General features: G+C 64.5%; 55 protein-coding genes. 27 read left to right on the top strand and 28 right to left on the bottom strand.

Features of this window, described 5'->3' with window-relative positions:
* Positions 1 to 213: 213 nt before the first annotated feature.
* A complete protein-coding gene (locus MKK67_RS16075; RefSeq protein ID WP_243966120.1) occupies positions 214 to 762 on the bottom strand; it encodes a hypothetical protein in 549 nt (182 codons plus the stop codon).
* Positions 763 to 874: 112 nt separating this feature from the next.
* Here MKK67_RS16075 and MKK67_RS16070 point away from each other — a divergent pair, with 112 nt between their 5' ends.
* Positions 875 to 1,129, top strand: coding sequence for a hypothetical protein (locus tag MKK67_RS16070; protein WP_243966119.1), 255 nt, complete (start codon positions 875 to 877; stop codon positions 1,127 to 1,129).
* Positions 1,130 to 1,321: 192 nt separating this feature from the next.
* Here MKK67_RS16070 and MKK67_RS16065 read toward each other — a convergent pair whose 3' ends face one another.
* From MKK67_RS16065 to MKK67_RS16040, 6 genes are all read right to left on the bottom strand, one after another.
* Positions 1,322 to 1,780: a nuclear transport factor 2 family protein gene (locus MKK67_RS16065; RefSeq protein WP_243966118.1), complete on the bottom strand. Its 459-nt coding sequence runs from the start codon at positions 1,778 to 1,780 to the stop codon at positions 1,322 to 1,324.
* Positions 1,781 to 1,858: 78 nt separating this feature from the next.
* Positions 1,859 to 2,836: a zinc-binding alcohol dehydrogenase family protein gene (locus MKK67_RS16060; RefSeq protein ID WP_243966117.1), complete on the bottom strand. Its 978-nt coding sequence runs from the start codon at positions 2,834 to 2,836 to the stop codon at positions 1,859 to 1,861.
* Between the two features lie 36 nt (positions 2,837 to 2,872).
* The gene (locus MKK67_RS16055) at positions 2,873 to 3,394 is read right to left on the bottom strand and encodes a YybH family protein (RefSeq protein WP_243966116.1); all 522 of its coding nucleotides are present in this window, start codon (positions 3,392 to 3,394) and stop codon (positions 2,873 to 2,875) included.
* Between the two features lie 4 nt (positions 3,395 to 3,398).
* A complete protein-coding gene (locus MKK67_RS16050; RefSeq protein WP_243966115.1) occupies positions 3,399 to 3,803 on the bottom strand; it encodes a DoxX family protein in 405 nt (134 codons plus the stop codon).
* Positions 3,804 to 3,813: 10 nt separating this feature from the next.
* Positions 3,814 to 4,212, bottom strand: coding sequence for a YybH family protein (locus MKK67_RS16045; RefSeq protein WP_243966114.1), 399 nt, complete (start codon positions 4,210 to 4,212; stop codon positions 3,814 to 3,816).
* Between the two features lie 62 nt (positions 4,213 to 4,274).
* On the bottom strand, positions 4,275 to 4,784 hold the full coding sequence (locus MKK67_RS16040; protein WP_243966112.1) for a YybH family protein: 510 nt from the start codon (positions 4,782 to 4,784) through the stop codon (positions 4,275 to 4,277).
* 102 nt (positions 4,785 to 4,886) lie between these two features.
* Between MKK67_RS16040 and MKK67_RS16035 the strand changes: the two genes are divergently transcribed.
* Complete coding sequence (locus tag MKK67_RS16035; protein ID WP_243966111.1) at positions 4,887 to 5,801, top strand: LysR family transcriptional regulator; 915 nt, start codon at positions 4,887 to 4,889, stop codon at positions 5,799 to 5,801.
* A 157-nt stretch (positions 5,802 to 5,958) separates the two neighbouring features.
* On the opposite strand, the gene MKK67_RS16030 is transcribed toward MKK67_RS16035, so the two are convergent.
* The 6 genes from MKK67_RS16030 to MKK67_RS16005 all read right to left on the bottom strand — a co-directional run bounded on the left by MKK67_RS16030 (position 5,959) and on the right by MKK67_RS16005 (position 10,178).
* On the bottom strand, positions 5,959 to 6,363 hold the full coding sequence (locus MKK67_RS16030; RefSeq protein ID WP_243966110.1) for a hypothetical protein: 405 nt from the start codon (positions 6,361 to 6,363) through the stop codon (positions 5,959 to 5,961).
* An 82-nt stretch (positions 6,364 to 6,445) separates the two neighbouring features.
* Entirely contained in the window at positions 6,446 to 8,227 is a 1,782-nt protein-coding gene (locus MKK67_RS16025; protein ID WP_243966109.1) for a hypothetical protein, read from the bottom strand.
* A gap of 66 nt (positions 8,228 to 8,293) precedes the next feature.
* Positions 8,294 to 8,914 (bottom strand): hypothetical protein, encoded by a 621-nt coding sequence (locus tag MKK67_RS16020; protein WP_243966108.1) that lies wholly within the window; start codon positions 8,912 to 8,914, stop codon positions 8,294 to 8,296.
* 57 nt (positions 8,915 to 8,971) lie between these two features.
* The gene (locus tag MKK67_RS16015) at positions 8,972 to 9,571 is read right to left on the bottom strand and encodes a hypothetical protein (protein ID WP_243966107.1); all 600 of its coding nucleotides are present in this window, start codon (positions 9,569 to 9,571) and stop codon (positions 8,972 to 8,974) included.
* Positions 9,572 to 9,649: 78 nt separating this feature from the next.
* Complete coding sequence (locus tag MKK67_RS16010; protein ID WP_243966106.1) at positions 9,650 to 9,868, bottom strand: hypothetical protein; 219 nt, start codon at positions 9,866 to 9,868, stop codon at positions 9,650 to 9,652.
* 13 nt (positions 9,869 to 9,881) lie between these two features.
* Positions 9,882 to 10,178, bottom strand: a complete 297-nt coding sequence (locus MKK67_RS16005; RefSeq protein ID WP_243966105.1) for a hypothetical protein — start codon at positions 10,176 to 10,178, stop codon at positions 9,882 to 9,884.
* Between the two features lie 92 nt (positions 10,179 to 10,270).
* Between MKK67_RS16005 and MKK67_RS16000 the strand changes: the two genes are divergently transcribed.
* The 7 genes from MKK67_RS16000 to MKK67_RS15970 all read left to right on the top strand — a co-directional run bounded on the left by MKK67_RS16000 (position 10,271) and on the right by MKK67_RS15970 (position 14,212).
* The gene (locus tag MKK67_RS16000; protein WP_243966103.1) at positions 10,271 to 10,546 is read left to right on the top strand and encodes a multiprotein-bridging factor 1 family protein; all 276 of its coding nucleotides are present in this window, start codon (positions 10,271 to 10,273) and stop codon (positions 10,544 to 10,546) included.
* A gap of 10 nt (positions 10,547 to 10,556) precedes the next feature.
* Positions 10,557 to 11,234 carry a hypothetical protein gene (locus tag MKK67_RS15995; protein WP_243966101.1) on the top strand — a complete coding sequence of 226 codons (678 nt, stop codon included), beginning with the start codon at positions 10,557 to 10,559 and terminating at the stop codon, positions 11,232 to 11,234.
* Positions 11,235 to 11,359: 125 nt separating this feature from the next.
* Complete coding sequence (locus tag MKK67_RS15990) at positions 11,360 to 12,307, top strand: hypothetical protein (protein ID WP_243966100.1); 948 nt, start codon at positions 11,360 to 11,362, stop codon at positions 12,305 to 12,307.
* Entirely contained in the window at positions 12,304 to 12,741 is a 438-nt protein-coding gene (locus MKK67_RS15985) for a hypothetical protein (protein WP_243966098.1), read from the top strand. Before MKK67_RS15990 ends, MKK67_RS15985 begins: the two co-directional genes overlap by 4 nt.
* A gap of 18 nt (positions 12,742 to 12,759) precedes the next feature.
* Complete coding sequence (locus tag MKK67_RS15980; RefSeq protein ID WP_243966096.1) at positions 12,760 to 13,512, top strand: hypothetical protein; 753 nt, start codon at positions 12,760 to 12,762, stop codon at positions 13,510 to 13,512.
* A 58-nt stretch (positions 13,513 to 13,570) separates the two neighbouring features.
* Positions 13,571 to 14,020 carry a hypothetical protein gene (locus MKK67_RS15975; protein ID WP_243966094.1) on the top strand — a complete coding sequence of 150 codons (450 nt, stop codon included), beginning with the start codon at positions 13,571 to 13,573 and terminating at the stop codon, positions 14,018 to 14,020.
* A 3-nt stretch (positions 14,021 to 14,023) separates the two neighbouring features.
* Positions 14,024 to 14,212 (top strand): hypothetical protein, encoded by a 189-nt coding sequence (locus MKK67_RS15970; protein WP_243966092.1) that lies wholly within the window; start codon positions 14,024 to 14,026, stop codon positions 14,210 to 14,212.
* Between the two features lie 560 nt (positions 14,213 to 14,772).
* Here the strand turns inward: MKK67_RS15970 and MKK67_RS15965 are convergent.
* On the bottom strand, positions 14,773 to 14,973 hold the full coding sequence (locus MKK67_RS15965) for a hypothetical protein (protein WP_243966091.1): 201 nt from the start codon (positions 14,971 to 14,973) through the stop codon (positions 14,773 to 14,775).
* Between the two features lie 486 nt (positions 14,974 to 15,459).
* Positions 15,460 to 15,681, bottom strand: a complete 222-nt coding sequence (locus tag MKK67_RS15960; protein ID WP_243966090.1) for a hypothetical protein — start codon at positions 15,679 to 15,681, stop codon at positions 15,460 to 15,462.
* 512 nt (positions 15,682 to 16,193) lie between these two features.
* Here MKK67_RS15960 and MKK67_RS15955 point away from each other — a divergent pair.
* The 4 genes from MKK67_RS15955 (at position 16,194) to MKK67_RS15940 (ending at position 19,994) form a co-directional block, all read left to right on the top strand.
* The gene (locus tag MKK67_RS15955; protein ID WP_243966089.1) at positions 16,194 to 16,415 is read left to right on the top strand and encodes a hypothetical protein; all 222 of its coding nucleotides are present in this window, start codon (positions 16,194 to 16,196) and stop codon (positions 16,413 to 16,415) included.
* 585 nt (positions 16,416 to 17,000) lie between these two features.
* On the top strand, positions 17,001 to 17,198 hold the full coding sequence (locus MKK67_RS15950; protein ID WP_243966088.1) for a hypothetical protein: 198 nt from the start codon (positions 17,001 to 17,003) through the stop codon (positions 17,196 to 17,198).
* A 126-nt stretch (positions 17,199 to 17,324) separates the two neighbouring features.
* Entirely contained in the window at positions 17,325 to 17,768 is a 444-nt protein-coding gene (locus MKK67_RS15945) for a DMT family transporter (protein WP_243966087.1), read from the top strand.
* Between the two features lie 2,082 nt (positions 17,769 to 19,850).
* Positions 19,851 to 19,994: a hypothetical protein gene (locus MKK67_RS15940; protein WP_243966086.1), complete on the top strand. Its 144-nt coding sequence runs from the start codon at positions 19,851 to 19,853 to the stop codon at positions 19,992 to 19,994.
* 122 nt (positions 19,995 to 20,116) lie between these two features.
* Here the strand turns inward: MKK67_RS15940 and MKK67_RS15935 are convergent, their stop codons facing one another.
* Positions 20,117 to 20,293 (bottom strand): hypothetical protein, encoded by a 177-nt coding sequence (locus tag MKK67_RS15935; RefSeq protein ID WP_243946712.1) that lies wholly within the window; start codon positions 20,291 to 20,293, stop codon positions 20,117 to 20,119.
* Positions 20,294 to 20,496: 203 nt separating this feature from the next.
* Between MKK67_RS15935 and MKK67_RS15930 the strand changes: the two genes are divergently transcribed.
* Entirely contained in the window at positions 20,497 to 20,745 is a 249-nt protein-coding gene (locus MKK67_RS15930) for a hypothetical protein (RefSeq protein ID WP_243966085.1), read from the top strand.
* Positions 20,746 to 20,795: 50 nt separating this feature from the next.
* Here the strand turns inward: MKK67_RS15930 and MKK67_RS15925 are convergent, their stop codons facing one another.
* A complete protein-coding gene (locus MKK67_RS15925) occupies positions 20,796 to 22,037 on the bottom strand; it encodes an ABC transporter substrate-binding protein (protein WP_243966083.1) in 1,242 nt (413 codons plus the stop codon).
* Positions 22,038 to 22,366: 329 nt separating this feature from the next.
* Here MKK67_RS15925 and MKK67_RS15920 point away from each other — a divergent pair, with 329 nt between their 5' ends.
* The 5 genes from MKK67_RS15920 (at position 22,367) to MKK67_RS15900 (ending at position 25,456) form a co-directional block, all read left to right on the top strand.
* Positions 22,367 to 22,645, top strand: coding sequence for a hypothetical protein (locus MKK67_RS15920; protein ID WP_243966081.1), 279 nt, complete (start codon positions 22,367 to 22,369; stop codon positions 22,643 to 22,645).
* The gene (locus MKK67_RS15915; RefSeq protein ID WP_243966079.1) at positions 22,642 to 23,649 is read left to right on the top strand and encodes a tyrosine-type recombinase/integrase; all 1,008 of its coding nucleotides are present in this window, start codon (positions 22,642 to 22,644) and stop codon (positions 23,647 to 23,649) included. The genes MKK67_RS15920 and MKK67_RS15915 overlap by 4 nt, the downstream gene beginning before the upstream one ends.
* Positions 23,646 to 24,281 (top strand): ParA family protein, encoded by a 636-nt coding sequence (locus MKK67_RS15910; protein ID WP_243966078.1) that lies wholly within the window; start codon positions 23,646 to 23,648, stop codon positions 24,279 to 24,281. The genes MKK67_RS15915 and MKK67_RS15910 overlap by 4 nt, the downstream gene beginning before the upstream one ends.
* On the top strand, positions 24,278 to 24,673 hold the full coding sequence (locus tag MKK67_RS15905) for a hypothetical protein (RefSeq protein ID WP_243966077.1): 396 nt from the start codon (positions 24,278 to 24,280) through the stop codon (positions 24,671 to 24,673). Before MKK67_RS15910 ends, MKK67_RS15905 begins: the two co-directional genes overlap by 4 nt.
* A 504-nt stretch (positions 24,674 to 25,177) precedes the next feature.
* Positions 25,178 to 25,456, top strand: coding sequence for a hypothetical protein (locus tag MKK67_RS15900; RefSeq protein WP_243966076.1), 279 nt, complete (start codon positions 25,178 to 25,180; stop codon positions 25,454 to 25,456).
* A gap of 128 nt (positions 25,457 to 25,584) precedes the next feature.
* Here MKK67_RS15900 and MKK67_RS15895 read toward each other — a convergent pair whose 3' ends face one another.
* Together MKK67_RS15895 and MKK67_RS15890 are read right to left on the bottom strand one after the other, a co-directional pair.
* On the bottom strand, positions 25,585 to 25,803 hold the full coding sequence (locus MKK67_RS15895; protein WP_243966075.1) for a hypothetical protein: 219 nt from the start codon (positions 25,801 to 25,803) through the stop codon (positions 25,585 to 25,587).
* Between the two features lie 379 nt (positions 25,804 to 26,182).
* Positions 26,183 to 26,704, bottom strand: coding sequence for a MucR family transcriptional regulator (locus MKK67_RS15890; protein WP_243966074.1), 522 nt, complete (start codon positions 26,702 to 26,704; stop codon positions 26,183 to 26,185).
* 404 nt (positions 26,705 to 27,108) lie between these two features.
* Here MKK67_RS15890 and MKK67_RS15885 point away from each other — a divergent pair, with 404 nt between their 5' ends.
* Positions 27,109 to 27,759, top strand: a complete 651-nt coding sequence (locus tag MKK67_RS15885) for a hypothetical protein (RefSeq protein ID WP_243966073.1) — start codon at positions 27,109 to 27,111, stop codon at positions 27,757 to 27,759.
* Between the two features lie 55 nt (positions 27,760 to 27,814).
* On the opposite strand, the gene MKK67_RS15880 is transcribed toward MKK67_RS15885, so the two are convergent.
* From MKK67_RS15880 to MKK67_RS15855, 6 genes are all read right to left on the bottom strand, one after another.
* Positions 27,815 to 28,276, bottom strand: a complete 462-nt coding sequence (locus tag MKK67_RS15880; RefSeq protein WP_243966072.1) for a hypothetical protein — start codon at positions 28,274 to 28,276, stop codon at positions 27,815 to 27,817.
* On the bottom strand, positions 28,273 to 28,533 hold the full coding sequence (locus MKK67_RS15875; RefSeq protein WP_243966070.1) for a hypothetical protein: 261 nt from the start codon (positions 28,531 to 28,533) through the stop codon (positions 28,273 to 28,275). Before MKK67_RS15875 ends, MKK67_RS15880 begins: the two co-directional genes overlap by 4 nt.
* A 1-nt stretch (position 28,534) precedes the next feature.
* The gene (locus MKK67_RS15870) at positions 28,535 to 28,813 is read right to left on the bottom strand and encodes a hypothetical protein (protein WP_243966068.1); all 279 of its coding nucleotides are present in this window, start codon (positions 28,811 to 28,813) and stop codon (positions 28,535 to 28,537) included.
* Entirely contained in the window at positions 28,810 to 29,037 is a 228-nt protein-coding gene (locus tag MKK67_RS15865; protein WP_243966066.1) for a hypothetical protein, read from the bottom strand. Before MKK67_RS15865 ends, MKK67_RS15870 begins: the two co-directional genes overlap by 4 nt.
* Positions 29,034 to 29,219 (bottom strand): hypothetical protein, encoded by a 186-nt coding sequence (locus MKK67_RS15860; RefSeq protein ID WP_243966064.1) that lies wholly within the window; start codon positions 29,217 to 29,219, stop codon positions 29,034 to 29,036. Before MKK67_RS15860 ends, MKK67_RS15865 begins: the two co-directional genes overlap by 4 nt.
* 134 nt (positions 29,220 to 29,353) lie before the next feature.
* Positions 29,354 to 29,521 (bottom strand): hypothetical protein, encoded by a 168-nt coding sequence (locus MKK67_RS15855; protein WP_243966062.1) that lies wholly within the window; start codon positions 29,519 to 29,521, stop codon positions 29,354 to 29,356.
* Positions 29,522 to 29,789: 268 nt separating this feature from the next.
* Here MKK67_RS15855 and MKK67_RS15850 point away from each other — a divergent pair, with 268 nt between their 5' ends.
* The 5 genes from MKK67_RS15850 to MKK67_RS15830 all read left to right on the top strand — a co-directional run bounded on the left by MKK67_RS15850 (position 29,790) and on the right by MKK67_RS15830 (position 34,494).
* Positions 29,790 to 30,374 (top strand): hypothetical protein, encoded by a 585-nt coding sequence (locus tag MKK67_RS15850; RefSeq protein ID WP_243966060.1) that lies wholly within the window; start codon positions 29,790 to 29,792, stop codon positions 30,372 to 30,374.
* Between the two features lie 296 nt (positions 30,375 to 30,670).
* A complete protein-coding gene (locus MKK67_RS15845) occupies positions 30,671 to 31,387 on the top strand; it encodes a hypothetical protein (protein WP_243966059.1) in 717 nt (238 codons plus the stop codon).
* The gene (locus MKK67_RS15840) at positions 31,387 to 31,665 is read left to right on the top strand and encodes a hypothetical protein (RefSeq protein WP_243966057.1); all 279 of its coding nucleotides are present in this window, start codon (positions 31,387 to 31,389) and stop codon (positions 31,663 to 31,665) included. Before MKK67_RS15845 ends, MKK67_RS15840 begins: the two co-directional genes overlap by 1 nt.
* A gap of 37 nt (positions 31,666 to 31,702) precedes the next feature.
* Complete coding sequence (locus MKK67_RS15835) at positions 31,703 to 33,568, top strand: hypothetical protein (protein ID WP_243966056.1); 1,866 nt, start codon at positions 31,703 to 31,705, stop codon at positions 33,566 to 33,568.
* Positions 33,568 to 34,494 carry a hypothetical protein gene (locus tag MKK67_RS15830; protein ID WP_243966055.1) on the top strand — a complete coding sequence of 309 codons (927 nt, stop codon included), beginning with the start codon at positions 33,568 to 33,570 and terminating at the stop codon, positions 34,492 to 34,494. The genes MKK67_RS15835 and MKK67_RS15830 overlap by 1 nt, the downstream gene beginning before the upstream one ends.
* 575 nt (positions 34,495 to 35,069) lie before the next feature.
* On the opposite strand, the gene MKK67_RS15825 is transcribed toward MKK67_RS15830, so the two are convergent.
* Positions 35,070 to 35,861 (bottom strand): EAL domain-containing protein, encoded by a 792-nt coding sequence (locus MKK67_RS15825; protein WP_243966054.1) that lies wholly within the window; start codon positions 35,859 to 35,861, stop codon positions 35,070 to 35,072.
* A gap of 564 nt (positions 35,862 to 36,425) precedes the next feature.
* Between MKK67_RS15825 and MKK67_RS15820 the strand changes: the two genes are divergently transcribed.
* A complete protein-coding gene (locus tag MKK67_RS15820) occupies positions 36,426 to 38,120 on the top strand; it encodes a methyl-accepting chemotaxis protein (RefSeq protein WP_243966053.1) in 1,695 nt (564 codons plus the stop codon).
* Positions 38,121 to 38,415: 295 nt separating this feature from the next.
* Here MKK67_RS15820 and MKK67_RS15815 read toward each other — a convergent pair whose 3' ends face one another.
* Entirely contained in the window at positions 38,416 to 38,955 is a 540-nt protein-coding gene (locus MKK67_RS15815) for a hypothetical protein (protein ID WP_243966052.1), read from the bottom strand.
* Positions 38,956 to 40,260: 1,305 nt separating this feature from the next.
* Positions 40,261 to 41,109, bottom strand: a complete 849-nt coding sequence (locus MKK67_RS15810) for a helix-turn-helix domain-containing protein (RefSeq protein ID WP_243966051.1) — start codon at positions 41,107 to 41,109, stop codon at positions 40,261 to 40,263.
* A 344-nt stretch (positions 41,110 to 41,453) separates the two neighbouring features.
* Here MKK67_RS15810 and MKK67_RS15805 point away from each other — a divergent pair, with 344 nt between their 5' ends.
* Complete coding sequence (locus MKK67_RS15805; RefSeq protein WP_243966050.1) at positions 41,454 to 41,837, top strand: hypothetical protein; 384 nt, start codon at positions 41,454 to 41,456, stop codon at positions 41,835 to 41,837.
* Positions 41,838 to 42,191 lie beyond the last annotated feature (354 nt).

Here is a 42,191-nt window from a genome sequence, read left to right as displayed (position 1 = left end):
TCGAGGAAGCCGAACGCATCGCCAAGGAACTCCAGGCGCAGGTAAGCGGGCTCACTTTTGCTCGACGCTGAAGGCAGGCCTCTCGTCTTTGAGAACACGCCAGCCGGACATGGCATGTCGGCCGGGCGGCACGGTTAAGTCAACGTTGAGGGTGCGGCTATGCCGGCGCCGGACCGGCGCAGGCAATCGCTCTTGCTATCTCGAACGAGGCTTTCACTCAGCGCTTTCGAGTGCCTGCGATAGGCCCAGCCATCCCTTCACCTTCGCAGGCAAAGAGCCAGAGTGCCTCTTCGCCGATTTGGCTGAAGCGCGGACAGCACCCAGCCGACCTGCAACCTTCACCGCGCCGAGCGGGTCGGCTTGCCGCCCGATGGCGAGCGCGCCTTCCAGAACGGAAAGGCCGTCCTGAAAGTCGAACGGACACGGTGCGGGTGAGAATAAATTGTCGCTGTTGAGGTACGCATCGATATAGCGCTCCCGCTGCCGCTCGACTCCGGCTGTGTCTGCACAGGCCAGCCGCGTCACGAATGGCATTAGGCGCTGACGCTGTGTATCCGTAGCATTGTCGTTGAGCTGCATCGCGAGCGCACAGATCGGGCGCGAGAAGCAGTCCGGCATCGCTTTGACCGAACCGACACGCTGATAGGGGAAGCCGCACGCCACGACTGCTGCTTCGTTAATGCAGGTACCGCCGTCAGGACCGGGAAACTTGTGTGAGCCTCGGAGAAGCTTCCAGTTCAGGATGTGATCGAAGTCGCTCATGGTGGCTAACTCCGTAGCCGCCCCCGCACGGAGCCTCCTCCCATGCGCTCATACCGTCAACCACGTCCGTTGTTCTGGCGCCGCCGACCCTGCCCGGGTATCAGCCCCGGCCATGGCTAAACGCGTGAAGTTGCTCCCGCAGGAGCGGGGCTCCGTTCTGTTCGACGTCGTCTTCGAGGACGGCAGCCGCGCCTCGAACCGACGCGTGCCGATGGAAATCCTGGGCGGCTTGGACGGTGATCAGCCGGCCCGCGACCTCATTGAGCAGCAGGAGGCCGAGATTGCCGAGAAGGCGGGTCGTCCGCCGCGAGAGATCCAGAGCCTGACGCGAGCAGCTAAGCCGGAGCCGAAGCCCGTCCGGGAGTAACAAGGCACCTGGAACGGTCTACACTGGGTGAGCGAGCGGCGTTCGTGAGGGGCACCTAGACAGATCGACAATCCGACCTAGCTCCGCGGCGTCGGCATTGCGCCGACCTCCAGACCGTCCAAGCGGTCCCGCAAGCCGACTGAGTGCTGCTCGGGCACAAATCCGTAGGCGCAGCCATGATGCTGGATTTGCTCAGATCGTCACCTCTGCGCCGTCCGGATCGGCCCTGAATGTCCAGGCGCCGCCGCTTCGGAAGGTGGAAGCGGTCCCGAACGTGTCCTCCATGAACTGCATCTGGGTAATCTTTCCGCCTACGACTCTGGCGAAGATCGCGACGGGCGAGATTAGCGTCCGGTCCATCACCCGCGAGCGAAAGGTGCAGCTTACGAACACGGCGACCCGCTCATCGGAACCTAAGGCCTCCTGCACGTCGAAGGCTAGGATCTCCCAATGCCGGTTGACGTTCACGAACGTCTCCACGATGGACTGCGCGCCAGTATGCGATCCGCACCAGGGCATGATCCGCTTCAGGTCGGGATTGTCGTAGTTCAACGACACGTAGGTGGCGTCGGGCGCCACCAACTCGGCGACGGTCGACGGATTGGCGGCGTCGCCCAGAAGGGCCAGGACTGTTTCGACCGGTGTGCGCATGTCGTGTCACCCCCTTCGATGGTGCAGTTCGCGCCCGGTGATCCGTGCGACTCTTCTGTGTGGGAGGGTCGCGCGCCGTCAGGGCAGCACGACGATCTTCCCGCCGGCTCGGTTCTCCTCCATGAAGCGATGCGCCTCGGCAATCTCGTCGAGCTTGAAGGTGCGGCCCACCTGCACGCGCAGGCTGCCTGTCGCGACCTGTTCGACGAGTTCCTGAAGCGGCGTGCGCATGAAGTCCGTAACGCCGCCGTCGTAGGTCGTGAGGCACACCCCGCTCGGGATCACGTCCATCGGACTGAAGTCCGGCAGAGACCACCGGTCGCCGACCATGCCCGTCATGCAAACGATGCCGCCCGGCTTGGCGCAGCGGAGCGAGTCCTCCAGCGTCGTCGCTCCGACCAGTTCAAGCACCTTGTCGACGCCCCCTGGGCAGATCTCCGATACCTGTGCGGCGATTGTGCCCGTGTCGATGAAGACCTGATCCGCGCCGTTGTCCCGGAGCATCTGCGCGCGGTCGGTGCGGCGCGAGGTGGTTGCGACGTGGACGCCGTGCGCTTTGGCGATGGCGGCCGCGGCAAGCCCGACCGAGGTGGTGCCGCCCCGGATCAGCAGGCGCTCACCCGCCTTGAGCCGTAGGGCCGTGAACAGCGAGCCCCAGGCGGTCTGCAGCATCTCGGGTAACGCACCCAGGACCTCCCACGGCAGGTCGGTGCGCAGGACCTGAACCTGACCGATCGGCACGCGGACATATTCGGCATAGCTGCCGTCGAACTTGCGACCCATGCCGCCCATCGCGGTTGCGACCGTGTCGCCCTCAGCGACCGTGCCGTCGGGCGCGGCCACGATGGTGCCGACCGCCTCGATGCCGAGCACGCGCGGGAACGCGACCCCCGGTGACTGACCGCGGCGGGTGAACAGCTCCGACCGGTTCAGGCCGAAGGCGCGCACCCGGATCAGCACCTCGCCCGCGCGGGGCTCGGGCATCGGGACCGCCTCGACCTTCAGCACGTCCGGACCGCCGGCCTCGCGGATCACCGCCGCCCTCATCGTCGTCATGGTCGTCCTCCTGAGCCGGGAACGTCGTGGATGCTCTCAGCCCTCACCCTGCACGGGGTTGGTGTTGAAGACGTACAGGGTGATCTTCCAGGCGCCGTCGATCCTGCGCAGCACGAACACCTCGCGGTTCAGATCGACGACCTGCTTGCCCCCCTCCAGGACCGTCGCGTCCTTGTGGTGGTAGGTCCGCACGACGGCCGTCTCGCCATGGACGTCGATGCCGGCGTAGCCGAACACGGTCGTGAACCGGGCGACCCGGAACAGGGCCGCGTAGGCATCCCGCTTCTCCTGGCGCGTTGCGAAGGTGGGCTTGTCGTTCCACTCCGCGACGCCGTCGGAGGCGAACAGGTCCAGGATGCCGTCAGTGTCGCCCGCGTTGAGGAGCGTCTCATAGCGGTGGACCACGTCGTAGGCCGCGCGCTGCCCGGCCGCGACCATCGGATCGGACGCGAACGCGAAGCTGCTGGTGGTCTGATCCGCTGCGTCGACCGGTACGAGGGCGGCCCCGACAAGCGCTGCACTAAGGAATAGATTGCGCAGGCAGGAGATGAGCGACATGCACTCACCCATCTGTTCGACTCACGGCGCGGCGCGCGTCGAGGCTGAGGCCGGTTGCACCGGCGCGGGCGAGTAGCAGGAAGCCGCCAGCCATAGTGAGGTTCTTCAGGAAGTTGATCAGCTGGTTCTGATCGGCGAAGGCGGTATGGAAGGTGGCTGCCGTCAGCAGGCACCACCCGGCCAGGCACACGCCGAGCGGCCGGGTCCAAAGGCCCAGCAGGAGTAACACCCCCGCGCAGATCTCGAAGGCGGCGGCTGGCCAGACCAGCATGGCGGGGACGCCGTAGGCGCTCATGTAGCCTTGCGTGGCCGCGATGGCGGTGAGCTTGCCGATGCCGGACAGCAGGAACAGGGCTGACATCAGTACGCGCGCCGACGCGTCGATCCATTTCGGCAAGAATAGGGTCATCGCGGGCGCCTCACGCCTGCGCCGGCAGCGTCGTGGAGAAGCTGTAGCGAGCGATCTTCCAGGCGCTGTCGACCTTCTTGAAGACGAACAGCTCCTGGTTGGCTTCCGGGATGTCGATGCCTGCGGCCAGGATGCGGATCGTGCCGGTCGAGGTGGAGCGCAGGAAGGCCCATTCTGGCGTTAGCACCCGGATCTCGCCGATCTCGAAAGCGATGGCGAGCTTGATTGCCCCAGCCATGCCCGCATAGGCCGCCTGAACCGCAGTCTTACCGACCTGGGGCGGGCTGTTCTGTGCCATCAGCACCCCGTCGTCGGTATAGAGTTCAGCCACGGCGTCAGCATCTGAGCGGTTGGCGGCCTCTCCGTACCGCTTAAGCACCTCGGCAATAGCCTGTTCATCCGCGTTCATGGGCTGATCCTTGCGAGGAAAAATAGAGTTGGCCACAGAATTTTTTTGGACTATCGAGCGAGTCACTGGCTCGGCGGGTTCGTAGGCGAGAAGCTGTAGCGGGCGATGCGCCAGCGACCGTCGTCGCCCTTCTGGAAAATGAAGAGTTCCTGGTTCGCCTCGGACGTCGTCTTGCCGCTGGAATGATGCAGCGTCTTCCCGGCGGAGTTGGTCCGCACGAACGCCCAGGTTGGGGCCATCTGGACCACCTCGGAAATATTGAATGTCACATCGAATTTCAGTTCTTTGAAGACGGCATCATACGCCCTGCGAACCGCGTCCTGACCGATGAAGGAGGACGTGTAGGGCGCCATGAAGATGCCGTCGGGCGTGTAGAGGGGTAGCACAGCGGCGCTCTGACCACCGTTCAAAGCTGCGTTATACGAGGACAGTGCGGCGCGGATCGCGACTTCGTCGCTCGTCTCGGAGGACGGGGCCGTCGATGAACCGGTGTGCGTTTGCGCTATGCTGGGCTGAGTGGGGATGAGAGCAAGGACAGCTAGGGCGCAGGCAGCGGTAAGACGAACCTTCATTCACGATACTCCGGCACCTGTTTACGGTGCCTCATCAGTATGCGATCTCTCATTGAGCCATAACCCATTCAATTTGGGATGGCCTATCCCATATATGGGACAATGATGCTCGATCTGAACGCTCTTTTCATCTTCGCCAAGGTCGTGGAGGCCAACAGCTTCGCGATGGCCGCGCGTCAGCTACGCATCCCGACCTCGACCGTCAGCCGCCGCGTCGCCGAGCTTGAGAGCCAACTCGGCGTACGTCTCTTGGAGCGCTCGACGCGTAGCTTGCGGTTGACCGATCTCGGCTCAGAAGTTTTGGAGCAGGCGCGGCGCAGCATCGAGATCAGTGACGGGGTGATGGGCCTCGTCTCGAACCGGATGACCGATGTCTCTGGCGTCCTGCGCATCGCGTCTCTGCCCAGCATCTCCGACACGCTCGTCGCGCCGCTCGTCGGCGCATTCCAGGCCGCCTATCCGAACGTGCTCGTGCAGGTTCTCGTAACCGAACGCTACGTGGATCAGGTTGCGGAGGGGATCGATGTCGCCTTTCAGTTCGGCCCCCAGCAGGACTCGGACCTCGTCGCACGCAAGATCCTCACATACCGCCACCGACTGGTGGCGAGCCCGGCCTATCTCACGGGGCACCCTGCGCCCCTAAGTCCACAGGATCTGTACGACCATCGGCTGCTGGCATTTTCCTTCGGAAAACCTGATAGGCGTTGGACCTTCACTCACCAGGACAGTGACCGCAAGGAGACCGTCACCTTCCAGCCGTCCTTCACGATGAACGACTATCTCGGTCTCGCCTCCGCCCTGCTGGCGGGCTCCGGGATCGGCGACCTTCCGCCCATCGTGCGGCCCGACCTGCTCGACGACGGGCGCCTCGTCGAGGCGATGCCCGGATGGCGTTTCCGTCCCTTCGACCTGACCCTGGTCCATCTGGGTCATCGATACGTGCCGCGGCCGGTGCGACTGTTCAAGGAGATGGCGGTAGAGCTGGCTTCCACCCTGTTCCCCGACCTCCCATCGTAATGAGATCGCGCGTCGCGAAGCGTATCCACGGCACAGCAAGTGAAATCTGGCTAGACGACGCCTTCATTGGACGTCCGACTATGCATTCTCATTTCTAGAAGCGGACCGGCAAAATTCCACCCATCGTGGACCCTGCTGGAGCCGTAACTTGTCGGCGTCAACGCACACCCGCGAGGTCGAGGAGCGATATGCCGGCAGCCGAGATGACGTTCCCACGCCCCCGCCAAGGTAAGACGATCGAGTTCGCTGCCGGTTCAGCTGCCACCTCCGGCAGCGCGGTCTCAGCCGTCTCAACTTCGCGGTCCTGATCGTTGCCACGCAGCCATGTGATCTGGCTGCCGGTGTGGTTCTCGGGCGCCGCCAGGGACGGCTCGGCGTCGGCGCCGTCCTCAATGTCGGTATCGCCGTCCATGCGGTCGAGGACGGCGATGATGCGGTCCGCCGCGTCGAGGGCGGTCTGCGCCGCCTCCTCCAGGCTGGCGCGAAGCCCGGCCCCGGCCAGCGGCTCCAAATCTGGAGCGGCCGGTTTCGGACGCGGAGTAAAGGTGAGCACGTCGCCCATGATGTCAGGTCTCGGATCGCGATGAGGGGGAGGCCCGGCAGGATCCGGCCAGGGCGGTACGCACGGCTACGGAAGGGGCCGGTCAGCCCCTCGCACGCTCGGCGGCGGCGTGGGCCAGCAGCTCGCGGGCGAAAGCCTCGATCGCCTCTGGGTCGCCGTTGTCGATGGTCTGCACGGCCAGCATCGACAGCCGGGTCTCGCGGTCGGAGGCGTTGTCGGGCAGCCGCCGGGCGGCCTCCTTATCGACCGCAGTCTCCACATCGGTCAGAGCGTCGCCCAACCACTGCATCAGCTTGCCGGCGGCGTTGTACTGGTCGCCCGGGTGCTTGCTCTCGTCCCATCCGCGGGTGTGGCACCGGCTCGTCCAAACCAAGGCGTAGGCGAAACTGCTGACGCGGTCTGAGAGATCGTGCAGCGACTGCAGGTCCTCCAGCGAGGCGGACGCGAGGTCGAGCATGCCGACGAGATCGAGTTCGGGGCGTTGGTTGACCCGCTTCGGCAGATCTCCCTGCGCTAGGGCCGCCATGTGGATGTCGATCGCAAGCCGCCCATCCGTGCTGTAGTCTTCGCGTTTCTGCCCGAGCCGCCATTCGTTGACGTAGTGTAGCCACGCCAGGGCGATCGCCTTTGGCAGGATGTTGTTGACGGTCACAGGCAAAGCATCGGCAGCGTGGAGCAGAGCGAACCGGCGCTCCTGCATCGCCTCATAGGCTGCGGTCTGCTCGTCGGTGCCATCATCGCCTGTGTGCGCCGCCCAAGCTGGCCACAGTGCTAGGATCTTGGCGGACAACCCATCGATCGCCGGTCCAGCCGTCGTTCCGCCTTCGCGCGGCGGCACATAGTTGAGTTCGTCGAGATGCAGTTCCCGGCGTAGGGCGACCTGCTCCGCCTCACTCTTCTCGGGACCGCCCCGGCGCTTGAATTCCGCGACGGCGATGCCGTGGAGGCGGTCGAGTTCGAGGCCGATGGCATCGGGGATCCGGGCGAAGCTGAACGGCTTGATGGCGGGCGAGGCCATGAACCCGGGCGGTGGGTTTTGCCAGTCCACGGCCCCAACGACCGGCGCCATTTCACCCTGCACATCGCGCCAGAGCGAATGCGACAGGATCTGATCCGGATCCGGCTCTTCCGGCAACGCGGACAGCAGCACCTTGGGCTGGTACGCTGCGAGCGCCAAGAGCTTCACTCGGAACCCAGCGACGGTACGGGCCGGCAAGCGGGCAATCTGTTCAGCGAGCCCAGTAGCAACCGTGCCGGCGGTCTCGGCGGCGTCCTCAAGTTCGGGCGTGACAAGTTCATCGAGAAGACGAGCCTGCTCAGATCGCCATGCATCCCACGCGGTCACGATCTCCTCGGCGCGGACCTGCGCCTCGGAATGAGGCACGATGTCAAACCGACGGCCGGGGTGGTCGATGTGGGAGCGCTCGCCCTGGCAGATCGGACGCAGCACCTCGTGCGTCATCGGCATGATGCGCCGCAGCCGGGCAACATCCGAACCGCGGATCTTCCGCCCCTCCAGCGCCTCGGGCATCATCCAGTACTGATGGACGTTTAGGCGTTCGTCGGAGGCGCGGTAGGTCAGGCAGGCCGGGCGCTCCGGCATATGCCGGTCCGCTTCCCGCTGAGCCGCATTGCAGGCTTCGCAGGCCGCGGTCTCGCGGGCTCGGGCAGCCTCGAATTGCTGACCCAGGTGTAGCAGCTCGGTATCGTCGCCAACCTCGGTCTGGGCAGGAGGAGCCTCAGATGCGGGCCGCGAGGCGGTGCCGAGATGGTTGAGACTGGCCTTCAGATCTACGGCGCGCTGCTTGAGCGTCGGGCGATCAGCGTCACGGCGGAACGGGTTGGACAGCTTGAGAGAGGGCACGAGCGGCCTCCAGGGATTATGGGATGGAAGGAGGCGCGGCAGACGATGCGCCGCGCGGTGGCGGCGTCAGGCGTCGTCGAAGTCGTATTCGGCCTTGGCCTCGGCGATAGCCCAGGCCGGCAGTGAGCCCTCGGCGTCGTAGAGGGCGGTGTCGCGCTCCTTCACGTCCGGCTCGTCGCCGAAGCCACTGAACCGGGGCGGCAGTTCGGTGCCGGTCATCGCCAGAACGGACCGGATCAGGCTCACGGCGGCTACGTCGTGCCTCTCCTCGCTATGCGACACTTCCCATAGGATCGTCGCTGCCAAGGCCACCACGCCGAGGCCATCGAGCGTGCGCGGGGGCGGCAAGGTCGCGACCTCTTCAGCCAGCGCCCAGCACCTGCGCTCGACCAAGGTGCAGGCCACGTCCTCGATGGAGTTGATCTGCGCCTCACCGTCGATCGGGCGGCAGGCCCGGTCCTCGGCGTAAGCCGCGAGCAGCCGATCGCGGTGATCGGCGTACTCGGTGGGCTCATGGGTGCGGGCGGCGGCCATCGCCGGCAGCGGCACGGCAGCGGCTACGGATCCGGCCACGATGGTCCGGCGGGTCTGGCCGGCAAGAGAAACCCGCAGATCGTCAGCGCGACCGCGTAGGCGGGTAGCAGGATCGCGGCGGATCAGGTTCTTGAGGGAGGCACGGAAGGACATCGCGGGATCCTCGGATGAGGAACGCGGGCGACCGGCCCGCTCGGTTGCGGGTCGGGTTCAGAGCAGGGAGGCGAAGCCGGTCAGGACGATCCCGCCGCCGATGATGGCGACGGCGGCCAGCAGCTCGCCAGCGATGTCGAGGAAGCGCGGGGCCCGAACATGGGCGGTGTCGGGCCGAACGGGCATCACGACCCGCCAGGGCTCATCCTCGCCAGGCAGCGCCTCGTCGTGCAGGGCGAAGAACTGGTCCTCGGGCCAGTGGTGTTCCGAGGCGGGACCGTGGGCTAACTGGCGCACGACACCGGCCGCGGCATGCCCGAGCGGCACGGCATTCGGGATCACGGCCGGCGGCAGCGGCGTGCCAAGAAACAGGGTCAGGTCGGCAGCGCGGGCCTCAGCGAGGCCATAGGCGGGCTGGTGGCCGTCCTGGAAATCGGCCTCCTCGGTCAGCCACCAGCGGAGGTGCGCCAAGAAGGCAAGGGCCCCGAACCGGGTCGAGCAGGCGGTCGAAACCAGCGCCTCGCTGGCGGCGTCGTACTCGTCATTGGCGATGACGCTCGGGCGGCCCTCAGGCGCCACCTGGTATGCGTCGTAGGCGGCGCGGTGGCGCTCGATGACGGCATGGATCGGATCGGGGGTGAGGAAGGCGTGCAGCATCGTTCGGGCTCCGCAATGGGCTCGTGGGACAGGCTCAGGGGTGAGGATCGGAAGGGGGGTGCGCCGAGGCGGCGCGCGTTAGTCGGGCGGCTCGTCGGGCTCAGGCACAGCGACGAAGGTCTGCCATTCCTCGGGGGTGATCCCCGACTTGATGAACTCGCGCTGGGGCGGCGGGAGGTGGCGGAACACGTCCTGCAGGAAGGCGCCGGTCTCGTATTCAGCCAGCTGCTCGACCGTGACGGGCAGGTCGAGGGTGGCGACCTTGCCGGTGAGCATCGAGGTGCGGGTGATCAGCATGGCGCCCCTCCCCTCAGTGCGCGGCCATGTGGCGGGCCATCTTGGCGGCGCGCCACGCGGCGGTGAGGCAGACGGACATCGCCTCGCCCCAGGTGCAGCCGAACCGCTCCTGATGGGCACGGGCGGCGGAAGCAGCGGCCGACATGATGGCGCCGCGGTCGAACTGGCCGGCGGCGAACAGCGGCCGGCGGGTCAGACGCACCGTCAGGTCGATGCGGGCCTTGGCCGAGAGCAGGCCGGGGGCGATAGCCGGCCGGCTGTCGTGAAGGCTGCGGGAGAGGGTGTTCCAGGAGACGGTGCGGTAGGGCATCAAGGCGTCTTGTCATATGATTTCGTTGAAAATCAGATTGTAGATATGACGGTCGCCTGTCAACGCCTTTGTAGCACGATTGACGAAAAAATATGACGCGCTATTCTGCGTCCATGCTTACCCCTGCCTTGTCTCGCGCCGCGCGCGCCCTGCTGGACTGGTCGCAAGAGCAGTTGGCCGAAGCATCACACCTCGGGCTGTCGACGGTCCGGGATTTCGAGAGGGGGCGGCGCGTACCCAGCCACAACAACCTGGCGGGCATCGAGCGAGCCCTGCAGGATGCTGGGATTGAGTTCACACCGGAGAACGGCGGTGGCGCAGGCGTCCGTTTCAAGCACCGGGCCGATGGAACACGAGACGAGCACTAAGGACCGGTAGATGCCTCGCCGTCGCGCTACATGTCACCACGAAGCCGGCCACGCTTTCGTGCGCTGGTTTTTCGGTTTCAGGACCGACCGCGCCGTGGTCCAGACAGGTGAGGAAATCCGCGCCGGCAAGCGTCTGAGGGGGCGAGATGGTGGCCTGTTCACGTGCCACGGCATGGTCAGCGGGGAGCCAATCCACGAATGGCCGTTCCGCCCTTGGCCGCTAGCGGGCAGCCCTGAACAACAGGCGGCAGGATTGCGGTGGTGGACTTATCGGCGCGATGTTGAGCTGATCCACTGCTACGCCGGCTTTCACGCCGAGGCGCACTACCAGCGCGTAGATCCAACCGCGGCCATGTTGGGCGGCGGCGGCGCCGACATGGAGCGGTTCAGCGCGATCATGGAGGGATGGTCGTTGGACAAGGCCGCCCGAAGCGAGCTTGAAGCGAAGGTCGATGCTTGGACGCGAGGGCTCGTCCGCTCGCCCTTGGGATCCGCTGCGATCCAGGCTGTCGCCAGCGCCCTCATGGCCCGTGGTCGGCTCTCAGGGGCACAGATCGCCATTCTCTGCCGGCAGACCTATGGCGGGCGAGAATGCGCATTTGAGGCGTGGGCGACCTGCTGGCCGCCGACCATGGCTCAGATCCGTGCCGGCTATATCCCCGAACGGTCCGCGATGGCCGCAGCCTGATACCTCAGTCTGTCCAATTCGGGCTTGGACCGATCGCCATTGCCGACCGAACTGCGGGCACTCCTCCTCTTGCGGCTCCCGCTCCATCGGCCCATCGTGAAGGCCTGACCGAACAGGATCTTAGCTTGACTGCTTTAGAAGCTCGGCAGGACCCGGCGCCCCCTACCCCCTACGAGCGCCAGATCCTCGTCAACGTTGGCAACCGCTACGTGGTGTTCGGATCTCAGATCCGGATACACGGAAAGGCTTTGCTCGGCCCAAGCGACGTCAAAACTCGCTTCGCAGAGCGCGTCGGGGATGAGACCGACTTCCCCCCTGACCGCCTAATTGGCAGCATTCAGATCAAGGATGCTGACGTGCTAAATGCACCCGCGACGGGGGTGCCATGGGCTGACCTGCAGATCACCTTTGCCAATGGGGCGGCCCTCACGGTCGACGTCAAGGTAGGCGTCCGAGATTTCAAAACGGAAGAGCTGGAAAGGCATTGGGCCGAACTCAGGGAGCTATCGCGAAAGCCAGGGCCGCGGCACGAGGTCTGGAACTTCAACGTTGAGCGCCTGAAGCTGACGATCCTCGGCTGGGAAGGTGGCATCCCGCACTCCAGCGACCTCGACCCACTCTACGTTTGGGAATTCAACGATGACGGTAGCGTCTTCGACCGGGCGTACGTTGATGAGCGCTTGGACGATTGGCAGCACCGGATTGAGGCTATCTACACCGAAGCCGCAGCCTGGGCCGCACGCGATGGCCTGACCGCAGATCGCTCTCGCACGATCCTCATGTCCGAGGAGTTGATGCAGAAGTTTGCCGTCCCGGACCGCGAGCTGCCTATTCTCGATCTCAACCGCGGCGAAACACCGGTCATGAGCATCGTGCCGGCTGGACTATGGGTCATTGGCTCGAACGGCCGCATCGATGTCATCACACAAGATAAAGGCGCGATCCTCTTCGATGCCTCCTCCGCTATGGAGCCGGCTCGCTGGATATTCCTTGTTCGAGGTGAGAGGCGTGAGCCGCAGCCTTGGAATGAGGCTGCCTTCCATGGCCTAGTCGGCGCGACCGTCCCGGCGTGAGCAAGCTCACCGAGACGAAGCAGGCCTATGACCGTGTCCAGGGTTTGCTCAGGAAGCAGCTTCTGACCCAAGGAAGCGATGCTCGACAGATCCGAGCCGCGCAGGAGGCTGTCGATACGGCCTTCTACCTATTGGGCTGGGGGCAATTCGAATACCTTACTCGTCGGGAGGCTGAAAGGCGCGTCGATGAACAAGCTAAGGCAAAAACTATTCACGGCGCTGCCTGGCGATATGTGAAGCAGAACATCAAATCGTTTTCTTTAAGAAAGAAGTTAGAGGTGATATTCCACGCCGACCAAGCTACCCTGGCGTCCCTCGAAGAAGATTACGAACGTCGTAACGAGACTGCACACGACTATAAAAAGCTGCCGAAAGAGGCGCGAGACATTTCAGCTTGGCTCAAAGAGCTTGAGCAACTTGTTGACCGCTATTGATGTGTACGGTCGCACTTGATGGCTGACATCGACATTCCGGCACTGAAGGAGATCCTTTGGCACAAGATGCATGGGGATCTGAAATCGCTGGTGCCGTGGTTCACAAGTCACGAGCAGATCTTGTGCCCGGTGTGCTTTCGCCCGCTCCGCTATGACGATTTTTCACTTGAGCATATCATTCCAAGGCAGGCCGTCGCCGACGATCCCGAAGAGGTCCGTGCAGCCATTCCGCGGAACGAGCGAAGCGGTATGACATTGCTGTGCCGCAAGCCTCTGCTCATCAATCAGAAAATAATGTACAATAACGGGTGCAACAGTTGGAAAGGCAAGTATTTTGATCCATTATTGAAGGATGTATTCAAGCCTGGGTTATGGACCAGACCGTTTACGTCGCAGCACCACGTTGCCCTGTTCTGTGCCGGATATCTCGGGCTAGTCAGAAAATTCGGCTATCAAATTGCATTAATGCCAAGTGGCCTCCTAATGAGAAACCAATTTTTTAATCCCCAAAAATTCGTGAAAGAGTTTCCGATTAGCAGCCAAGTGGTTTTTACGGGAGACGCCACCGTGGAATACAGTGAGGATACTCGGGATTTCTGGAGTGACCCCTTCAGGTTCAGCGTCGGAGAAGGCGTTGCCGTGACGATTTTGCGAAACCTCGTTCTTCCTATCCCAATTTCGCGGGACCCAACCTCTCCGCTGGCCCGCGTGCTTCCCTACGCACCCTCCAGGTTCAAACTGCGGCCTGATCTACGCACGGCGTTCGATTAAGCAGGCGGCTCCCCTACCCTCTCTATGTCGCGGGAGATCCTACGAGGGGAGCCTGATCGTGCCGAAGCCGCCTCGCCCTCTGCCGGATCGATCCGAGATCACTGAGGACACACCGCTGCATCTGAGCACGGCGGCTCGGCTGGCCTTCCCAGACGGCGTGATGTCGGGCTTGGCCCTGCGGAACGCGGCCGCCCGCGGCGACCTCGAATATGAGCGGCTGGGCAGCCGCATCGTCACAACCCTGCGCTTCATCAGGGAATGGCGTGAGCGGAACCGCCAGCCAGTGCGCTCAACTGCGACTAAGCCGATCAGCGACGAACGACAGGCGGCAGCTGTGGCGAACGCCTATCGTGTCCTCGCGGACCTGCGCGCCAAGCCAAAGAAAGGCCTGCCCAGCGATGCGCATCAGGCTGCGTCGGCCGCCCTTGAGGCTAGGCTCCGCGCCTTGTCGAAGCCGAAATCTGACATGGACAGTACGAGCAGCCGAACTCGCCGAGTAAAGGGATAAGCGATGCCCCGCACTCCCGACCGGGTGACCCAGGCTGGCATCGCGCGGGCAATCCGGGCCATGCGTGCCGCCGGGTACCCGGATGTACGTGTCGTATTCCGAGCGGGCTCGATCATCGTCGAAGCCGCCCCGGAGGAAGCGGGGGTGGATGCCGGCCGGCCAAAAAAACAGGAACGGCTCATCCTGCTGTGAGCCTGATCCGCTACGGCACACGAAGCTCGCGCTGGAAGGGAGCATGACGAAGCGACCGAGACAGCCAAAGGAGCCCGTAACACTGGAACCGCGCTGCCTGACGATAGCGGACGCGGCGGCCTATTGCGGGCTGACCCCAGGCGGCTTTCGGCAGTGGGTCAGCATCGGCATGATGCCGCCCGCGCTCCCAGGCACGCTTCGGTGGGATCGGAAGGCCATCGACTTCGCCTTGGATCGGCTGAGCGGACTGCCGACCGGCGCATCTGCCGAGTCCGAGGAGAGTGACATAGATCGGTGGCTCCGCGAGCACGATGCGGGGGAAGCGAAGGCGCGGGCCCCCGCCGCCAACCTTCGTGGGCCACCCTGGCGGCGCGTGCCGAAGTAGCTTCCGCCCGGCCTGCCCACGCGCCTGTCGCTCCTCGACCAGCCCAAGCTCCCGAAGCACCGGCATGTCGCTTGGATGCGCCCCGTGCCGCATGCTCAGCGGGTACAAGGCGCAGGCGCGAAGGGCTTCGAGCTGAAGACGGCGGAGAGAGGGTCGGATCTCGGACGTCATGAGCCTACGCAAACGCCATGATCATCCGCTGCCGGGCCTCAGCCAGACGCTCATCATCCTCGGCCATCGGCATGTCGGCAACCACCGCCTCGACGATCTGACGGGTGGTCGCCTCATCCAGCCCGAGCCCGCGGGCGAACCCGTCCAGGCGCGCCATCGCGCGATGAACCGCGCCCTTGTCGGGGGTGTCCGATGGCTCGCTCATCCTTGGACCGGGAAGCCCATGATGACGGCGGTCATAACCATCGTGCGCCTCACGCCAGGCGTGGTGCCCTCCTCGGCCAGCAGCTTCATGGCCTGCGGATGCATGGCGATCGCCTTGGGTCTGAACCCAATCGGTACGTTTGTGACCCGTTGCTGGGTGTTCGCGGTTGAAGCAGCGGCTTGCGCGGATCGACCCAGGCCCAGTTAGCTTCCTCGATCCGGCCACCCTCATTAACCACACTCGAGTGATTGGGTTCGACCCTAGAACGATGACGAGTGTCGGTCCGTCCAATCTCGGCCTGGACCGACCGGCACTGCCGACTGACATTCCCGATCCGGGATCGTCTCAAGCGTAGCCGTTCTGTCTCCGATAACCGTCCTTGACCACTGTGCACCTCGGGCCGTGTTGCGTACTTGGCCGCTTCGCCGTGAGGAACGGCACCGAGCCCCGCCAGCCCTGAAGTTATGGGCGGCGGGGCAGCTTCCGCTATCCCGCCCGCCTGGCACTCCAGCTGCCGCTACACTCGATCAGCCCGCCGGACGTGCCCCAGGTGCCGCTGCCGCTGCCCTCCGTGTTGAGGCTCCCGGCAATCGGCACCCTGTTCGTTCCTTTGGTAATCGTCGCTTTCACTGCGCCCGCAGCGGAAACGCCACCGGCGATGTTGATTTCATCACCCGGGATCGAAGCGTCGCTGCCCTTGATCTGCACATGATAGCTCGTGCTGGCTGGACAGGCCCCCTGGGCGGTCGCAGCAACAATTGTCCACGAGCCATCGTACTGGTTCGGTATCCGCACCTTCCTCATAGCGGCATCAGCTGGACAGAGGAGGACTGATGGTAGGGCAGCCGCGAGGATCGCCACGGGAATACGGATCATAGATAGCCCCAACGTTCGCTGAACCATGGGCCGCTATGGTTGGCCGCACTCCTCAAGATACGAACGTAAAACCTAAATGGTTTCAGATTTAATCGAAACCGAACCGCTAAATTGCCAAGCTTGTAAATGAGCTTGACTGTTTCCTAATTAAAGCTCCTGGCAGAGGATGCGCTGTATCTGATTGTACAGTGAAATTTTATCGTTCCATCGGTTCAATTGCTGAAACTCCCCTGCGATCACGATCGTAGGGAACCGCTGACGCCGTGTTTCGGCGTCGTGCCGGGGCGTGCGGTTCCTCAGCCTTCCTGGCTATGAGCCGACGTGCCCGCCGAACTCAGGAGAACATGATGACGAAGACCACCTTCGCTCTCGCTGCGGCAACCCTGCTCGGCAGCTTCACTCTTAGTGTCGGCGGCGTGTCGGCGGCTCCAGTTCCGGTAAGCGGTCTTCAGGCCAGCCAGTCGGATGTCACGCAGGTCCGAATGATGCACGGCGACCGTATGATGATGAAGAAGCGGATGATGCGCCGCCGCATGATGCGCAAGCGGATGATGCATCGCATGTGAGGCGATCACTGTCAGCATCGGGAGGGCTCCGGTGGAGCCCTCTCACCCTCTGTCGTTCCGCCCGATTACGAGGCTGACGCCTTGTCCCGCGCCTACAGGCTCGCGGTGATGCCCTGCCCTGTGTACCAGGGATGATACCGTTGGGTCGTGTCATCCTCTGACGGTCTCTTCTCCGAGCAATCAGCGTATCCCTACGCGACCAAGACGGCTGCCCTGAACGTGAGTCGGATCCGGATGGCAGATCTGAAGGTCGATCGATTTAATGGGAGACCGCCGATCTCCACTCCTGAACCCTATTTTCTGGCTCATCCCAGAAAACGGTGGCGGCGCCGGGATCCGGTTCCGGGAGCGGAAGGTGTAGGCATTGGAGCGAGCAGGCCGTACCACCGAGCACCTGAAGGCGAAGGGCTATCTGAAGTGAGACTGGGGACGCTCGCGACGGCGCTAGGCGTCTTCGTCGTGGCGTCAGTTTCAGCTAGGCTGCTGAACGAAGCCGGCGTGGAGAACGCCCCAGTCCTTGTCCTGCTAGCTGGGTTCATCGCTGGTGGCACAGTCGCGATCCTAAGCTGAGGAGCCCGGCACAGCATGAGCGATCCCGAGACCGACGATCTCTTCCGTGAACGCCTGCTGCGGGAGGTGATCGAGGAGGATCGTGATCGGGTTATGCGGGCTCAAGGGAAGCAGCTCGACGCGATCGGCCGCAAGTACGACGTGTTCAGAACCGGGGTGCCGCTGGACGGCTTCGACGGGTTCAAAGATGACAACATCGGGGACGAGGGCTGACCCCATCCCCACCTCGTGGAAGAGACGCTGAAAGTGCAGGCGCAGGACGACATGCCGCCGGCGATCGCGCGAAGAGCCCTATCCGGCCGCCCTACCTATAAGATCTCACCGATCGGGATCTCAGCTATGTGGTACCTCTACGGCTTCGTGCTGCTCGCCGGGATCGCCAATGCGGTACAGCCTGGACAGAACAGCACGCTGGCCAAAGGCCTTTCTCAGCCGCTCACAGCCGGTCTCGTCGTCGGGGTCGGAGCGGCGTTGAGCGTCCTCATCATCGGATTGATGACCCGGCGTCTGGCATGGCCGACCTACGTCGAGTTGGCGCAGATGCCGTGGTGGGCGTGGTTTGGAGGGCTGCTGGGTGGCGGCGTCGTCATCAGGCAGCTCCTGATCGCCCGCCAAATCGGTGCCGGTGCATTCCTCTCGCTCCTCGTCACCGCTGGCGTCGTCACCTCCATCTTACTCGATCACTTCGGTTGGGTCGGCTTCGAGGTGCATCCAGCAACCCTGTGGCGGCTCGTCGGCAGCGTGCTCATGATCGCTGGCGTTGCCCTAATAGCCGTGTTCTGACCCCATCCTCCGCCTCGTGGAAGAGGCACTGATGGTGGGCTAGTCGGGGTAAGCTACAGATCCGCCGCGAGGGCATCGCGAGCCATCCGGCCGACCACAGCCTCACGCTTTGCCTGACGGAGAACGATGCGAGCAGCAGCACGAGCGTTGGCCGCTCGCTGCTGTGACTGTGGACCGCCGTCGCGAACAGCGCGCCGTGCCAAAGCACGGAACCATCGGACGTTGGCGAGGGCGACCGTGCGGCGATGCAGAGCGCCTCCTACGTTGACCGAGGCGGTGGTGATGAGAGCAGACATCCATCAGATCCGCGGCGGACGTCCTACGCTTTCCGCCTAACGCACGCTTCGGAGTACGCTGTGGCCCAAAGCACGACAGTGAGGCATCGCACATTCGGATGAGCGCCCTCCTTCAAACGATCCCGCCGGCGTCATCTTCATCGAGGAGAACGATGAGAGACCGAAGGTGCCGCTATCGACGTACCGCCGCCGTCCTCGACACCGCCATCCTGCCAGTTATCCTCCCGCCATGCGCACAGCCCTCGCCGCCCTCGCCTTCGTTGTCGCTGCCGGTGGGACGCAGGCAGCCGAGCCGATGCCGGTGCCGAAGTTCAAACCCAACACCCTCTACCCCGATGCTCGGGCTTCGCTTCTTCAGCTCGGCTGGAGGCCTGCCCCTGTGCCACCGTCAAGCCGAGTGTGCGAGCGTCGCGAGGATACCTGCGAAGCCTACCCGGAGGCTGAGACCTGTGCGCCGTTCGGAGCCGCGGCGTGCTCGATGCTCTGGAAGCGTGGCGAGCAGCTCATCAGCGTCATGACAATCGGCGACACCGACATCCTAGTTCGGTCCGCGTCTTGTCGGTCAGGCTGTTAGCTAGCCGCGGAGAGCGTCGCGATTGAACGACCTGCAGCTGCGGAAGAGGCGGCGCACCCCACCAGGAGCGCGCCGCAAGTTGGCTCGCGGTCTCATCGACGAGCCGACGCCCATGGCAAAGCCCAGGCCACGAAAAAAGCCCGCGCCGGCGAACCGGGCGGGCTTCCAGTCTTGGACAAAGGTGTCACCGCGGAGTCCGAGGCTGGCGTGCGCTTAGCATATGACAGATCATGACAGGGGTGTTGCTGCCCGCCGGTGATCGAACTAGCGCCGGGCCCCTCGCCGCTGCACCCAGGTCATCGACGGCCGCCGCATGCGATGGCGCCGCATCCGCACGTTGGTGAGCATATCGGAAGGCGAAGAGACACCGGCTACGGGGCCAGCCGGCACGGCGGCGGCCGGAAGGCTCAAGCCAACCAGGCTGGCACCGGCAAGCGCGGCCAAGATGAAGATACGCATGGGGATCCTCCGTGCCTCAGCGCAGGAGGACCGCGTCGGCTATAGGGAAGCGCTGAGGTCCGGTTCCGGTTCAGTAGCCGCACCCACCCACGACATCGTCCGCCGTGGTTTCACACTGCGTCCCTTGCCAAACCTCCAGGACAGACGGCAAGGCGATGCAGCAACCATCGATGTAACTAAAATAAGTTTGCGCGACGCTTGATTGCCCGAGTGATTAAGGTTGCGCTAATCATACGTCGCCAAATGGTACCCCAACGCCTATCGACCTGGATCGCTATTATACTGGATTGAGTTGTTAGATGTATGCTGGTGAATACAACCTGCACTTATCGTAATATATCCAGGCCGTGTGCTGATATGCAGGATCGCCGCGCGAAGCTTCGTGTCGAAGCTACCATCGAAGGCCATGTTGCCTTCCCAGGGGTCGATGCAGGAGTCCGCTGTATCGTGACGAACCACTCACCCGTGGGTGCTTGCCTCGCTTTTCCCCCCGGCCTCACAGTGCCGCGCTACTTCGAACTCGCGATCGGCCAGGAGCCGATGTCGTCAACCGTTCGCATAGTCTGGCGACGAGAGGACTTGGTGGGTGTTGCGTACGCAGCACCCCGATCGGGCATACCCGACGTCATCCTAGGCTGATTTGGCGAACGCACGCAGCCAAGAAGTTTCACAGTCTCGCCGTCTTCGGGGCGCTTCCTGAGAGCAATGGCGGTGATGGATCGCCAAGTTCACTCCGTCTTGGAGTGCCCCGCGTTGCGCAACACCCTCCTAGCCCTTCTGGCCATCGTCGTCGTCATGGCCGCTCACGGCGTGGCTAAGCTAGTGCTGCTGCCGTTCCGGGCACTACGCAGCCTGTTCCGGCACAATGCCAAGCCCGCGCGGGTCACGGCGCGCTAACCAGAACCCGGCACCTTACGCGGACGCCGATGAGATAAACGACCTCCCCCGCCAGCTCGTGGTCAGATCAGGCGGCGGGGCCGAGATGAGAGTGGGAAATCTCAAGCGTCAAAATCGCGGTCTCAGTGCTCCGTCCCCGGCATGTTCGGACGTGGCGCGCCGCCGTGGTCCTTGATGAGGTTGGAGCGTTCCGGGTCGCCTTTCAAATTGGCGACCTGCTTCCGCGCGCCTAAGGCAAGAAAGCCGACACCACCGATCGTGCCGAGCGCCAAAAATAAAAGGGAAATGCCGCTGCCCATGGGACGTACCTTTCGTCGGAAGAACCGCCAAATAAAGTGCGACAGGGAGCATGATGCTGAATAGCAAACCGCGGCTTCGACTGTAGGTTGCGGGCTGTATCAAATACGGGGTGCGGCGTCTTCCCTTAAACTCTTCGGGTCGGATCGTCCTAGAGTCACGCCACGTTGATCCAAGCCGCTGCTGCCGCGGTGCGGAGTGTGTTGTGTACAATCCCATCCTGTCGTCGATCCTGCTCGCATTCGAGTCCCAACGCGTAATCGAGCTACGCATGGTACGTCTGGCCTGGGGCGGCCACGAGGGCCGAGCCGAGGCGCAATCGATGGTCATCGAGAAGATGCAAGCTGCCACTGAGGCGATGACGACGCTGATGCTCGGCGGTTCGCCTGAGACGGTTATCGCCCGCTACCGTGAGCATGTGGCCTTCAACATCAAGCGGCTGACAGCTGCCTGATCCGAGCACCGGCCGGGCGGCCATATCATCACGGCTCGCCCGGCCTCGCTTCAGCGAATGGCGGCAGTCTTCACCAGGGGGCACTCGCTCTCGGTGAGCGGCGGATAGGCGTCATTCGGCTTGATCGTACTTAGCACCTTGTACACGTCCCACGGCCCCTTCGACTCTGCCGGGCTCTTCACCTCGACGAGGTAGAAGTCGTGCACGAGGCGACTGTCGGCGCGCAACGTTGCGCCTCGGGCGTAGAAGTCGTCCACCGGGTTGGCCCGCATCCAGGCTAGCACTGTGTCCGTGTCATCCGTGCCTGTCGCCGCCACGCCCTTCAGGTAGTGGCTCACCGCGGAGTACATTGAGGCTTGGGCCTCGCTCGGCATAGCGCCGTGCAGCTTATAGAACCGCTGCGCGAAGGCGCGCGTCTCGTCGTTCAGGTCCCAGTACCAGGCGGTAACCGCGCGCAGGCCCGCGGCGATGCTCAATCCCATGCTGTGCGTGTCGGTCAGGAATAGCAGCCCGGCCACCGGCTTCTGCGGACCGCCAGTCATACCGAACTCGGTCCACTGTTTCATCTCGGTCACCAGTTGCGACCCGGTGCTGGCGAACCCGATGGTGTCAGCGCCCGATGCCTGGGCCTGCAACAGATAGGAGGTGTAGTCTGTCTCTGCCGAAGGATGGAATACCTCGCCCAGAGACTTGCCACCGGCAGCCGTGAGGAGCGTCTGAGAGACGGACACCATGTTGCGGCCGAAGGCGTAATCCGCGCCGATGAAGAACCAGGTCTTCTGACCCTTCGGGACGAGGTCGCGGATCGGGCCGGCGACGAGGTTGTAGGCGTCATGCAGCCACGACAGCCCGGTGGGGACGCACTGCCTGCCGGTCACCTCGGTGGTGGCGACGGCCGAGTATACCGCGATCCGGTTCTTCTCTCGGATGATTGACTGGATCGCGAGCGCCACGGCCGAGTTACCGACATCGGCGATTAGGTCGACACCGTCGACATCGATCCATTTTCGAACAATGGTTGCGCCGACATCCGGCTTGTTCTGGTGGTCGGCCGCAACGACGTCGACCTTAATGCCGGGTGCCTTCCGGTTGAAGTCTTCGACCGCCATCTGGGTGGCGATCACGGAGCCCTTACCGGTTGGATCAGACAGGAACCCCGTCTGATCGTTGACAACGCCAATTCGAACCACCCCGCCCGAGATCTCGGCGCTGACCGCTGCGGTGGCTCCAGCGGCGATGATCAGCAAACCGCCGAGCAGCGCCCGCACACGAGTCTCGAGCTTGCCCGGCATGCTTGTGCTCTCCGCAATGAAGTCCAGGATGGATCTGCGTCTGGCCCGCCCCCTTCATCCAAGATTGGGTTCGGGAGACCGGGTAGTGCGCCGTTGCAAGTGACGAGCCGGATTGATCATGCGAACGGCCGAGGCCGGCCAGCGCATGCCGACTTCGCATACCTCCCGTCTGCAACCCGTGCAGGGTGCGTTCGAGATACTCGGACCGAGGCCGCGAGCGTCTACGTCGACGTGACCACGTTACAACGTGGTAGCGCGATCCCGTTGCCAGTTCCTGCGTGGTGGTCTAAGGTCCGATAAGAAGAGATTATCGGACACTAGAAGACAGCATGCCAGCGACGCCGCCTCGCCTCCCCTTCTCCCACGCCGGGCAGGACTTCGTCGTCAAGGCGCGGCCAGTCGCGGACGGCGTCGAGGTCCGTGGCTTTTGGCAGGCGCGCTCGAGGGGACGGACTCGGTTCTCCGTCGTCGTGCCGGCTGACGCCATACAGAAGGCGCAGAGGCCTGACTGGGCTGATCCCGTGCAGGCCGCACTGAAGCTCGTGCGGAACCAGATCATCTCGGCAATCAACGAGGGCGAGCCGCTGGCTGAGGAAGCCCAGCCTTGAGCACCGAAGTCGCCCTCCCCTCGCCGACCGGCCTGCAGGCATTTGCCGACCGGGCACGCGAGTACGCGGATCAGTCACGCGCAGCGAACACACGCCGAGCCTATGCCTCGGACGTGCGGGCGTTCGCACACTGGTGTGAGGCACGAGGCGAGGCCTCGTTGCCGGCGAGCCCAGCCGCCATACTAGCCTACCTTATCGACCACGTGACCACGTTGAAAGTTGTCACGTTACAACGTCGTCTTGCTGCGATCCGCGAGCAGCACGCGGCGGCGGGGTTCGCGTTGGACTCTTCGTCCGCAGCGTTCCGCGACACGTGGCGGGGCATCAAGAGGGCACACGGTCAGCCTGCAATGAAAAAGCGCCCCCTGATGACGGTGGACCTTCGTCGCGCCGTGGCCATCCTGCCGGACACGCTCGCCGGCAAGCGCGATCGGGCGCTGATCCTGGTTGGCTTTGCCGCAGCGCTACGGCGCTCCGAGCTTGCCGGGCTTGAGGTCGCCTGTAGGGACGGTGCGGCCTGGGTCGAGGAGCGACCCGACGGCCTCGTGGTCCACCTCGCCCGCAGCAAGACGGATCAGCAGGCCGAGGGCGTCGAGATCGGCGTGCCCTATGGGTCGAACATGGAGACGTGCCCGGTGCGCAGCTATCGTGCGTGGATACAGGCAGCTCGCCTGAAGGAAGGCCCGGCGTTCCGGCCTATCGACCGGCACGGGCGGCTCGGCACCGATGCAGTGACGGATCGGGCCGTGGCCCGGATCGTCCAGCGCACGGTTGAAGCAGCTGCGCTGGCAGAGGGGCATGCGCCGGAGGAGGCGCGCCGGCTCGCATCAGCCTATGCCGGACACTCGCTCCGGTCCGGGCTCGCTACGTCGGCTGCGGCTAACGACGCGCCCGGCCACGCGATCCAGCGCCAGCTCCGCCACAAGCGCTTCGACACGACGAGCGGCTACATCCGGTCTGGCCAGATCTTCAAACAGAACCCGGCCGGGATGGCGGGGCTATGATGTACGTCTTGGCTCTCACCACACAGAAGGGCGGATCAGGCAAAAGCACGCTCGCAGCCTCGCTCGCCGTTGCGGCGATGCAGGACGGGGAGACGGTCGCGGCGCTCGATACAGATCCGCAGGCGTCACTCGTAGGCTGGGGGCGGCGGCGCGAAACGAATGGCCTGGACGTGCAGCGAGTCGAGCCGTCAGCGTTCGCCGGCACGCTTGGGCGGCTCCAGGGCGCAGGCGCAGTCTCGCTCGTCATCGTGGACACACCCGGCCGGTTCGGGCCTGACGTCGCCCTGGTACTGCGCGAGGCCAGCCTGTGCCTTCTACCGGTGAAACCGTCCATCCTCGATGTCGAGGCGGCCCGGCCGACGGTCGAGCAGTTGCGGCTCCTCAAGCGGCAGTTCGCCTTCGTGCTCAACCAGTGCAATCCCACGACGCAGGCCCGCACACTCGACGCGGCGACGGCCTTGGTGAGCACTGGAGCGCTCGCGCCCTCGATGGTGGCGACGCGGTCAGATTTTCTGGACTCAATGACGACAGGGCTCGGCGTCACTGAACTGGCGCCGAAGGGCAAGGCAGCAGTCGAGATCCGGCTGCTCTGGCAGTGGATCAAGGCGCAGCTCGCAGGGGCGAAGGCATGAGCAAGAAACCGCGGCCATCCATCAACGATCAGCTCGCCCGGATCGCTTCTCAAACCTCACCCGACGTTGCCACGTCACCACGTGACCCTGTGACGGATGTGTCACGTGATAACGTGACAACGTTGCAGCGTGACGATGTGGCAACAGCTACACGTGACAACGTGATTCCACAGTCGGCAGCAAGCGAGCCGATGGGCCCTGAGGGATACAAGCGCCGGGTCCGATACGAGAAGCCCCACGCCTCGATCTACGCGCACCCAAAGGTGTTCAAAGCGCTCCGTGAAATCGCGGCCGCTACGGACTGCAAGCCCCATGATCTCTACGTCGAGGGGCTGCGGCTCGTGCTGCGCCAGCATGGCCGCGACTTCGATGCTCTGAACCGGGGAGAGTGACCACGTGGTCACGTGACAGCGTTGTCACGTCAATCAGATAGAGAGGTAGTTTGGCTTCTGAGCTTAATCCTCGGGCGTGACGCAGGTGCCTAAGAAGGCCTTCCGAGCGGGGCCCTTCAGCTTCTGATCTGCGGCCTGTCGGCGGCAGCGTGCCAGCACCTCCGGATCGACGTTGTCAGCGGCCTCTTCACCTGGGGATGATGCGCCAGAGGCATTCCCTTCATCAGGCTCCAGCCGACCCTGTGCGGTTCCCATGGCAGGAAGGCAGGTGAGGGCGGTCAGGGCGGCTATGAGCGCGAGTGTGGATCGCATGAGTGTCCGCCTTGCCTGGCACGTCGGACGGGCACCGTGGATGCGGTCTAAGGCGAAGGTACGACCCGCCGATTTCACCCGAATCATGGACCAGTCTGGGCACCGGGATCCCAGGACGGTCGTCGGCTACATCCAGCGGGCGAACGCCTTCAAGGGGCATTCGGGGAGTGGGTTCCTGTAGGGAGGCTACTGATGCGCAGCGATCAGATCAGCGCCGCCGGCATCATCGCGGAGAACGTCGTTTTAGCGCTGGAGCGGCTGGATAGCGACAGCCTCGCGACGCTGACCCGGGGCGCGGCGATCGCTGGTCTCATGCGAGAGTTGGTGGCGGTGATGCCAACGCGGTTCAACGGCGTGCTGACAGCCGCCTGCAATCGATACCTCGCCACCCTGCCAGATCAGGGGTGGGCCGGACCGCGCGTCGAGACGGTCAGCATGGTCGACGGGTCAGTGACGATGCGAAGTGATTAGCCGCCATCATAGGCCTCAACACCACAGGATAGTGATCGCCAGGAACGTCACTTCGAACGCTAGCATCACGCCGATGAGGGCTTTGGCGTCTCGGTCGTCGAGCGCCCGATCCTCGCGCTCGTTGTCGGTCATGTTCGAGCCAGACCGGCGCGGCCAGAATAGGTGAACACCATGCGCCCTGTAGCGTCGGTGACAGTGGCGACACGGGGCCGATCGGGCTTGCCACTGTCGACTTCGTAGGCCGCGATCTTAGCCGCGTCGGCCTCATCCTTCGCGTAATAGATCCGTGGGGCGCTTCGCGGCACTCCGGTCTTACCGATGCGATCAATCTTGACGCGGTATGTCATGCCCGGCGCTCCAGATTGAACGCCTGCGCTTGCTCCTCGGATAGGAGGAACGTTAGGTCGGCGCAGGCGCCGCCAAGGCCGATGGCCTTCGACGTTGACACGTCAACTTTGCATAGGTCTCCAACGAGAAGAAATAAATTCTGCTGATTTTTGAAGAACCGTCCGAAAATTACCTTAATTGATTTGTTGATTAACTTGATCCGATAATTGGCGTAGCAAAACATTGTTGCGACGTGCGCGGCAATCGGAGGCTGTGCCGATGCTCACACCCTAAGCCACGCTCAGGGGTCAGCCGGCGGCTATGATTATCGCCGCCGGTCGAGCCCCTGTACCTGCGCAGTTTCAAGACCAAGATAGGAGCCGGATTTACGCTCTCTCCTTAGGCCTCAGCGCTTGCCTTCGCCTTCCGCGGCCGCCCAGCAGCGCGCTTCGGCTTGTCTGAGACGGTCTCTGACGGCTCAGCGGCCTTCGGAGCCGCCTTCCGGCGGTTGTTTCCGAGGCCGAGGCTCTTGGCGAGCGCCGAGCGCTTCTCGGAGTAGCTGGCGGCCGTAGACGGGTAGTCGCGCGGTAGCCCGTAGCGCTCCCGGTACTCCTCAATCGTCATGCCGTTGCCGCTGAGGTGGCGCTTCAGGGTCTTGTACGGCTTGCCGTCGATGAAGCTGATCAGCGCCTCGTGTGTGATCGACTTCCGGATCTGGGCGGGGGTGAGCTTCTCGGCCGCCGGAGCCTCAGGAGCAGCCCCCTCGCTGAGCCCAGCCAACGCAGCGTGCGTGTTGGCGATCAGGGTCGCGATCTCGCTCGGTTGCAGGTGATTGTTCGAGACGTAGGCTGAGACAAGGCCCGCCGTCAGTTCAATGAAATCGATGGCTGGAGCCTCGATGGTCTCTACGGTTTGGTCCACGGTGCACCTGATTTTGAGTAAGACAGCACAATCTGTTGTCGCGCTGCGAAACGCAATACGTTACCTTGAAAGAAATCTTTCAGCGTAGGCACCTTCGAGATGATGCCGAGCCTCGACCTTGAACGGTTCGCCACCCTGATCGCTGACAACGTCGTAACTGCCTTTGAACGCGATCGGGATGGAGCGCCCTTTCACCCAACCATGCGCGTGACCGTTGTGTCCGTCTTGGTACGCAGCCTCCTACTCGTCATGCCGACCACATCCAGCGATGCGCTCGCAGCAGCCTGCAATCGCGCCTTGGATGACGTTGTAGGGTCGATCGGCCTAGGAGGCCCTCGGGTTGAGGCTGTCGATCCTAGCGACGGGTCGGTGATAATGCGGGTCGGCTAACGGGGAAGCGGAACATGAAACAATCAAAATCCGCCGTGGTCGAGACGCGACCCGATCCGTCCACCGAGGAGCAGGTGCTCGCTCTCAACTCCCTGCGGCGGTACACGGCCCGGCGCCGGCCGGTGTCGGTGAAGATGACCCGGGACGAGGATGACACCCCAAGGGTCGGCCCGGCGCACTCCGACCACAGCGGCTGGGCGGTGCGGGTGAACGATGCCTCGGGCGGGGCTTCGGTCAGCTTCGGGCAGACACAGCTCCGGCACCTGACGCGCGTGGCGTTCGGCCTGCCCGATACGGCCGAGAGCGCCACCAACAGCATGTTGTCGGCCGTGGAGGCAGTTCGACCCGAGAACGAGATCGAGGGGATGCTGGCGGTGCAGATGGCGACGACGCACCAGGCCGCGATGCAAGCGCTCGGCAAAGCCTGCCAGACGGATAACCCCGAGGTCGCGGAAACCATGGGCAATCTCGCGAACAAGCTGATGCGCACCTATACCCAACAGGTCGAGGCGCTGGCGAAGTTGCGCCGCGGCGGCGAGCAGACGGTGCGGGTCGAGCACGTCCACGTCTACCAGGGCGGACAGGCGATCGTGGGCAATGTGACCGGGCGCTTGCCGGCCGATGCGATATTCATGCTTGGGCTGGAGACCGGCACCGGGTGGTAGCCGTTCTCACGCAGGGCGAGGCGCAGGTCGGTCTCGGACGGAAAGGCGTGCGCCGTCATGCTGCACCTCCGAAATGATGAGAAGGATCTTCGAAGGTCGCCCCGAGGCGCACCGCGGCATCGCGGGCGATCTGCACGGCCTCACCGAGCGAGAAGGCGGTTCCGACGAGTGCGCCGCAGTCACCGGAGGCGGACGTGTGGTCGATCCGCCAGCAGCCGCCGCCCTCGTCGTCAGGCCAGATGCTGATTTCGCCGGGTCGGTTGGGGATCGGCTCGGCCAGCCCGACGGCGAGCGGCGTGTCCCGCCAAGTCACGGGGATGCCGTAGCGCTTGGCGTAGGCGCGGGCGTCCGACATGGCGTGCTGCTCGTCGGGCGTCCGCTCCAGGGCGGTGAAATACCCAGTCGGGAGGCGCAGCCACGCCACCCAGAAGTCGACCTGCGGGGCCACGATCACTTCGACGGCGATAGGTGTCTTGCGGGTCGAGAGCGGGCTGGGAAAGGCGACGACTTTGCTCAAGCCGCCTCCCCGCGCTTCACGGTTTCGGGGCGGGCGAACGCGCTGCACCAGTCGTTGCCCAGCACGTCGGGCCACAGGGCGTCGCCAGTCTTCTTGTCCCGGCGCGGAGGCTTGGCGCGGCAGTCGCCGCGGGGCTGTTCGCCGATCGCGCCGAGGATCCCGCGGCCACCGTGGACGTAGGCGGTGCTGGTCTGGGCGAAGTGCTGGCACCAGGCGCAGGCCTTGGCTTTGCGTGGAGGTTTGATGAGGCGATGCATGTTAGGCCGCATCCCCGCGCTCGCCGGATCGGGCGGGCTCGAACTGGCGGCACCAGTCGTCGGCGCCGACCACGGGCCACGTCGCGTTTTCGGACCCGATCGCGTCGGGATCGATCGTCGGGACGCTGGCTCGGCACTGCCCGGACGGCCGCCGGCCTACCACCGTGCGGCCACCGGGCATCTCGTAGCTGACGCCCATGTCTCCCCAGGGGCGCCACGCTGTGCAGTTGAAGCACGCGAGCGCGCCTGGGGCGGGGGTGAGGATACGGGTGCTGCTCATACCGCTCCCCCGTTTTGGGGAGCGGGCCGGAGCGCCTGGGCGGTCGAGGCGGCAGACGCGAGTGCCTTGGCCGCGCAGTTCAGGCTGTAGGCCGCGCCGCGGGCGTCCCGGATCAGGGCGAACTCGACCGCGTTCCGGGCATAGGCCTCGGCGATGCTGGCGGCTTCGGCCACCGCGTCGAACACGAGGCCGGTCGTGGGAGAGATGGGGGCGGGCGCGTTCATCGGCGCGCCTCCCGGGTCTGGGGACCGATCCCGGCAAGGCTGGAGAGAACCGCCGCGACGGGCAAGGACACGCCGAACCGGAAGGCCAGGCGCTGCTCGACGTCGGCCTGCAGCACGGCGGGGTCGGGTACGGCCTCTGTCGGCCGGATGGCGATCGATCTGTTGTTGGTCTTCGACTTCATGGTGACACCTGCTGTTGAGGTGCCGGCCTGAAAACCCTTGGCGCTGAGCGCCGGATCGCATATCTACAGCGGTGTCAAGACGCTGATTACACGATCCGCCGTCGGTCCTGATTTTCGGGGCCGGCGGTTTTTCGTTAGGCGGCGACGGCGTCGAGCTTCATGCCGAGCAGCCGACCAGCGACGTGCGCCGGGACGAACACGGCGCGGCCGATCTTCACCGCCTCCACGTCCCCCGACTCGATGGCGCCGTAGAGCCCACCGCGGCTCATGCCGATCGCTTCCGCGAGCGGGGCGACGCGCACGTTCTTCCCCTCTCGGATCCTGGAAAAAACATCGCCCGCGGCCCGGCGGGGCGCCTCTGCGCTCGCCTTGGTTTCAGCCGCTGCGCTCTCGCATGCCTGCATGGGGTAGCTCCGTCGACATCCGTCTCGCGTATTTGTTCGCATATTTGTAACGGTACGTCCAGATATACCGTTTCACTCGTGTGATGAAACGTCATTGACGGGCGTGGCGTCGTTGGAGTAGCCGTACAGGGGAGACAGGAAGCGACGCAGACGACAGGAGGGGCTGATGCCCGCAAAGCTGCCGGAGACCGAGGGCCGCCGCCACGCGATGGGGTTCCGGACGACGCTGGAGGGGAAGAACCGCCTTGAGGAGGCGGCCCGACTGAGCGGGCGTTCAGTTTCTCAAGAGATTGAAGCGCGCCTCGAACACACGTTCATGTTGGACAAGATAGAGGACGCGCTGAAGAAGAACCCGATCGGAAAAATGATCGACGGGGACACGGAGTCGATGTTCCGCAACATGACGACTGCTGTCGGCGCCGCGATGGCCTACTTGAACAAGAGCTGGAAGAACGATGTCTTCGCCCGCATGGCGTTCCGCGCCGGGGTCGAGGCCGTGATGGACACGATCTTCCTCAAGCACCCGCTCAATATCGAGGGCTCGGGGATCGCGCTGGCTGACCTCAAGAAAGCCCAGGAGACCGGGACGTTGTATGGCCGCCTCCTCGCCGCGTCGCAGGACAATCCCGCCGTCGAGGGCTGGCTTAGCCAGCGTGCTGCGGAATTAGGGGCGACTGAGAATTCCGAGCGCGATGCTGATGCAGAGAAGGCCAAGCTGCTGAAATATTTGGTTGGCACTGACGCAGCATAACTCAGAAGACTGGGAAGACGAACCGGCTCTAATCTTCGTATATACATCCGCGCGCGATCCTCTACTTTCCAAGTCATGGAAAGGGAGGCGCCCGTGCGACCGCTCAACCTCGACACCATTCTGATCGTCCGGACTGACCGCGAGCTTCATGCGGCGCTCCACGGCGCAGCGCGTCGTGAGGGCACCACGGCCAGCGCCTTGGTGCGCCGGGCAGTTGCTTCGATCATCGCGCCTGAAGATCCGCCTCGGGCGCCTCCGCCTACTGCTCCGTCCGCTCTGATGCTGGTGGCAGCGTGATGTCGGGCGACGGCCGGTCGCCGGGCGGCACGCCAGATTGTGACGTGCGCCTACAGATCGTCAAAACGGTGCTCGACGACGAGCGCCGACTCAGTCAGCAGCTCCATGCCGGAACCGCCGCGGCCGGCGGCGCGCATGGCGTGCGTCCGCAGCTGTTCTACGTCGGCGGTCATGCCCGCCATGGGTCTAACCGGACGCCAATAAATCTCTGGCCAAAAGCCCGGAGGGCCAAACGGTCCTACAAAATCATAGTGCGTGAGGTGGTGAGGTTTCTCGGGTTCACACAGTCGCACCAAGTACAGCAAGTGCGCCTCGAAGCCTTGAGCTTGCCCACCGGGTATTACCTGGCCTCGGAAGGCGAGCGCATCATCCTTCGAAAGGAAGACGTAGCAGCTTCGAAGCCGCGAAGCCTTCTCGTGCGCGTTCACTCTGCGCCATTCTTCCAGCGCATGTTCGCGTACACTCATGGCGTGCAGCCATCCGAAGCGAGCAAGAACACGACCGTAATTGCCAGGCAAGATGACGGCGCCAGGCTGAAGGATCGGTCCGCACAGGTGGAACAACGGTCCGGACAGAATTTGGGGATCGACTTCGACCGACCCATGCACACTCATTACTTCTGCTCCATCGGTTTGGTTGGCACCGCCGATGTAGCGCGCTCACCCGCCGCTGCCCCTGACGGTCGGCTGAGCGTCGCCATTCCGAGGGCCGCCTGATGATCGAGGCTGCCCGACCCGCCATCCCGCACGACACCACCGCCGACCTGTCGGGCCTAACCGACCTGGAGATGCGGACGCTCGCCTGCCGGACCGAACTCGCCACCCTGTTCCGAGCCATTCAGGGCATCGCCGGCCTTGCTGCGAGCAACTTGGAGAACGGTGGCCCGATCCCGGATCTGTGCGGCCTGTTCAGCGCGCTGGGCCAGCTCGATCGTCAGGCCAGCAACGAGGCCGAGCGCTACGGCGCCCTCTTAAGCAGCGCGGGGTCGGCATGACCGCTCGCACCTCTTCCTCGAACCTACGGACGCACCGATGAGCGCCGGTCTCTCCTTCGGGGCTCTCCCCGCATTCGCCGATTTGACCCCTGATCAGCAGGCACAGGTCATGGCGGCCTTACAGCAGCAGGGGCAGCCTGCGGCACCCCAAGCGCCGGGCAGCCTGCTCGGTCAGGCCGACCCGCAGTCCACGGGCGCGATCCCGGACCGGGGCGGCCCACAGGTCGCGATGACCGAGGGCGATACTCGTCGGCTCGAGGAGCAGATGGGCATGCGTATGCCGGGCGCTGGGCAGCAGCCGGGTTCGCCCGATCAGCTTCTGTTCAATCGCGCCGGTATGGGTGGTGGCCCCGGAGGCTTCACGGGCACTGCCGATCCGATGGGCTCGCGGATGGTGCCGACCCCGCCGCAGCGCCCCTCGGATGCCGACCTCGCGGCCTTGCCCGCCACCGAGCCCGTGGTGGCGGGCACGAACCCCGGTGCATTGCCGGCACAGACGGTCGCCTCATCTGCATATCGCCCCGATGCTCCAGCGGTCGGGCCCCGGTCGGCCGGAATGCCCCCGAGCGGCCGGTTCGCTGATCCTTCGCAGACGGCGCCCCCGGATCCCGGCCAGTTCGATCCGCTGAGCGGTCAGATCACCGCCGGCCAGCCGCGCCCACTCGGGGCGCCGCAGGGCGCGGTTTCCCCGTCAGGTGCGGCCGCAGCGTCTGGTCAGGCTGGTGGCACTGGTGGTCAGCCCGGCGTCATGGAGCGGTTCGTTCAGGGTGTGAACAACCCTGACTTCTCGAACCTGATGCTGAACCTCGGCATCGGCCTTCTGACGCAGCGCGGCCTTGGTGCAGGTATCGGTGTGGGCCTGCAGGGCTACCAGCAGAGCCGCATGGGCGACGTGAAGCAGCAGCTTGAGTTGTACAAGATGCAGCAAGACATGCAGCAGCAGGCCGCCGCCCGGAACTTCGTCAAGAGCCGTGGCGGTTCGCCAGAGCTGCAAGCGTTGGCTGCAGCCAGCCCATCGTCAGTGCTCACGGGAGGTCTCACTGGTCTCAACGTGCAACCGCCGGCCAACTACCGGATGTGCGCGGACGGTCAGGGCTACGAATACATTCCCGGCAGCGAAGCCGACCCTGAGATGAAGGCGAAGCTCGCGGCTGCAGGTCGGGACGGCTCGTACACGCTCAGCCCCGGGCAGACCCGCTACGACGAGGAGGGGAAGCCGGTCACGGCCGTGCCGGCCGCGCCGCGCGAGCTGCGCCCGGGGGCGACCCTGTACGACCCGGTAACGTTGAAGCCGATCGTGAGTGCGCCGTCCGCCAAGCCTGACGGGTTCGACACCGAGACCAAGCTGCGCGGCGAGTTCTCCAAGCAGCTCGGCAGCTTCTCGGACGTGCACGACGGCTACAACCGGATCATCTCCGCGACGAAGATCCGCCAGGACGACCCGAAAGCTGTCTCGCCCGCGTCGGACATGGGCCTGATTTTCGGATTTATGAAAATGCTGGATCCGTCCTCCGTGGTCCGTGAGGGTGAGTACGAGACGGCCCGCAAGACAGCCGGCGTCCCCGACCGAGTGTGGAGCGCCTACGAGAAGCTGCGGAACGGCCAGATCCTCACGGATGGCCAGCGCCAGGACTTCCTCGGCCAGGCCACCTCTATCTACAACGGCGCCAGGAACACCGCGCAGGGCGTGGCAGAACGCTATCGCGACCTCGCGACCAAGTATGGCGTCGACCCCGACCGGGCGACCTACCTGCCAGAGGCCCCGACCCCGCCCAAGCTCGGGCAGCAAGCTCAGGACCGGCCGTCGAAGACTGTCGATCCGGCCGCCCGCTACCAGCAGCTCCGGCAGGGCGGGCTGTCCGCAGCCGACGCTCACGCTCGCATGTCGCAGGAGGGGTTCTGATGGCTGAGATCGAGGCGTTCGATCCCGAGGCCTTCGCGGCCTACAAAGCTCAGACCGTCGGCGCTCAGGCGGCCCCCATTGAGGCGTTCGACCCTGACGCCTATGCGGCGTTCAAGGTTCAGCAGGCGCGCCCAGCACCTGAACCGAGCCAGGCGCAGCAGATTGCAGCGGCAAAGGCTGCTGCGGCTGCCCCCTACGTCGAGGGCGGCCTGCCTGACATGCCGAGCAGCGAGGACCTGCGGAAGCAGGGTGCGGGCGTGCCGACCGGCCTCTACGCCGCGGCCAGCAGCGCCATGGATAGCATCCCCGTGGTCGGGCCGATGATGACGGGTGCCAGCGACCGCGTCGCTGCCGGTATTCGCTCGTATCGTGATGGGACAACCTACTCGGACGAGCTCAAGCGCATCCAGGATTACGACGCGGGTGCCAAAGCGGCGCACCCCGTCGCCAGCACGGTCGGCGGTGTGGCGGGCGGCGTGATCGGGACCGCCCCCATGATCATGGCGGCACCGGCTCTGTTCGGCGCGGGCGAGGCGGCGCTACCGGCGCGGCTGCTGGCGTCTACGGTTTCAGGCGGTGCGCTCGGCTCCGCCGATGCGGCGGTGCGCAGTGGCGGGGATTTGGGGGAAACCCGGCGCGGCGGTTTCACGGGGGCTGCCCTCGGCCTCGGCGCCCCCCTTCTCGGCGCCGGCGTCGGCGCTGGCGTGCGTAAGGCTGGAGAGTTCGCTGCCGAACGCCTCGCCCCCACGGCTGGGTTCGGCTCGGCCGCCGCTGGGAAGCTCGCCGACGACGTGGCCGCCTCCGGTGGCGCCGATATAGTCCGCGCTCGGCTCGCAGATCTCGGCCAGCCCGCCATGCTGATGGATGCCTCGCCGAGTTTCGTCGGCCGGGCAAGTTCTACGGGATGCTGCGGAATGCCGGGGTGAGAGGCCCGGCGCGGGGATCGTAGGTTTGATCGTGCTTCTCGAGCACGGGGTCCAAGATGGCGGCCGCCGTGTCGAGTAACGAGGTCCCATGAGGCAGCCACGACCGGTGCCGAACCGGGACCGAACAGGGGCGCAGAGGCGGGGTTATTCCGCCTACAGACCAAGGCACCCGTAGTCACGGATTGTGCCGGGCAAGCTGGTCCGCACCCCAGGGTGCACAGGTGTGCAGAGAATATTTTCGAGCGTTTCCGAACAAGCGCGAACGTCCGAGAGCATCGGCGCCGCTTCGGTCTGCTGCGTGTTGCTTCGATCGGCTTCGGTTTAGGGATGACGCCGAGGCAGCAGGACGACGGCTGTACACGGCCGTGGAACGGTAGCGTGCGGCAAGGGGCGGTAGCCGACGGCAGCGCTACGGTAAGAAGCACGGTAGCAGGAGGGGTATCACACCACACGCACTGAAGGTGCGGGCGGCTCCTCCTGCGGATCGTAGGTCTGGCCGTGCTGAGCGGGTATGCGCTCGGGGGGGGGCGCGGGCAGATGTCGAGGTGAGATGGCCTTGGGCCTATTAGCCGCCGTTAGGCGACATAGGATTGAGCGAGAGCTTCTGTCGACAAGGCGGAGGAGGCGGGGAAACGGACCGCGGGCAGGCTGGCCACCGCGGGCTTGGCGAAGAGGTAGCCCTGGAACAGCTGGATCCCGGCTGCACGCAGGGCGGTCAGCTCCGCTTCCGTCTCGACACCCTCGGCAATCACCGCCACGCCCAGCTGGCGTGCCATCATGATCACGCCGGCGACGATGGTCTGCCGTGCCGGCGAGGTCGCGATCCCCCGGATCAGCTCCATGTCGAGCTTGATGAAATCGGGCTGGAAGCTCGCCAAGAGGTTCAGACCGGCATAGCCCGCACCGAAGTCATCGAGGGCGGTCACGAAGCCCTGCTTGCGGTACTCGGCAATGATCCGTTGAACGTGGGCTACGTCCGTCATGCGCTCGTTCTCAGTGAACTCGAACATGATCTGACGATGCGCGAAGCCAACGCGGCGGGCAGCGTCGAGCGTCGCTCGGATGCAGGCGGCAGGTTCGTAGACGGCGTTGGGCATGAAGTTGATCGAAAGCCGAGTTTCCTTGTCTGGGAACAAGGTGCCGGCGAGCTCAATCGCTTTGACGCGGCAAGCTTGATCGAACTTGTAGCGATTGCTCTCGTCGACCATCCCGAGGATCTGGCCGGCACCCTGCCCCTCAGTGCCTCTGACCAGGGCCTCGTAGCCCCAAACCGTACCCCGACTGATATCTACGATGGGATGGAACGCCATCGTGAAGGTGAACGGCAGGGGTTCGGCGTCTTGGCAACCTTGGCATCCGCGCTTCATAGGGCCGCCCTACCGTGTACCTTTCTCGATAGATTTCGATTGAGCGACTATCGTATTAATACCCCGCTAAAATCCGAGTAAAAACGCTTATTATTTCGGGTCATATCCAGCTTTGCCGTCAAATTTATCAAACATATGTGTTTTTCCCGCACGATGCCGCGGCCGGGCCAACACTGAACCGAAGCCACACCTTTGGTTGCCGGTCGGGAGCGCGCTGCGCCAATTTGCCGAGTTGGAGAACGTGATCGCCGTCGTTGAGGCGTTCGGAGCCGAGGAAGTCGCCCCCCGGCTCATCCTCACATAAGTTATGCAATTTCAGGTTGGCATACAACCGAAATCAGATGCTTTGAACGATTTAACTCGTGCTCAGCTGCGGTTTAATAGGTATTTAACCTGACAACAGATAATTGGGTCCTAGATTGTCTGGGGCAAGTCCGGCTTCCAGCACCCGTTTCAATTTGTCCCACGATCCTTTGTTACAGCCGGAATGTCCTCGTTCATCGAACGGGGATGGCGCTCTGGTCTGTCACGATGAGGTCGGCCTCACGCCATGAGAGCCATTGGATGCGTTACCGTGCTGCTTGGCCCAGCTTCTCGCTGCCGGTCCGTCTCAGTCTCGTCGGAACCGCTCTGCTCAGCTTCGCCTCCATCTGTACAGTTGGCCTCATCCTGCGCGACGTCGAGACGGACATGACCCAGCACGCATCCGCCGTGTTGGAAAGCAACATGCGCCTGCTACGCCAGAGCCTGGTTGACGAGGGCGGCTCCGAGCGCTTCAGCCTCGTAGACGGGCAGCTGCAGGTTGGATCCCATCGTATCAATCAGAACGATCCAGCCGTCGATCGCGTCCAGGCCATCATAGGCGGAACCGCAACAATCTTCCTTGGCGACACACGCATCGCCACCAACGTCACCAAGCCGGACGGGACACGCGCGATCGGAACCCGCTTGGCTGCCGGGCCCGTCTACGATGCTGTGCTCAAGCAGGGCCGTTCTTTCAGGGGTAAGGCCGAGGTCCTTGGGGTTCCGTACTTCACCGCCTACGATCCAATATCGGCTGCCGACGGAAGCACGATCGGCGTCCTCTACACCGGGGTGAAGCAAGCGGACTACCTCACCGTCATCAGTCGGATGCGGACAGAGGCTGCCCTGATTGGCGTGTTGCTGGCTGCGGGCTGTAGTGCTGGGTTCTGGTTCCTCGTGCGCCGGAGCCTCAAGCCGCTGAAGCGCCTCGAAGGCGTCATGCGCCATCTCGCCTCAGGCAATGTGGCGGTTGAAGTGTCGGGCACGACACGCCGCGACGAGATCGGTGCAATGGCTGCTGCCGTACAGGTGTTCAAGGACAACCTGATCCACACCCGTCAGCTTGAGGCGGAGACCGCCCAGGCGCGTCTGGCTGCCGAGGAGCAGCGCAAGGTGGGAATGCGTCAGATGGCCAACGGCTTTGAACAAGCGGTCGGCAGTATCATTGGGATGGTGTCGTCCTCCGCCACCGAGCTGCAGGCCACCGCGCAGACGATGACGGCTACTGCGACTGAGACGGCTAGCCAGTCGACCACGGTGGCAGCCGCCGCCGAGGAGGCGGCCTCCAACGTCAACACCGTTGCGGCTGCCGCCGAAGAGTTGGGATCGTCGGTCCAAGAAATTAGCCGGCAGGTCGCCAGCTCGGCTGAGTTGGCACAGCGTGCGGTACACGAGGCCGACCAAACCGGCGCCTTGGTGCAGGAACTGAGTGCCGCAGTCTCGCGGATCGGCGATGTGGCTGGTTTGATTTCGACCATCGCAGGCCAGACCAACCTGCTCGCGCTGAACGCGACGATCGAAGCGGCGCGAGCGGGTGCGGCGGGTAAGGGCTTCGCTGTCGTAGCCTCTGAGGTAAAGGCGCTCGCAGAGCAGACCGCAAAGGCTACCAGTGAGATCTCGGGCCAAATCGCCCGGATCCAGGCCTCCACCGGTCAGGCGGTCACATCGATCGACGGGATCACCGGGCGGATCCGCGAGATCAGCGGCGTGGCTACGTCGATCGCCGCCGCCGTCGAGCAGCAGGGCGCTGCCACCCAGGAGATCGTGCGCAACGTCAGCCAAGCCGCGATGGGCACAGGCGAGGTGACCAGCCATATCTCGGGCGTTGCCGGTGCGGCCGAGGAGACCGGCGCCGCGGCGAGCCAGGTGCTTGGGGCGGCCTCGGAGCTGTCGCGCCAGTCCGAGCACCTCGCCGCCGAGGTGGGACGCTTCCTGGCGACCGTTCGCGCGGCGTAAGGCGACGATGGATACCGTAGATCCCTGGGACATCGTTCTATTCGACGAGGTTCAAGGTCACACGGCGGCCCTGGCCGGCGCCCTCGCTGAAGGCGTAGACCAGTTCCCCCGCCGCGCCGACCCTCACGTGACAGCCCGGCCGAGGCTTCACGGGCGGCCTAGGGAGAGCTGGCCCGGAGCGCGCCTGTCGTCGCATGCTTGCCCGCCGCACGCTTTGCGGTGTCGCGAACGCCTCGGGCGCGCTGACGGGAAGAGGCGCAGCTGTAGCAGGTGCGAGAGGTGCAGTCCCATCAGCTCACCGGCGGCCGAGCGCCGTCCACTCCGTGACGACCGACTCGTCAGCCGGCATGTAGGCATCGACGATAGCGCCCTTGCGGCTCACGACGCAGATCATCGCTGCCTCGCGCACCTCGTACATCATCGGCCGGTCGTAGGTGATGCGGAACAGCACTGGCGCGAAGTAGTCGCCCTTCTTATCCGTCCTGTCCGCACCCGCCGAGACCGCCTCAACCTGCTTCATCCCAGCTTTGCCGGCCTCGCTCATGACGACCGCACGGCAGGTGTCGACCGTGCGGTTGCGGCCCGGCACTTCCGGCAAAGGCTGTCCGATCCTCTGCAGGGCGACGGATGTACCCTTCACCAGGCCGGTGCCAGGCACCATCGACAGGATCGTCTGCTCACCGGCCGCAGCCGACGCCGGTCCGATCGGTGCGATCTGCCACGGCATCTGCCACGTGGCCGCTGAGGTGTCCGGCGCAGCGGGCGCATCCTGCGCCAACGCTGGGGCGGCCAGGACAGAGATGAGGGTGGCGCAGCAGATCGAACGAACGAACATCACGGCTTTCCTTCTTCGGAGGGGTGAACGAGGGGCCGCGGCATCGCACTAATCCGTCGGCGCAAGGGCTGATGGCAGCGTCCAGGGTGCGGACGGCGCAGGAGCGGGTGATGGGACGGCCGAGCGCTCAGGTCGTGCTCGGTGCAGGGAGGCGTGCGCGATCGCGCCGGCATCGACCCCCACCCGAGCCGATCTCGGCAGGCTGATGATGCTCGCCGTCTGTTCAGTGTCGCGGTACGGCACCCGGGCCCGCGAGACTCCCGTCGCCGACCTTGGCCGCCTGAGCGACCGCGTGTGTCGCGTCGGTCCGGGGTTCAGGATCGGCGCGATCACACCCCCTGCGTCGCGGGGCGGCGTGATCGGGCTCGTTCGATCCACCACCTGCCGCGCAGGATCTGGGTTGAGCGTCGCCACGCGTCCGGGCGGGTGCACAGCGCTGATCGTCGGTGCGGGACGACCGAGGACCTCGGTCGGGGTCTGCATCTGCGCCGATCGGGGTGGCAGGATCGGCGCAAGGGTCGGCCCCGTCCCGGCTCGATTCTGCGACTGTTGCGGCACATCCGGTTCGAGCGTCGCTACCACGGGCGGCGGAACCGATGTCCCGCCATCCCGGCGTTCGGTGTGCTCATTCCAAACGGGCGACTGTTCGTGCGTTAGACGCGCCGCGTCGAGGGGCGCGCGGCCGATCAGCGGCAGGCGCGGGTTGACGCGGGGCGGCAGGAATCCCGGCTGCTCCGCCGTGTCCGCCGGGTGCGGATCCAGGAAGGTGCGTAGTCCGTCTGCAGACGGCGAAACATCCGGATAGTCCCCGGTTGATAGTGGTCCTGTCAGGTGCGGGACCTCGACCCACGACGGAAAGATAGCGGGTGTCGAAGCTTCGACGGGCACGACAGATGTCGTGCGACGCGGCGACGTCAGCGAAATCCAGCTGCTGCGCGGAACAAGCCAGGCCGCGCTGACGGCAATCAGTGTGAGGGTAGAGAGGCAGGAAATCGAGATCGTGGCCCAAGATGATAGGTGGCTGCTAGGCCTTACGACCATGAGTGGCCGGGCAGCACCCACAGGCTTCAGATCGCCTACAAAGACGGGACTACGCTGTAACATCCTCTCAGAACTGGTTTGGGCAAGAAACAGTTCAAGGCCAGGATGATCCGGAATCTTCGCAAGCCGAACACGGTTAAAATCGTGCTCGTGCGCACTGATGATGCAGAATGCTCAAATAGTTTCATGTGGAGCGTCGCACGACAGTCGATAAACCTCGCCTGGAGCCCAGCGCCGTTCGGCAAACCGTCCGATCGTAGACCCTCACCGCATGGCTCGGCCGGCCCTACCGCTCGCGCGGATTCTTGTCTGGCCTGATCGGTCGAGGTCGCCAGCCGCTTGTCGGCAACCCTTCTTTGATTCCGCTGGTCTCGTTTTCCCCCGATCTGGTACTTCAGTAGGCGTGCTGGTCACGCTTTTGACCCCTCCCCTTTGTAAGGTGGGACCGTGACGACCCTCCCCTTGGGCAGAGGTAGGCCAGGCGGTATTCCCCTTCCGGGCCAACCGGAGCCATGCCAGCCACTCTGGCGAGACGATGCGCACGATGTTGGTGTCGTTGCGGAAGCCGGTGATCTGGCGCTCCTCGACGGTCAGCAGGCCCAACCGTGCGGCCTCGCGGATCGCATTCTTCACGGTCGAGCGGCACACGCCTGCGACGGCGGCCATGTTCTCGATCGACAGCCGGCAGTCCTTCCGGCGGGCGACCTCGGCAGCCACGAGGGAGAGCACGGCCTGCTCGGCCAAGGTGAACCGGGCGACGATAGCCTGCGGCATGCGGCCAGAGGCGGCCCAGCGGCGGCGGCGCTCCATTGAGGCGTCCGTGCGTGGCCTGGAGCCGACGCCGGGCCTCCTGGGGGCTCCCGTGAGACCTGATACGTTCTTGGTGGGATCCCCTGTTTGGGGTGTGACGGTTTCTGTTGGGTTCGGGGTCTGTTCGGACCGCGGTCTACCCGTGGACAATGTTCTCGCCTCGATCAGGCCGGACAGCGCCTCGGCCTCAGCCTCCGTGACCTTCCCCTCGCTGTAGGCGCGCCAGAGCGCAGCCGTGACAGCCGGCAACGCGGCGCGCGGGGCCGCCTCCACCTGTCGGCGGATCTCATCGGTATAGTTCATCGAACCCGGTCCCTCACGGGCCGCGGCTAGGGTCCAGGCAAAGCCTTCCCGTTGACGGAAGCGGGTTCCGTCTTGACTCCCGAGGGAATCATGTGGCTTGTGGGGAGCAGTCACGCGGCCCCACCAGGCCCCAGGAATTTCAGCAGCCTCTTCCTTGCCGGGAAGGGGCTGTTGGCTTTTCAGGGTCTCAGATCCGCAGCGGTTGCTCTCCTGAAGACAGCCGCGACTCGCCAAGGCGGGTCCGGCCGGAACGCTCCATGTCGACCGGGGCGCATGGCCAAGTCAACGCCAGAGAGTTTTGGCCACCTCGTGCTCAGCAGCGTGATGGAGGACGTGCATACGTCTTGGGCGACCCCAGCCACCGCGCCGACACCCGCGCCTTTCTGTCCTGCCACTTAGCCACGGCCGACTGGTGGCCGTCTCAAATCCCGATGCATGATAGGACTGGGATGGGGGAGGCGCCGATGGATCGTTGTGATTTTCGCATCGGCGGGGAGTTTATCTGCTCCGGCAGGCGGTACCGCTGCACCGACATCGGCTCGCGTACCGTTCTCGCCATCCAGATCGATGAGGCAACGATTGCGACCAAGGACGCTGGCGAGCCAGTCACGACGCGCACGATCTCCGGTCAGGAAGCGCAGGCTATCGGCTGGTTCGACGGGCCACCCTACGGCGTGATCGAGCACGTATTCGATGAGAACGATCAGGAGGTCTGCGAGCCCCTGTGATTTCGATTACAGCGACCTGACGAGATGCCAGTGTCGGCGTGCCGCTCATCGGCGGACCATAAACAGGATGCGAAATGACAGAGTGCGTAGGGATACGGTTTAGGGTGAAGGAACATGCGGGCGGGGAACCGTGGATTGCTCTCGAAGGCGCGGAGACCGTCACGGCACTGGCACGCGCTGTTCTCGGATTAAAGTTGACCCCTGGCACCACCATCGAGGAAGCCGAACGCATCGCCAAGGAACTCCAGGCGCAGGTAAGCGGGCTCACTTTTGCTCGACGCTGAAGGCAGGCCTCTCGTCTTTGAGAACACGCCAGCCGGACATGGCATGTCGGCCGGGCGGCACGGTTAAGTC

Origin of the sequence: Methylobacterium sp. J-072 (assembly GCF_022829425.1) — a bacterium.
Lineage (GTDB): Bacteria > Pseudomonadota > Alphaproteobacteria > Rhizobiales > Beijerinckiaceae > Methylobacterium.
Note: the sequence above shows the minus strand (reverse complement) of the source record. Positions and strands in the feature narration are given on the sequence as shown.

Bases quoted from the DNA above. Each gene is read 5' to 3' on its own strand.
- MKK67_RS16075 (WP_243966120.1), bottom strand. From the start codon at position 762: ATGAGCGACTTCGATCACATCCTGAACTGGAAGCTTCTCCGAGGCTCA.
- MKK67_RS16070 (WP_243966119.1), top strand. From the start codon at position 875: ATGGCTAAACGCGTGAAGTTGCTCCCGCAGGAGCGGGGCTCCGTTCTG.
- MKK67_RS16065 (WP_243966118.1), bottom strand. From the start codon at position 1,780: ATGCGCACACCGGTCGAAACAGTCCTGGCCCTTCTGGGCGACGCCGCC.
- MKK67_RS16060 (WP_243966117.1), bottom strand. From the start codon at position 2,836: ATGACGACGATGAGGGCGGCGGTGATCCGCGAGGCCGGCGGTCCGGAC.
- MKK67_RS16055 (WP_243966116.1), bottom strand. From the start codon at position 3,394: ATGTCGCTCATCTCCTGCCTGCGCAATCTATTCCTTAGTGCAGCGCTT.
- MKK67_RS16050 (WP_243966115.1), bottom strand. From the start codon at position 3,803: ATGACCCTATTCTTGCCGAAATGGATCGACGCGTCGGCGCGCGTACTG.
- MKK67_RS16045 (WP_243966114.1), bottom strand. From the start codon at position 4,212: ATGAACGCGGATGAACAGGCTATTGCCGAGGTGCTTAAGCGGTACGGA.
- MKK67_RS16040 (WP_243966112.1), bottom strand. From the start codon at position 4,784: ATGAAGGTTCGTCTTACCGCTGCCTGCGCCCTAGCTGTCCTTGCTCTC.
- MKK67_RS16035 (WP_243966111.1), top strand. From the start codon at position 4,887: ATGATGCTCGATCTGAACGCTCTTTTCATCTTCGCCAAGGTCGTGGAG.
- MKK67_RS16030 (WP_243966110.1), bottom strand. From the start codon at position 6,363: ATGGGCGACGTGCTCACCTTTACTCCGCGTCCGAAACCGGCCGCTCCA.
- MKK67_RS16020 (WP_243966108.1), bottom strand. From the start codon at position 8,914: ATGTCCTTCCGTGCCTCCCTCAAGAACCTGATCCGCCGCGATCCTGCT.
- MKK67_RS16015 (WP_243966107.1), bottom strand. From the start codon at position 9,571: ATGCTGCACGCCTTCCTCACCCCCGATCCGATCCATGCCGTCATCGAG.
- MKK67_RS16010 (WP_243966106.1), bottom strand. From the start codon at position 9,868: ATGCTGATCACCCGCACCTCGATGCTCACCGGCAAGGTCGCCACCCTC.
- MKK67_RS16005 (WP_243966105.1), bottom strand. From the start codon at position 10,178: ATGCCCTACCGCACCGTCTCCTGGAACACCCTCTCCCGCAGCCTTCAC.
- MKK67_RS16000 (WP_243966103.1), top strand. From the start codon at position 10,271: ATGACGCGCTATTCTGCGTCCATGCTTACCCCTGCCTTGTCTCGCGCC.
- MKK67_RS15995 (WP_243966101.1), top strand. From the start codon at position 10,557: ATGCCTCGCCGTCGCGCTACATGTCACCACGAAGCCGGCCACGCTTTC.
- MKK67_RS15980 (WP_243966096.1), top strand. From the start codon at position 12,760: ATGGCTGACATCGACATTCCGGCACTGAAGGAGATCCTTTGGCACAAG.
- MKK67_RS15970 (WP_243966092.1), top strand. From the start codon at position 14,024: ATGCCCCGCACTCCCGACCGGGTGACCCAGGCTGGCATCGCGCGGGCA.
- MKK67_RS15965 (WP_243966091.1), bottom strand. From the start codon at position 14,973: ATGAGCGAGCCATCGGACACCCCCGACAAGGGCGCGGTTCATCGCGCG.
- MKK67_RS15955 (WP_243966089.1), top strand. From the start codon at position 16,194: ATGATGACGAAGACCACCTTCGCTCTCGCTGCGGCAACCCTGCTCGGC.
- MKK67_RS15950 (WP_243966088.1), top strand. From the start codon at position 17,001: ATGAGCGATCCCGAGACCGACGATCTCTTCCGTGAACGCCTGCTGCGG.
- MKK67_RS15945 (WP_243966087.1), top strand. From the start codon at position 17,325: ATGTGGTACCTCTACGGCTTCGTGCTGCTCGCCGGGATCGCCAATGCG.
- MKK67_RS15935 (WP_243946712.1), bottom strand. From the start codon at position 20,293: ATGGGCAGCGGCATTTCCCTTTTATTTTTGGCGCTCGGCACGATCGGT.
- MKK67_RS15925 (WP_243966083.1), bottom strand. From the start codon at position 22,037: ATGCCGGGCAAGCTCGAGACTCGTGTGCGGGCGCTGCTCGGCGGTTTG.
- MKK67_RS15920 (WP_243966081.1), top strand. From the start codon at position 22,367: ATGCCAGCGACGCCGCCTCGCCTCCCCTTCTCCCACGCCGGGCAGGAC.
- MKK67_RS15910 (WP_243966078.1), top strand. From the start codon at position 23,646: ATGATGTACGTCTTGGCTCTCACCACACAGAAGGGCGGATCAGGCAAA.
- MKK67_RS15905 (WP_243966077.1), top strand. From the start codon at position 24,278: ATGAGCAAGAAACCGCGGCCATCCATCAACGATCAGCTCGCCCGGATC.
- MKK67_RS15900 (WP_243966076.1), top strand. From the start codon at position 25,178: ATGCGCAGCGATCAGATCAGCGCCGCCGGCATCATCGCGGAGAACGTC.
- MKK67_RS15895 (WP_243966075.1), bottom strand. From the start codon at position 25,803: ATGACATACCGCGTCAAGATTGATCGCATCGGTAAGACCGGAGTGCCG.
- MKK67_RS15885 (WP_243966073.1), top strand. From the start codon at position 27,109: ATGAAACAATCAAAATCCGCCGTGGTCGAGACGCGACCCGATCCGTCC.
- MKK67_RS15875 (WP_243966070.1), bottom strand. From the start codon at position 28,533: ATGCATCGCCTCATCAAACCTCCACGCAAAGCCAAGGCCTGCGCCTGG.
- MKK67_RS15870 (WP_243966068.1), bottom strand. From the start codon at position 28,813: ATGAGCAGCACCCGTATCCTCACCCCCGCCCCAGGCGCGCTCGCGTGC.
- MKK67_RS15865 (WP_243966066.1), bottom strand. From the start codon at position 29,037: ATGAACGCGCCCGCCCCCATCTCTCCCACGACCGGCCTCGTGTTCGAC.
- MKK67_RS15860 (WP_243966064.1), bottom strand. From the start codon at position 29,219: ATGAAGTCGAAGACCAACAACAGATCGATCGCCATCCGGCCGACAGAG.
- MKK67_RS15850 (WP_243966060.1), top strand. From the start codon at position 29,790: ATGCCCGCAAAGCTGCCGGAGACCGAGGGCCGCCGCCACGCGATGGGG.
- MKK67_RS15845 (WP_243966059.1), top strand. From the start codon at position 30,671: ATGTCGGGCGACGGCCGGTCGCCGGGCGGCACGCCAGATTGTGACGTG.
- MKK67_RS15840 (WP_243966057.1), top strand. From the start codon at position 31,387: ATGATCGAGGCTGCCCGACCCGCCATCCCGCACGACACCACCGCCGAC.
- MKK67_RS15835 (WP_243966056.1), top strand. From the start codon at position 31,703: ATGAGCGCCGGTCTCTCCTTCGGGGCTCTCCCCGCATTCGCCGATTTG.
- MKK67_RS15830 (WP_243966055.1), top strand. From the start codon at position 33,568: ATGGCTGAGATCGAGGCGTTCGATCCCGAGGCCTTCGCGGCCTACAAA.
- MKK67_RS15825 (WP_243966054.1), bottom strand. From the start codon at position 35,861: ATGAAGCGCGGATGCCAAGGTTGCCAAGACGCCGAACCCCTGCCGTTC.
- MKK67_RS15820 (WP_243966053.1), top strand. From the start codon at position 36,426: ATGCGTTACCGTGCTGCTTGGCCCAGCTTCTCGCTGCCGGTCCGTCTC.
- MKK67_RS15815 (WP_243966052.1), bottom strand. From the start codon at position 38,955: ATGTTCGTTCGTTCGATCTGCTGCGCCACCCTCATCTCTGTCCTGGCC.
- MKK67_RS15810 (WP_243966051.1), bottom strand. From the start codon at position 41,109: ATGAACTATACCGATGAGATCCGCCGACAGGTGGAGGCGGCCCCGCGC.